This window comes from Candidatus Nomurabacteria bacterium (assembly GCA_016699085.1).
In the GTDB taxonomy this organism is placed as follows: Bacteria; Patescibacteriota; Minisyncoccia; order Phycocordibacterales; family UBA9973; genus CAZLWF01.
The window spans coordinates 57,672-115,342 of sequence record CP064958.1; the positions used below are offsets into that span (position 1 = coordinate 57,672).

Consider the following 57,671-nt stretch of genomic DNA (forward strand, 5'->3'; position numbering starts at 1 on the left):
GCCGTTGCATCTGTTATAACGAACATAAACTTAGTCAAAATCAAAAGTATCGGAATAAGAATGAGACATACCAATGCGCACGTGATAGCAAATCTCGAGTCAATATGCCAGTAGAATAATGCCGTTGCAAATGCCAAAAATACTCCCCCTTCGAAACTCAAAACTACAGTACCCAAAACAACAACGAGCGCAACTAGGCCTGCACCTATATAGTCACGCTTGTGTAATGTTGTGAGCCACCCATAGACATCACCAGGAGTTAGTAGATAGTCAGTAAGTCTTGCCATAATGTATACAGCCTAGCACGAAAACTATCGAGTCATAAGCACTTTACAAAAATGGTGATGAGAGTACAGTACAGAGGAACCTAAACCTCTTTATATGGGAATCTACGGAGAAATTAAGGCAAGACCAGAAAAATACACCGTAAACACTATGGACGTTGGAGATATAGCATATTTAGATCCAAGTGAAATCATCATTACAAGAAAAGCTATTATTGTTGATTTATTATCGTATGTGCTATTTCCTGAAGATGTAACAAAAAAAGAAATTACAACTCTGATACAAATTAAACGTATTGGAAGTGGAATAACTGAAAAGGACTTCATGCTCTACTTTCCAAAAAAATTAAATTTTGTTTTTATTATAAGAGGAATGGGTGTATATTTTGAATCTCTGGACGAAAAAATGTTTAACGTTATATTCTATACATTCCACCTTGACTTAAGTTACTGGCCCCGAGATGAAGAGGAGAAAATCGCCCCATCCATAAAAGAAGTAGATCTTAAACAAGCATTGAATCATGCAGTGGAAACTGAAAACTATGAGGAAGCTATTCGACTTAGAGAGGAAATAAGAAAGAAAAAGACACAAAATAAAAACCCTAAAAGCTGATCGCAAGATCAGTTTTTTCTTTTGACAAATACATAGTTTAGGGTAGGATGATACTGTTTTTCGTTCATTTAAAACTATACCCATGATACACATACCTGCTTATGTCATAGCCATAATGCCCAATAAAACCAGAAGGTTATTCATTAATGAAAAAGTCGCAGCACAATGTGGTGCTCGTGTTATTACCGAAAGTCCAAGCAGTACAATCTTTGAAACCAAGGCAGAATTGCGCGAAGCATTGAAACTCGAAGCCCGTAGAAATACTATCGAAGCTTTTATGAAAACCGTGGGTCACTCAAAAGATAGAGGAAGAATTGTGACGGTTCTGTCCTATACACCGGAAGAATTCTCAACATACCTCACAGCAAAAGGTATCAAAGTAGGTACTGCCGGTACATTGAAAAATCTGATGGTAACCAAGGGTTACTTTACGTTCTTTGACTTCCTAGAGCGAATAAGTTCACAGAAGCTCGCCAGCATGATCGGTTACGGAGATACATATATTCATACTATTCGACAAGTTATTGAAGAAGAAAAAATTCCATGGGAATTAATATTCAAAAAAAGGAAACCGAGGAAAATGAGTAACGAAAAAATTAAAGCTCTACTTAAAAAGCCGATAGCTGATCTTATCGAACTGGGGCTTGATCATAGAATATGCCTACGCATGCAACGTACTACTGGCGCGAAAAATCTGAGGGAGTTTATTACTAGCAAACAAGACTACGAAAACAAGGGCGAAGAAATCCATAGTTTTGGCAAAAAAGCTTTGTTAGAATTGGAAAATTTTTTGGAAGACAGAGGTATACCACGAGATATTGACCTCAATAAATACTTTTCTGAATAAGTTTATTTTTACTTTACACCAGCGAACCTGGTGTATTTTTATTTTTATTTTTTAGTACCATATCGTTTCTCATACAATTTGCTCCTATAATCTATATATACGGCCGTATATATAGATTATAGGAGCAAAAAGTGAAGAATTAGAGGATTAGGGGTTAAAGTGGTCGATGGTATCATTGACTTTTCTATTAATTTATGCTATGCTGTTTGCATTCATTGTTCATTGATAAAAAAGTATACACATGCAAAAGATAACCTTAAAGTCATTTAGAGATTCCAATCTCGGGTTAATCATCTGGGTTTTGGGATTAGTGTTTGGAGAAATATTAAAATTTATATTCTCCCCTTTTGTGTTTATGTTTTCACCCTCTAGGAAACTTGCATACAAGCTTGCCTGCTCAAAAAAATTCGTATACTGGCGTAAAATCACCAGAGATGGCAGTGTTATCACTGTAAGTGCCCATCATGGGCATGCTGAAAAACCTGAATTCGTGCAAATATATGAATTTGATACATCAAATAATACATACGAGGAATACAGAAATACCGACAACGGTAAACAGAACCACATAAAAGGAACGCTGAAAGTAGGAATAAAAAAGTTCACCTAAAAACAAACCCAGATGCAAAACATTACCGAGTTCGAAAATTTCCTTTTCGCTAATCTATTGGGTTACGTAACGAGAACTGCTACCTCAAAAAAGGAGGCAGATAATTTTTTTCAAACGTTTAAGAAAGACCTCAACAAGCAGGTCTGGGATCTGCTCGAAGAGCATGATGTAGCTGTGTTTGTACAAATCAACGCAGCAATTGAGGAACTCAGGGATTACTCACTGGGTTTTGGTGATAAAGAAAAGTGGTGTCTGCGTTTTGTAAATAATCTCAAGACGCATACGCAAAGTGAAACATTTGAGTATAGTAACTAATATCATATTGCCAATATGGCCATAAGCAAAAGCGATCGCACGATCGCTTTTTATTTTTCGATCCCAATTTTTGGAAAAATAAAAAGCATCTACCTAGTAGATGCTTTTGTTTGTATCATTTCTTCTCTAATCACTTGCCATGATAGCAAACATGAGGAACAGGAAACCGAGGAAGTAACAACCTGTGAAGAATAAGACAAAAGCTACAACAAAAAAGAAAAGTGCCATAGTCTGAAAATTTAGGTTAAGAAATTTTTTATTTTGTTTGATATATTTATAGCATAAATATATAGTAAAGTCAATACAAGCCTTCTATCTTAGTATTTAAAATATAGATTATTTGACTTTTTGATAATTCACTATATAATCCAGAAAACGACAAAATGAAAAATAGAGTACTCCCCGCAAGGCCATACAGACCAGACACACTCGGATCTATGGGCAAGGCCAGCAGCATGATCGTAAGGCAATACCAATTCCCCCATGAATACCAAGAGCATGAAAAGCTCGTATTTACAGATCATGATCGGTGCATACAAGCCAACTACGATCAAGCAATGGCATGTATCAGAAAGCATACACAAAGAGGAGATTTAGGATTAGAATCTTGGTTCTTAAAATCCAACGATGAGAAGATACTGACTTTCCTAATAGAATTTCTCGATGTCAAAGATGGAACAATGTGGACAGGATACCGCATCAGAGGATCAGTTAATCAAAGCGATGGTGGTGCAATCTGGAGTTTGGAACTTTTTGCAAAAGCACCAGGCAGTAGCACAGCGGTATATACAGGCACAAAAGACGTACCAAATGTATATGACTATTAATTAAAAATGTGCACAACAAAAACAGCTCTCCCAGAGCTGTTTATTTTTTACTTTACTCGTATGTGCCAATGTGTTACTCTTGGCAAAATTACGTACATGGAACAAGCAACCACGAAAAATACTAGTCAGAAAAAATTTACTTTTTTCGAGAGTTTACTATTACCTTTTTGGAAACGAGATGCTTACAAAAAAGCCAAGGAACTAATCACTACTCCCAACACGAAGCAAATTGACATAATCCGAGCAATTAGAAAACTTTCTGATTACCACATATATGACAAAAAAGGCAATGTGGTAGGAAATCCCTACTACATAGAGAAAGTTATGGATGTAGTTGAGGAACACAGATATGATGTATTGGATCGAATAGCGAGAAACAATCTTGCTGAATTCGAAACAGATTTTGCTTAATGCACTGCATACAATGCAAGTACAATCTTATTCGAAATCTACAGAACGCTGACCATATGGGCAGCGTTTTTTATCTTGCCATTTATTTGAGTATATTGACTTTTTGATAATTCTATATATAATATAGAAAAATAAAAAATGTTCGACTGTTCTAAGAATATATACAAAAAGTTAACAATTACACTTTTCAACGGTGTGGAAATATCTGGCTATATCGGAAAATCTTCCAAAGATAGCGCATTTTTACCGCGAGTATTTCAGACATACCTAAAGGAAAAATTTGGCGTACTAGAACATGAGTGCACAGCAATGATCATTGCTGGTGACCCAATAAAGATGAGAGTGTTCCCCGAGCGGACACCATGGGCATGGCGTAGAATGGCGGAAAAGGCTGCCAAGAAAGTCAAGTGGGAACAACTCCCCAAGGTATTTGATTCCAACTAAGATTTTATTTAACGAAACCGACCTACTGACAAAACAGTACGGTCACGTGGGAGCCAAAGGAGGCTCCCACAATATGGATAATCCTTACCGAAATTTGGTAAGGATTTTTTATTTTCCTACTTCCCTACTTTTGACTTTCAACTTTATTTGAAGATATTGACTTTTAATAAAATAAATGTTAATATATACAAAAAAGAAAACTGTTATGAAAATACACTTCCCGATTACTTCTGCTGAATTTGTTGTTTTACATGCACAAATGAAACAAAAAAGAGGGAGAAATCCTTCGCTTAGTTTTGCAGGAATCAAAAATCCAAAGAGAGCGCTACAGTTTGCAAAATCGGTTGCATCTTTCAATACAAAACCTGCAGCCCCTCCTCCTGGAGATAAGGTGATCATACTGCCGAACCAAGAAGAGATGCTCGAACGCCTCATGGCAGTTGATGACAACCCGCATACCGTGCGGGAGTTCTATCCAAAACTACTCAAGTACGCAGGACAGAGAAAAGTTGCCGCGGGCATAGTCATGATGGCTGAACTTGCTTTGTTTGACTACACGAAAGGCATGCCTGACTTCATGTTTTCAGTAATGAATATGAGGATGCCTGAATACATAGACGCTCTTACCGATGACAAAGTAGTCGCAACTGAAGCTAAGAAAATTCTTAAAGAGGCATTAGTAGCCACAACTGCATGATCCGTTTGAAAGTCTGTTAATTCACAAAACGCTGTACCTTATGGTCAGCGTTTTTTATTTTTCTACTTCCTTCTTTTTGAACCATCTCTTCACTTGTAACTTTTTACTTGTCACTAGTAGATACCCTACACAACCAAGCAGTGTTACCCCCGAGATTAGCACTCCAATCAAAAAATATTTTTGTGGTTTATATTCTAAAACAATATTTACTAATCCCGTATCTTCGATCCAAAATCCATTAATTGTAGAATAGATTTGCTCAGATTTATATATATTTTTATCTATAGTAGCGACCCAGGAAGGATCAAAGCTCTCAGTAAATGAAAGGAGGAACGGTTTATTTGTTTCAATTATAAGTTTGTATTTTGTTGGGCCTATTTTTTTTACTTCTATAATATTTGTTTCAGAGTCATTTAATGTTTCTAATAATTTAGAGGTTGCCTTATTGGATTCATTTAAATTAATAACTTTAAATTTATCTAGTATTTGATTATAAAATTCATTCTCACTATTAAATTCTGCTTCGGTTGCAAATAACACCTCCCCGATTGCATTGAAACCCATATTATTTTTAATTCCAAACAAATGCTCACCTTTATCTAATTCGAAAGGGATTTTCTGTGACCAGGAAAAATTATTCGAGTAATCTTTAGTTTGTATTGTTGTTAAATAATTATCATCAATATAGACATCGAAATTACCTCCATTTTCGTTTTTTAGATATTTAATAAAAAATAAGTAACTTTCATCCTTATCTAAAACAAAAGGTAATTGCATCATATTTGGTTCACGATATTCATTTAGATTGTATAAGGAAAAATCCTTCATCTCAATTTTAACTGAAGAAGTGATATCAATATCATCTTCATACCAAATTTGAATTTGTATAAAAGATGTATCTACATTTGTTGGAGTAATATAAATTGATTGTTTTTCCCAGTTAGATGTTCCATTTTCTATAAATTTTGCAATTTCTCCAAATTCACTACCTATATGTGTTTCATTAGCGTCATATTCAAATAATTTTACATGCACAGAAGAGGCATTCGAAGTTTTTATACTGAAATTAAATTTTGAGTATTCATTATATTGCATCGGAATCAAGGGAGATTTAATTGTTTTCCATCCTTGTGATGGAGCCTCAAGTTTGACTATAAATCCTCCATTAATTTCATTCATGTACAACTTTTGCTCCTTAGTTAAATTAGTTTCCCATCCTATAGATATATCTTCTGAATCTTTAACAGACAGAAATTTAGTGTCGTTTGATAAATTAAATTTTGGTAATATCGACGGAGCACTTGTGTAAAAAAAACCTTTTCTATTTGTAAAATCAGTATAATCAATCCAAAGATCTTTTTGCTGGTTTTTTAAAATAGTTAACCACGATCCAATCTTTTGTGTAAACTTCCAACCAATTACTTTATCAATACTGTCTGGTGGCAACACAACATCTATTGTTGATAAAGGTGAAAAGATTTTTTTATTCATCAATAAATCTTCTTTATCGAAAGTATCTATAAACTGAAATTGATTATCACCGTGTAGATTTTTAACATATGGGCAGTTAATATTGTCAGGTATTAAAATTTGATTAGAAAAAATTGTGCAGTTATTGACAGTAAATAGATCAGCAGTTATGCCGTTTAGTTTAAAAAGATACCAACCATCCTTTTCATAAATTAAAGACATATTTTTCTTCATACTATCGAGAGCTTCATTATCGATAGAATAATATCTATCGTTATGGAAAACTACATAACCCACGCCAAGAACTGACAGGTAGTTATAATAATCATTTCTATTAAAAAGATTCGCTGCATACGGGATATCATATAAATTTTCAACAATATAATTGTAATTCCAATTTGTATTGTATGTAGGATTAATTGATGATTTCATGTCAAATGGTCCGATCATGTGACCTTCACTCCACGAAGTTTTAATTTCTCCATACCTTGGATACCAAAGGACCTTGTATGAGTCTGGCTTTTCCTTAAGTAAGTCTGTGATTTCATAATAAGGACTAGGAATTTTTATTGGATTCATAGAATTAATATTCGAATCAATGATCCCGAATATACTAGATCCAATTATAATTAGACTAAAAATAACACCTAAAAAAGTATTTGCTCTAATATTTACTAACTTTACAAATTTATACTTATAAAGGAGGGAGTTAGCACTTAGGGCAAATAATATACTTAGGAAAAAAACTTGATACAACTGAAATTTCAACGGAGATCTAAAAATCCATCCTATTGGGGTCGAATCAATGAACCACCAATAAAAACCCCCTGCTAAAGATTTTTGGCCAAAGGCTAGTAAAGTACAAACTAAAAAACCAATTGAGGCGAACCAGATTATTTTATTTTGTTTTTTAAAATAAAGTATGAAGAAACTCAAAAATAACACACCATATAAAGAAAAATTATGAATTACTTTATATAATGCATTGTCAGGAGTAGTTTTTATATACGTAAATCTATCCCTTTCAGTAACCAATATTCTAGCTAAGTTATTATCAGACACTATTTCGAATGTATTTTTTTCAACATTAGATGAATGACCTAAATCGACACTATTTTTCAATCCGGATGATATATACGGTAAAATAAACCAAAGAAAGAGTGCCCCGAATAAAATTGCGATTAAACTAAAATTCCTAAATTCACGAATTATATTGGATTTCAAGACTAACACAGAGAATACAAAAGAAACGATCAAATTCATTATTAAAATAAAAGGATGACCAACTGAAAGTAATAGAGTCAAAGCAAATAAAATAATAAATTTTTTGTAATTTTTTTCTGAGTATCTAAGAATCAAAAATAGCAAAAGTGGAAGTACCCCAAGTGAAAGAATAAGCGATATTTCCCAGAAAAATTGAAGAGGTGTGGGGCTATATGCAAAAAAAAGTGAACCCAGTATTAGAGGAACAAAAGAAAAATTTGAATATTTAATTTTTAACCTATTAAACAATTCTTTAAGGAAAATAAACATGAAAAAACTAACACAGGCATAGGTGATTAAAGGCATTAATTTAAGAATAACTTCTACATTTAAGCCCAAATAAGCCATAAGTATATACGGCAATCTTGGAACAAGTCTAATTAACTGCTCAAGATTTGATTGAGATGTTAAATCATTCCAAAGTGGGAAATGATATCTTATGAAACTCTCTTTAAAAATTGGGAAATTAAAATCCCTTTGAATAATTACACCGTTTTGTAGAAAAAGATAACCAAAAACTAAGATTGCGATCAGAGTAAATAAAAAAAAGTAATTTCTATTTTTAAACATACATTATAACATTATCAATTTATTGTTAGTTATTAGAAATGTTTCTATATCAACTAACTTAAGAGTTTTTATATACACAGGCTCTATATTCAAACTATGGAGCAATTCTGTATTTTTATTATCGTATGATAATGGAAGGAAAGGAATTCCACTTAGATAAGCGATAATTTCTGCATGGAATTGTGGTGCAATAAGAGTAATATTCGTTGAATATTTTTTAAAAAATAGATACACAGAGACAGGATTATACTGGAAATCAGTTATTGTCTGAACGTTTGAAAGTTTTGTTTTTAGATTTGAAATATAACTATATCCTTCTGGATCAATGTCTTTTGGTTCAAATATGCTTAAAATGAATCGCTGATTTTGGTATTTTTCGATTACTTCAGTTATAAGTTTCGTATAATCATTTGCGTGCTTTCCAGTAAATCTTCTAAAGCAAACCACCATCACAGGTTGTTCTATTCTTATATCTTGCTCGATTCTAGCTACATCTTCAGTATATTTGTTTAAATTGATCTCAGATAAATAAAAAGCCATATCTCTCTCGATAGAAACTTTCTTATTAAACCGTCTGAAATTTTTATAACTTTCTTCATCCCGTGCGTATATATGACTCGCACCAACGGACGCTAGGAAGGCACCTATGTGACCTAAAAATGTTGTTGATTTATAGTAGCCAACTCCAAAAAAGTAAACTTTCTTGAATAGAAAAAATCTGCAGAAAAATATTATAAAACTAAAAATAAAAACTTTTAATCCGAAATCTAGCCCCCAAAGTCCTCCCCCACCTACAACAATATTTTTTGAATTGAAAAAACTCTTTAGAACTTTATATTTTTCTTTTAGATGTATAGCTATAAAGCCAAAATCTTTATGGTAAATTGTAAATCGTTTTAAATTGAAATAAAGAATCTTAATTTTCTTATACCCTGCTTCAAAAAAGAGATTTTGCATAATCTCAAGTAATAATTCATCACCTAAATTACCCCCACCGTAATATCCGATTAGAAAGGAGTTTTCTAGATTATTTTTTTTAATAAATTCTTTAATTTTCATAAGTTAGGATAGCAAAATCTTTTCAAAAGCCTGGGCGGCATTTGGGAAGGTAAACTGCTGACTGTGAGCCTTGGCTTGGTCTGCAAGTTTGGCGCAAAGTGCCTTATCTTCCAAAAGCTTAAGCACAGCTAGCGCGAGCGATTCTGGGGTGTTCTTTTGACTGAGAAGCCCTGTCGTACCGTCTATAATAGCGTCCCTGAAGCCCGCTACGTTATACGTTACACTAGGGGTTGCCATTGTGCCAGCCTCGATGATAACGAGCCCGTAGCCCTCTTTGACTGAGCAACTCGCGAGCACGTGCGCTTGAGCTAGGAGAATGTATTTTTCTTTATCATTTGCCCTACCAAAAAAGGTCGCTCCAAGGTCTAACTTTTGACTTTTAGACTTTAGACTTTCGACATAGACTTCTTCACCAGGCCCTACGATCCATGTCTGGAGATTTGGGAGAACTTTTTTCACGAGCGCAGCCATATCGAGAAAGTCTTCGACACGTTTCATTTGGGTTAGTCGACCGATAAAAATAATAGTTGGTACCGCACTTTTCTCCATGAGTATAGGTTCAGGCATGACGATCGCTTCTGGCGTAATCGTTATATTTTTATTTGGTATACCTATCGATATGAGGTCACCCTTGGTCGAATCAGACACCGTGATAAATCTAGTTGTTCGATAAAGCTGCAGAAGCAGATACTCAGTCGCATAGCCAATGTATGAAAACGGAAATGGAAACATCGTAAACCAAATATCTTTGGCAACTTCGTGTATAAACGCAAAACGCTTGTGTCTCGGTACGTAGAGCGGTGTCAAAAATGGCAAACTATGAATCTGATCGATCACGATGTCGAAGTTTTCTTTTTTGAATCTCGTAAACCAGAAAAATGGGGCGAGTAATTGCACACTCCAATAATAACCTCGACGGATTACGGTATACCCATCAACTATTTCTTCCCTAAGAGCGCCTTCAAAATGATTACAGAAGAGTGTCACCTGGTGGCCTTGATGTACTAACTCACGGAGAATGCCTTCGGTTAATACTTCAGCCCCACCGGCCTTAGGATTTTTCAAATCCATCCAATTGAACATTAAGATACGCATAGTAGTAAAGAGTGAATAGTTAATAGTGAATAGAAGGTCATAAAAGTAAATAGTGAATAGTGAATAGTGAATAGAGCTACTTCTTAGTTGTTTTAATAAGACTAAGCAACATTTTCTGAATTTCAAATACTAATGATTCAGCTTTCATATATGAAATTTCTGGATACTGTCTTTTTGCAATAATTACTTGGGTTTCAAGTTCTGCAGCCGAAGCAATCGCTATTGATAAAAATCTTCCAAATTCTGTCTGATAATTACGTGACCAACCTTCAGCAATATTTGATGGAATAGAAATCGCTGCACGAAGCATCTGTGAAGTTAGAGAAAATTGCTCACTTTTAGGAAATTTTTTTGTCATGACATATATTTCATTTACAAGATCAATACCCTTCTGCCAAACTATGAGATCTTTATAGGATTTTATTTCCATATCTATTTACTGTTCACTATTTACTAATTTACTGTCTCTTTGACTTCCTGACTACATACAACGGTCGATTGATAACTTCAGTGTGAATGTTGGCGATATAGAGAGCGATGAGTCCCAAACATGACAGCACAATGCCGATCAAGAATAGCAGGATAACGGCGAGTATGGCGGTACCAGAGAAATTATAAAAATTTGTAAATATGTAGCGAGACAAAAACATGAAAATACCAAACGGCAAAGAGAAGACGATGATGAGGACTCCGGCATAGCCTGCAAGTTTGAGTGGAAATAAACTATGCGAAACGAAGCTCTTAATCGCAAGTCCTAAAAGCTTGGAGAAATTGTAGCTCGCAGCACCTGATCGTCGCTCTGGTGCGATAAATGGAACTGTATCTCGGCGAAAACCCAGCCAGTCAATGAGGCCTCGAGTAATACGCTCACGCTCAGAGAATTTATTAAACTCATCGATCACGACACGGTCGATCAGACGGAAGTCAGTCGCATTCGAAAGAATTTCTGTATCAGATATAAGATTTGAAATCGAATAGTAGAGTCTAGAGCCGAGCCGTTTGATGAGACCTTCTTTCGTATTGGAACGTCTAATGCCGATCACAATTTCTGCACCAGCTTCCCACTTTGCAATAAATTCTGGAATGAGTTCTGGCGGATGCTGCAAATCTGCATCGAGCATGATAACCGCATCCCCTGTCGCTGCATGAATGCCTGCCGTCGTTGCCAATTCTTTGCCGAAATTCCTCGAGAATTCGATCAGTTTGATACGACTATTCGTTACCATGAGCTCTTCGATCGCTTGTACACTACGATCACTACTGCCATCATCAACAAAAATAATCTCACACGTATAGGCTGAGAGTTGAGTTAGCACCGGTAGTAACGCCGCCATAAGAGGACGAATATTCGCCGCCTCGTTGTACACAGGAATGATAATAGATAGTGATTTATTCATAACGGATATTTTTTTCTAAAAAGTAGAGGACAATACATGACATGAGTAAAATCGCGCTTGTACCAAGTGACACAAGCACAATCGCGATAATACTAGTATGGAAAATACTGATGCCAATAATTTCGGCAAGAGCTAGTATAGATAACGGATAGATGAAGGTTTTGTGATGTGTAGCCAAGAAATACTGAATAAAAACGGTTGCCATAGATGAGAGTCCCATAGCTCCCGCAAAATAAACCAAGTATGGCGCACCGCCTAGGTATTCGGACCCAAACAGGAGCGATACAATATAGGTCGGAAATGTACCGAAAAGCACGACAAGAAAGATGCTCGCAAGCCCCACAATAGCAAGTGATAGTGCTAAAAGCTTGCCTGTTTTGCCATCACGAGCAGTGTGCGATGCAGAGGTCATCGGGAAAAGCACGACGAGTACTGCCGCTGAACCATAGGTAATAATTTTGCCGAGCACCGAAAGCGCGGCATACTCACCTGCCATAAATGGTTCCAGATAGTGCTTGGCCAAGAGTGTGTCGACATTCACAAAAATCGCGAGTAGTAATGTCGCTAAAAAGGTAAAGCCGATGTAGTGTCGCTTATCACGAAACACATCATACCAATTCGCCTCTGTACTACGCACAACCGCACGTGGCATGCGACGACGCAAAATTAACCAGCCATAGATAAATGCGAGCAAGCTCGCAATGATGAGTGCACACACAATGCCACCGATCGAAAGGCCTATGAGTACAAAGAGAATTGAAAATGCGAATTTCAAAAGTGCATTGATGACATTACTTATCGAAAGTGCCTTGAACGCTTGCAGGCCTTGCAAGAAACCATTATTGCTCGCAGTAAAAAATGACAACGGTAGCAATAAACTAAAGATAAGCATCGGCACGAGAGGCACATGCAAGTACGACGACAACGGCAATGCGAGAATAAGCGTGAGGATAAAGCTCCCAACACCGAGATAATACATCGGCACTCTCGTCGCACGACGAAGCGCACTAACCGCATCAGTTTCGCCTTTGGCAATATGATCAGCAGTGTATTTGGATAAGATCATCGAAATCGTACCTCCCGGAACACTGACGATCACTAACAGTGTAAACAGGGCGACGAGTTCACCATAGATTTCTGGCGGCAAGAGCCTACCCATGACGAGGTTGAATGCGTAGTTTAAGAAGTTCGCCGCAACCGAGCCAATAAAGACAATGGTGCTCGCCTGCAAGAATCGGTTATTGAATAGCGTGCGAAACATGTATATATAGTATAGCAAACATTACTTAATGAATAAAAATAGCCGTATGTATAGACGGCTATTGAATATATTACATTTCTAAACTTATACAGAACAATCGATACGCCTGGAAATCGTATGAACTTACCGAGCCTTGATGATTTTCATTAAGGAAATATCTTAATACCCTCTCTCTGTCATCCAAACGTCTAGCTACGTTACTATCTAATTGGACTTCAAACATGATATCAATATAATTTTCCTTTTCACCGTCATATTTTTTTTGCTTAATATAAATATTTGTATCAAGCTCTTTCTTTCGCAAAAAAATTGGCAGGTCACTCCACTTATTAACTATGTCATCATGCCTTAGTGCATCATACTCTTTATGCACTCTGGAGATAACCAGCATTGATAGTGGGATCAGATCTTTTTTACCAGTCTGCATATCTTCCAAAATATCCAAAACATTTGCCCAAAATATTGGGCCGGATTCAAGATCATCAATATCACGGGGTAATGGATAACGAATGGTACACTCTTCACTTGAAAAACTTAAGGTATTTTCAGCAAAAGCAATTCCTTTTTGCTCTGCTAAAATCATAAATTGCGTTTGTAGTTCGGTATAGGGTTTTACCTTTAATTCGTGACTTACCTGTTGGTCTACCATGGGAGAACGTTTTTAATAAAATAAAATATTTAATGAAAAAAGTCAAGGAAAATAAAAATCCGCCCCTACCGTAAATAGGGACGGATACTAACTGTTATCTCGTTTTTCGGCCCTCAATGCGTCGGCCAGATAACAGTAAAAAACTAAAAGATTAGTAATAGTTTAGTACGAAACAAATTTTTTGTCAAACAATCCTATCGCCTGCTATACTTGCCCTATGTCGAAACCATTTACTCATCTCCATACCCATTCTCACTACTCACTCCTAGATGGGCTATCGAAGATAGATGATTTGGTCAACCGCGCAAAAGAACATGGTATGGAAGCACTCGCACTTACCGATCATGGCAACATGTACGGTGCTATCGAATTCTACAAAGCCTGCAAAAAAGAAAATATCAAACCTATCATCGGCGTCGAAGCCTATGTCGCCGAGCGAACGAGGTTTGATAAAGATCCTAACATTGATGCCAAACGGTATCATCTAACTTTGCTTGCCCGAAACGAAACTGGTTACAAAAATCTCATGCGACTCGTCTCGAAAGCTAACATCGAAGGCTACTACTACAAGCCACGCATGGATCATGATCTACTCAAAGAACATGCTTCCGGACTTATATGCCTCACAGGATGCCCTGCCAGTCGTTTCATTCACCATGTTAAAAATAATCAGATTGATGAAGCCAGGAAGCTCCTTCATTTCTACATCGATATATTTGGGAAAGAGCATGTGTTCGTCGAAGTCATGCATCATGATGATGTTGATTGGTATACACCACTGTTGCCTACTATCAAACAAATCGCACAAGACCTCGATCTACCGATCGTCGGTACGTGGGATTCGCACTACCTCCACAAAGATGATGCGGAAGCACAAGATACACTCCTAGCAATTAACACTGGCTCAGATGTGGGAAGTAATAAGATATCAATGAAGTCTGGCGACTATTCATTTATTAGTTCAGACGAAGCCTATAAAATATTCCACGACATGCCCGAAGCCTGTGCGAATACACAAAAAGTTGTGGATCTCGTTTCTATAGAGCTCTCACTCGGAAACTGGTATTTCCCAAACTACGAAATCCCTGAGGGAACCACGTATGACAGCGAACTGTCTAAATTCACCTACCTCGGGATGGAGACTCGCAATATCGAGAAGACACCAGAGCGACTCGAACGCATCGCGTATGAACTCGACGTTATCAAGAATAAAGGCTACGCGCCCTACTTCCTCGTCGTTGCCGATCTGTTGAAATTCGCCCGTGAGCACAATATCGTCACCACAACGAGAGGCTCGGCCGCAGGATCAATGGTCTCGTACCTTAACTACATCACGACGGTTGATCCGATCGAATACAATTTGCCATTTGAAAGATTCTTGAACCCATACCGTCCATCGGCACCTGATATCGATATGGATATAGCTGACAACAGACGCGATGAAATGATCGATTATGCCAAATTAAAATATGGCGCAGATAAAGTTGCTCAGATCGGAACATTCGGTACCATGATGGCACGTGGTTCAGTGCGTGACGTAGCACGTGCACTCGGCTATCCATATAGCATCGGCGATCGTCTCTCAAAACTCATACCGATGGGTAGCCAAGGTTTCCCTATGACGATCGATCATGCCATGGAACTCGTACCAGAACTTCAAACAGCGTATGACAACGAGCGTGAGACAAAAGAAATTATTGATCTCGCAAAAAAAATGGAAGGCTGTGCACGACATATCTCTGTGCACGCAGCAGGCGTCGTTATCGCACCTTCGGCTATCGAAGATTTTACCCCGATACAGTTTGACCCCAAAGGCGGCAAAATCATCACACAGTACGACATGTACACGATCGAAGAAGCGGGACTCCTCAAGCTCGACTTTCTCGGTATCAGAAACTTAGCCATCTTAGGAGATGCCATCGAACGCATCATGAAAATCAGAGGTATAAAGATCGATCTCGACGATCTGCCAAAGCAAGACAAAAAAACATTTGAAATGCTTGCCCGTGGTGAAACTGTTGGCGTCTTCCAGCTCGGCAATGACGGCATGACAAAAGCCGTCAAGAAACTAGAACCAACGACAATCGATGACTTGAATGTCATGGTCGCACTCTATCGTCCAGGACCAATGGCGACGATCGATGAATACATTGCGAGAAAGCATGGCAAGAATAAGACGATTTACTATCATCCGAAAATGGAAAAGTTTTTGCACAAAAGTTTTGGACTCTTGGTCTATCAAGATGATCTCCTCTACACGGCGATCGAACTCGCTGGCTATGACTGGGAATCAGTTGATAAATTCCGCAAAGCAGTCGGTAAAAAAATCCCAGAAGAAATGGCAAAGCAACATACCAAATTCGTCGATGGCTGCCAAAAATATTCTGCCATGTCAAAAAAAGATGCCGAGAAAATCTGGGAGCTCTTTGAACCATTCCAAGGCTACGGATTCAACAAAGCTCATGCCGCAAGTTACGGCAAAGTCGCCTACCAAACAGCGTATTTGAAAGCTAACTTCCCTGCAGAATACATGAGTGCAGTATTGACTGCCGAGTCTGATGACCTCGAGCGAATCGCAGAAGTGATCGCTGAGTGTAAACGCATGGGCTTTGTTGTACTGCCACCTGATATTAATGAGAGCTTCTCTGACTTTACTGTCGTACTCGATGAACAAGGATCGGTAACAAACACAATTCGCTTCGGTCTTCGCAGTATTAAAAATTTCGGTGAAGAGATCGGTAAGGCAATTATTGGCGAGCGCAAAGCGCATGGAGCATTTGCATCACTCGTGAATTTCCTCGATCGAGTCCATCACAAGAACCTGAACAAGAAATCACTTGAGGCACTCGTCATGTGCGGTGCGATGGATACGCTCGGTGAGCGCGGTACACTCATGCGGAACATGGAAGTGTTGCTCGAATACAACAAGGAAAATGAAAAAATGCGTGGACAAGATTCATTGTTCGGAGGACTAACGAGCTATGATGGCGGTAGTCTTGAACTAGTTCCCGGTGACACTGCGACACAAGCAGAAAAATTGCTTTGGGAGAAAGAACTGCTCGGTCTCTATGTCTCAGGTCATCCACTCGAACGCTGTCGCGCACAAATCGAGCAAAGCGGTATGCATATAGGCAAAATTAGAACTGATATTAAAAATGGCATGCCGGTTATTTTGGGCGCGATGATTACTGCTATCAAAACAGTTACGACCAAAAATAATGACACGATGCTTTTTGTAACCCTCACTGACTTTGAAGGATCAATGGAGGCCGTCGTGTTTTCAAAAACGTATGCACAGCACCGAGACTTATTTGTGATCGATACCTGCGTCGCCATCAAGGGCCGCGTGTCTATCAGAAATGATGAGAAGAGTATCATCATCGAAGGTATAAAAAAAATATAACCCGAACCGATTAGGGTTTGGGTTATATGTTCAGTTATTGGAAACTTCCGGAGACCTGAATACTCTCCTGAATTGAGAGGTACATTTGTACTCTACTTTTTGTATCTGACTGTGAAGTATACTGCTCAACGAACTCTAATCTTTTCCTGAAACGAGCCATCGAACGACTCGAAATAATGAGGTCGAGTAACTCTTCGCATAAATCATCAATCTCTTTTTGATTGAGATCTGGTCGACATTCATTTTCATTCTGAATCTTTACCAGATCTCTGATTTCCTGTTTTTTCTGTCTGATTTTCATTGTAAGTGATGGAAATAAGAAAAAATAAAGCTTCACAGGAAAGTAGATAATCAATGGAAGTTTTTTCATAACGTATGGGTTTGGTTAAGGAAAATTAAATAAATTATACGCTATTTTACAGAAAATGCAAGCTACAACTGAATTTGTCATATGGTATTATTGGGCTTATGCCTGAAGAAAAATTAAACCAAATCCGTCACACCCTTGCCCATCTCTTGGCTGCATCAATACGAACACTCTATCCCAATGCACAAAATTCCATTGGCCCTGCAATAGAAAATGGCTTCTATCAAGATTTCGATTTGCCTGAGACAATATCTGAAAAAGACTTCCCTGTGATCGAAGCAAAGATGAACGAACTCTTGATGACATGGAAAGAATTCACCAAGCGAGATGTAACACCTGACGAAGCCAAAAAAGAATTTGCATGGAATAAGTACAAAGTCGAACTCATAGAAGAATTCTCACAAAAAGGCGACCAGCTAACATTCTATACAGCTGGCGAATTTGTTGATCTCTGTCGCGGCGGCCATGTTGAACATCCACATACTGATATCGTGCCAGGTTCATGGAAGCTCGATCGAGTTGCGGGAGCGTATTGGCGTGGCGATGAGAAAAATAAAATGCTTACTCGCATTTATGGACTTGCATTTGAATCAAAAGAAAAACTCGATGGTTATATCGCCATGCAAGAAGAAGCAAAGAAACGCGACCATCGTAAACTAGGTAAAGAACTCGGATTATTTTTATTCTCTGATCTTGTTGGACCAGGATTGCCATTATGGACACCCAAAGGCACACTGTTGCGCGAGCTTCTCAATGACTATGTCTGGAGTCTTCGAAAAAAGTATGGGTACGAAAAAGTAACAATCCCGCACATTACGAAAAAAGAATTGTATGAGACCTCTGGGCATTGGGCAAAATATGCTGATGATCTTTTTAAAATTCATACACGGGAAAATAAACTCTTTGCTATGAAGCCCATGAACTGCCCTCATCACACGCAAATATTTGATTCTGAACCAAGAAGCTATCGTGATATGCCGCAGCGATATTGCGAAACAACAATGGTATATCGAGATGAACAATCAGGCGAACTATCAGGTCTGTCGAGAGTGATATCGATTACCCAAGATGATGCTCACGTTTTTTGCCGTGAAAGCCAGATCGAGGAAGAATCATTAAAGATTTGGGATATTATTGAAAAATTCTATGGTGCATTCGGCTTTGAGCTCACACCACGACTATCTCGACATGATCCTGATAATTTTGAAAAATATCTAGGCACAAAAGAAACGTGGGAAAAAGCTGAAGGAGCGCTCAAAGATCTCATCGAGAAGAAAAATGCTGTCGCGATAGATGGCAAAGGAGAAGCAGCATTTTATGGACCAAAAATAGATTTCCTCGGCAAAGATTCACTTGGGCGAGAACACCAAGTGGGTACAATCCAGATAGATTTCGTCCAACCAAAAAACTTCGGTCTCACGTTTACAAATGAAAAAGGTGAGAAAGAAAATGTCGTCATGATTCACTGTGCAATCATGGGCTCTATCGAGCGATTTATGATGATCATGATCGAACATCTCGGCGGATCATTCCCAACCTGGCTCTCACCAGTACAAGTCGCAATTATTCCCGTTCGCGAAAATCATATAGAGTATGCAAAGAAAGTTGAAACAGATCTTGAAGAATCCGGCATTCGGGCAAAAATGTATGATGCTAATGACAGCCTCGGCAAACGCATCCATGCTGCAAAAGGACAGAAAATCCCGTACGTCATTGTGATCGGTGATAAAGAAATGTCTTCAGGAAACCTCACCATCGAAAAGCGTGACGGAACAAAAGATGAGCAAACACTTGCAATCTTTATTGAAATGCTTAATGGAGAGGTCAAAAACCGTTCATTAAATTAGGAATGTGCTCGTCACACTTTTCTATTTACTAATTACTAGTCACTATTTACTACCCCATGTTTGAAAATAATGTATACAATTTGATGATGCAAGTAACCGTCGAGCACGTATCGCTCTGGCGTATAAAAGATGACTACATGAAAGATGCCAAGAAATCTCCTGAGGTTAAGAAGTTCTGGATGAAAATGATTCATGACAAAGAATCTCAAATCAAAGAACTCAAGGCACTCATCAAGAAAGAAATGAAATAATAAAAACCCCTGCTATGCAGGGGTTTTTGATTCAGTAGAAACTATCTGATTCTAGCTCGTTCTTTGTTGCCATATTTTTTCTCCTCAGTGACTTCCTTGATCACTTTGATAAATGGCGGGAACTGTAATATATGATTACGGTCGGTACCCTCCCATTCAAGTTGATACTCATCTGTCTCATCCAAAAATCTATCTACCTCAAAGTATTGATTGTTCCAGAGGAAACAGTAACGATTTTTACGGATAGGTCGATAATTATGATCTGCTCGTTCTTCAATATATGTATAATAATCTCTTTCTGGAATCCGGTGTTGTATTTCAAAGCGATCACTTGAGCCTGGAATTGATGTTTTTCTGGTGAAATAATATGTTGACCCACCATCAAGCGTACGTCTACGAACACGTTCTTCTGAACCATCAGTCGTCGTGAGGTATGTTTGTAATATGTGCACTTCTTTGTATGCAACAGAAACATCTTCTAGTGAAAAAGGTTTAATCAGAAATTTCCTCTCAGATTCTATCGGTACCGGTATACCTAGCAAGTCACAAATTTTTTGATACCCTTCGGTCATTTTCTGATCAAAGGTTTTACCTTCATTGGTAATACAACTCATGTGCTCATGTCCTATCCAAGCATCTTGTGTCAAATCATCTAAGCGACGTGCATCCTCAAGTGCCTCTGTTCTGGCTTTGTTATTTATTGTTGTATAAAACGCTTCCGCACCATACGCTGCAGTCTGCAGATAGATGACTGCATCCGACATACCCATAAGTTCCCCAGCAATTAATTTTTCTTCTAACAAAATTTTATTAAAAAGCTCAGGTTTAATGTATGCCAATGCATCAAAGACTCCTCGATCATACATAATAAGTTTTTTCGAAGCAGTAGTTTTCGACATGATGGTGCGAATACGTGCATCTGATTCAAGTGTGTGTAAAAGAAGTTGCCTCTGAAATTCAGAATTATGTAATTCCCTATCCCATGGAGTAATGCCACCTAAAATAAAACGGGTAGCAATCTCATCACGGACAAAAACTTTGACCCCTTTATCTGACAACTTCTGTAGAATAAGGGATAGTAAGGTAGTTTTTCCAGAGCACGGACCTCCGGTAACTATTGCTTCATATATGTTTTGATTATTCATTTTGCAAGGATTTTCCTAAACGTAATCTTTATTACCTCTAAAGTCAATCAAGCTTGCAAGTTTTAGAAAAAATGCTATAAAGAAGAAAATTTTAATTCATGAAAATACTGGAAATAGGAGCCTATCTTCTGTCTGTTTTAGGTATGGCAACTCTTACATTTTATTTATCAAAATTATTTAAGGAAGAATTCGGCTTAACACAAAGAACCAGCATGCATTCTAGCGTTTTCATTTATCTTGCTGCGTTTATATTTACGTATACAATTGTTTACGACAATAAAGATTTTCTATTTATGATAAGCACGGTAACAGGCATAATTCTTGGAGCAGTCATATGGATGCGAAGAAAGATATCTTAAACAAACCCCCTGCATTTATACAGGGGGTTTTATATATCGAGTTCTGCCATTTTGGCATGGGTTTGAATAAATGATTTGCGAGGAGCGACATCAGAGCCCATCAACATATCGAACACTTTATCTGCCTCTTCTCCGTCATCGATGGTGACTTGCTTCAAGATTCTTCGTGTCGAATCCATCGTCGTTTCCCACAACTCTTCTGCGTTCATTTCGCCGAGACCTTTATAGCGCTGCACGTGAATTTTCTGAGTTCTACCTTTGATTGGCTTATCGCCTTCCTCTTCTTCTACTACTTCATCACCCATACTTTCTTCCCCATTTTCTTCACTATCGAGCTCCGCTCCAACGTTCCCCGCAAAAGCTACTTTCTCGGCTTCATTATACGCATAGAAAATTTCTTTGCCTTTTTTTATTTTATAGAGCGGTGGCTGTGCGATATATATATGCCCAGCATCGAGGAGTGGTCGGAAGTATCGATACAATAGTGTGAGTATGAGAGTGCGAATGTGTGCGCCGTCAACGTCGGCATCGGTTGCAATAATTACCTTGTGGTAGCGAAGCTTGGTTATGTCGAACGTATCACCAATCGCAGTGCCCATAGCGACAACGAGATTTTTGATCTGTTCAGATGCGAGCATGCGATCAAGACGAGCGCGCTCAATGTTGAGAATTTTTCCTCGTAACGGCAATATTGCCTGCGTACGTCGGTCACGTCCCATTTTGGCGGTACCGCCTGCAGAATCTCCCTCTACGATAAAGAGTTCTGCATCTTCAGCTTTGGTACCAGAGGCACAATCAGAAAGTTTACCGGGGAGTGTCATGCCTTCGAGTGCACCTTTTCGAAGTACTGAATCTTTGGCAGCTTTGGCAGCTTTACGAGCACGGACGGCTATGATGACTTTGTTAATGATCATCTTAGCTTCATCGGGATTCTCTTCGAGGTAAGAAGTAAAGGCATCGCCGAAAACAGTCGCTACTGCACCCTGCGCCTCAACTGAACCGAGTTTACCTTTGGTCTGGCCTTCGAACTGAATTTCACGGAGCTTGACCGAGACAACTGCTGTCAAACCTTCAAGGACATCTTCCCCAGTGAAGCCACCGTCTGCTTCTTTGATAATATTATTTTTCTTACCGTACGTATTTAAAATTCTCGTTAGTGCAGTCTTAAATCCTGTGATATGAGTTCCACCCTCTTGAGTATAAATGTTGTTAGCAAATGGTACGATCTTGGTCGTGATGTCATCGATGTACTGGAGTGCAATCTCAACACCCACGTCATCAACTTCTTTGTCAACATAGAAAATCGTATTATGCACGGCTTTCTGGTGCTTGTTGTAGAAGCGAATAAGTGATACCAGTCCACCTTCGAAATAAAAAGAGATCGACGGGAATTCTAGCGCAAGCTCACTAAAATAAAATACAGAATCTGTATCAAGCTTTGGCATATCGAGCGTCCTCGCATCGATCACAGTAATCTTGAGACCTTTGACCAAATAGGCCTGCTGGCGCAAATGGTTGACGATAGTATTGTAATCAAACTGGAGAGTTTTGAATATTTCCTGATCAGGTTCAAAGGTTATAATCGTCCCGTGTAATTTTGATGAAGCGATTTTTTTGACAGCTGCTTTTTTCTTGCCCTGTGAGTATTCTTGTCCATGGACTCCACCATCGCGGTGCACGATCGCTTTTGTATAGATCGACAGCGCATTAACAACTGACGCACCCACGCCGTGTAATCCACCGGAAACTTTGTAGCCAGATTCATCACCGCCGAATTTGCCTCCCGCATGGAGTGTTGTCATGACTGTCTCAAGTGCAGAAACTTTTGTTTTTGAATGTATATCGACTGGAATACCTCGGCCGTTATCTGCAACGCGGATACGGTTGTTCGGCAAGAGTACGACTTCGATTCGATTTGCATGGCCGGCCATAGCCTCGTCACGAGAGTTATCAAAAATTTCCCAGACTAAGTGGTGTAGACCTTCTGGTCCTGTACCACCAATATACATACCTGGACGCTTCCTCACCGGCTCTAGTCCTTCGAGAACTGAGATCGAATCTGCTCCATATGACCCTTTCTTTTTTGCGTCGCTATCTGCCATAGATTAATTAAAAATGTCCTTTGGTTATAAGGATATTTTGTCTATTCTTATAAGTAAAGTATACCAAATTTTTCAGGCTTCTCCAAGTGTATAAAGAGTGTTTATTATCTCCTAGTTTGGAATATGAATACGCACAATGCTATACGGTGCAATCATCACTGAAGCAATAGAATCGTAGCTACTCGGACCAGAAAGTACTATCTGAGAAGTAGTTGTATTCTGATCACCTTTTGCGCCATAGGTCGCTCCTAGTGAATTTGCTAACATTGCCTCAGCAGTAAAACTAGTCTCACCGAAATCAAAACCATTGGTAAATTTGATTGACGAAAGTGGCAGTGCAACGCCTGAGCGATTGATAATAATTAAATCTTGTTGAGTGCCATTGGTAAATCCATACACTCGTACATCAGCCGGTATACTGCCTTGTACTGTATAGGTAAGCGCGAGTAAGTGATGCTTGGCATCAAAAAGTCCTTCTAAAAGATGGAGTGCTTGCCATGATGCACGTTTTACAATACCACCAGTTTCTTTGACATTGCCGACATCTTCACTTGCTTTATCGAATTTGGATATTAAATTCCTATCACTTCCACTCATATTCATAAAGGTAGCAGCGGTGACTGGATTATTATGATAGGCATTATACGTAGCAACGCCGCCTAAAATAAAATCAGCAGTGTGGATGGCTTGAAACATAGTATTTTGGTAAAGCGTATTGTTGTCAGACGATGTATCATAATCTCCCGCCAACTTAATATTGTACTGACTGATAGCAATCTTTTTACCTGGGAATGCAGCGAGTGTTCCAGCAATTTGCGCCGGATACGTAGTATCAATAAATGTCTTTGAAACTTTATTCATACAGGAAAACTGCTGATCGACAGTACCTCCACAACTAGGGTCAACCTGAAGCCAAGAATAAATTATTGTGCCATCAAAGAAATCATTCTGCAATGCAAGAGCAGCATTCCATTCACTGAGTCTTTTACCTGACTTATCATATGGTGCTGGATGAATATATATATCAATATTGGGATATGCTGTCTTGATCGCCAGTGCAATCGGCTTAACTCTTTGTATATAGTTTTCTACTGTTGGGAAAATATCCTCATAACCACTGAGATAGCTTTCAACACCAAGCTGTACAGCCATGATGGCAACACCTTTTGATTTCATATCTGCGATCATGGCGAGGTTGTCTTTTGTTGCTAGATCAATACTTGCTTGATCAAATCTGCCGAACCCAGGCGCAACCTGCGAAGATACATTAAGTGACGGAAAAGCTTTCGCCCCAGAAGCTTTGAGTAGTGAAACATATTTATCGTAAAATCGATAACTGAACTCTGTTGTCCACGCGGCTTCTTTTAGTTTTGTCGTGCCATTAGTATCACGATTGATTTCAGATTCAAGTATCCCCATGCCAGGTAAATACCAATTACTATAGTTTGCGTTGGTCCCAGGCGCATAATGAAGTACCTTGATACCACCATCGGTAATAACTGTCGTAAATGCACTAGTATCAGTATCAAATCCGCCAAAAGTACTATCTATACCAGAAGCAATAATAGCATCTGGTAGAACACTACCGATTGGGACTAACACAGGATTGATTACTACTGGTACCTCTGTCGGCATCTCGGTATCACTGGTATCACTACTGGTATCGGGAATATTTGTATTAGTCGTATTAGTCGTATTTATCTTATTCTCGTCTGCCAAACGTCTCTCGTTATATTGACCCAGCCACAACATACCACTAGCTAATACGATAGCGAGTAGCCATATATATATTGATTTGTGTTTACGACGCATAGTAGAAGTTTAGCGCACTTCATGTCCATGTTCTACAAACGAAATATGGAGGTGCATTAATTATTTTTCTCTTATCGTATTGTCGCGTTGAATGTCTTTTGTGTTTCTTCTTCGAGGGTTTTGTGCATTTTATTTATCTCTTCATCAGTCAATGTCCGATCGAGTGATCGATACGTGATACGGTAGGCATAGCTTTTCTTACCAGAGCCGAATTTCTCAGCATTTTCATATTCATCAACAAGTGCCATTTCTTCTGCTAAATCCCCTACAACATCACGGACGAGATCAAAATAATTGTTCGGCGCAAAAGCTTCCGCATCGACAATAAAAGAAATATCTCGAATAATTGCTGGGTATTTACTAACCTCTTTGAATTTCTGACCAAGCTTCAACTGTTTCTTGACCCGATCATCCTCTGACCAGAGCAAACGAATATCTGGAAGTTCCATACCAATAATAGCGAGTCGTTCAAGTCCAAATCCGAAGGCCCAGCCATGGTAACCTTGGATACCAAAGTTTGCGAGCACTTCTTTCCTGGGCATGCCACCTCCTAATATTTCTATCCAATCACCATTGATTTGTACTTCAACTTCAAGTGATGGATCCGTATAAGGAAATGTATCTGGGTTAAAACGATAGACAACATCAGGACCAAACATTGTTTGCACTATGTCGGAAAGTGCATTTTTTAAATCATCAATCGTAAGTGACTCCTTTTCGTCAGCAACAAGATATAGCCCTCCCATTTGATGGAAAATATTCATGTGCTTGCGATCGATTTCATCTTTTCGATACACCTTACCGTAACAAATAACTCCTATTGGTTCCTTAGTTTTTATTTTCTCCTGCACTTCAGGCAGTGTGAGGTAGTAATGCCACATGACTGTATCATGCGTGCGCAAAATATTTTTTGAATCTACGTAGTACGTATCTGAAGTACTGCGAGCAGGATGGTCAGGCGCAAAATTAAATAAATCAAAGCTGATATCTGCAGGGACGATTTCAGGAATAATAACGTTGTCAAAATCTTTAAGGAGCGGCATAGCCTTTACCTTTTCTACGATTTCAAATAGCGGACTCGTCGCTGTACGCGAAAGATCCAACATTGATAGGTATCGTTTAATTCGAAGTGCTTCTGCATCATTGCGTGTCTCAAGAGCTTTGAGTAATGACTCCTCTTCTGTTGTATTTATTCGTATATCTTTTCCCATATAATTTATTTTCGACTAAGTAGTATGTACACATAATTGCCTTTATACATCAGTGTAAACTGATGATTATCGTCATCTTCAAATTGGGCAGATTTCTTGTCATGTGCTTGGTTAAAGTAGACTTTAGCTTCAAGTGGCTCGATTTTACTTAGCAAATATGTAAGCCCGCTCTTGATATGAGCGTCTTCGGTATCATATTCAACCTTATGTTCATGGATATATTTATACGTTACCATAACGGAAAGTATAGCAAAAACAGGCCATTTTTGCGAAGATGTGATAAAATAACTCTATGTCAAAAACGACGATCTATATCATTATTGCTTGTCTTATATTACTCATTGGGGGCTACTACATAGGCTGGCTCGACAATGGACCGCGAGAGCAAGAAGAAATAATAGACATCAATAATCTCCCAAGCCGCCTTGATCCATAGAAATATATCCACAGAATGTAATAAATTAAAAATTTCGAAACGAACACTGTTTGAGCATTTCTATGGTAAAAACTGGCATGCGAGTTTGTGAGATGAGAAATTTTTAATTTATGAAATTTAAAAATTAAATATATTTCTACTTAAACATAAAAAAGATTTTCTCAAAATTTTCAATTTTACCAGTCTTTGAGTCAACTTTGATTCCCTCTTGTTCATACAGTGCTAAACGTTTTACTCGATACTCTTCATTCGTCCACACTTTACCGTCAGTATAGACAATCCGATGAAATGGAACTTGCCCGCCTTTTTGGCGGGTTCGCTTTCTCTCTTCTTCATATTTACCTAGTATTGCCGTAATGCTTCGAGCTGCTTGTCCGCCTCCACCACAAGCCTTCGCTATTGCTCCATATGTCGTCACTTTGCCTTTGGGAATAAGGAGTGCAGCTTCGACAACGCGTTGTGAGAAAGTTTTCATATTATTTTACAAGTTCCTTTAGTTTACAGTACATACATTCTTTCTGGCCGAATTTTTGGTTGTAACATGGACGATTTACCCACTCACCGGATTCCAATGCTTCGACAAAATCATAAATATCCTTCTTCAGAAGCTCGATTTCTGCATTCGTAATCTTTGTTTCATAGAACCTGTTTTTATCATCGGCAGCGGATTCTATAAATACAAGGCGTGAATTTGAAATCACTTTTTGGTCTTTCTGATGGCTGATGAGGTAGGCATACATTGCAAGTTGTCGAAGCTTATCGCCAAGCCGCCCCTCTTCATCCCGCTTCTCAATATCACGCTTAGCATATGCTCGCCCAGTCTTGAAGTCAGTAACTTGGATCGTCTCATCATCAAGTAATTCTACAAGATCGATCTTGCCTGTTATTGCTATATTTGTGAGCTCAGAATCTTGGTACACCAAAGGCACCTCCGTCCTTGTATTCTCGCTAAACTTTTTATACTCAACGAGGAGTAACTGTGGCAACCATGTAACTGCATCTTTTTTGAAACGCGCCACGATTCTCTCGTCAAAGAGCTTCATCCTCTCAATTTCCTGATCTACTAATGCAGGAATATCATCTGCAACTGATGGTTTTTTGAAATAATGATTGAGGCATGCGTGGATAAGATTACCAAAATCAAGACTCTCACTCTTGGCTTCCGGTAGTCGCAAAAAATTTCTGAAATACCACATCCATGGACAGCTGAAAAAATTATTCAAATGCGTAACAGCTAGTTTCATCGGGAAAGCTTCAGAACGCACCAGCTGTCGCACTTCTTCTATTGCATTTTTTTCTTCTCGTATGGGTTCGCTCGCCACGTATGCCTTTGGGTCATGGTCTAGAATTTGTTTTTCTGTTTCTTGTGCTGTTGTTTTTTGGAGCAATTCTTGCGGTAGCATGGCAATGATTTTTGCAAGCTCCTGATCACCTCCCGTGTATCCAGATACCGCATATGAGAATGTTGCAAATCGCTTGCCTCGAGTAAGTGCCACATAGAGCTCACGTCGCGCTGTCAGCTCATCCTTTTTCGAAACTTTTTCTGAAAGTTTTTCTGGTAATGTAAAACCCATTTGTTTGCCTTTCATGAGCGAAGCTTCATCGAGATGCGCAATCCATACAAAGTCGAACTCCAAACCTTTTGAAGCATGCAATGTCATCACTCGCACACCACTCGTAGCAGAAAAAACAGCCAATGGGATATCTTGACCATACGACGCAAGCCGATCTATAAAAGTGACGAATTCCTTAAGACTAATCTCTGGATCCTTCTCCATTTGCGCAAGCGCAAGATGTAAAAAGGTCCTCACTATTTCGATTTTTTGGAGCAATGATTCAGTGGTGCTTGCGTGGCTAAAGAAAAATTTCTCGCCAAGGACTTGGATAAATGAATAGAGGTCTCTCTTTTCACCAATAAGCTCAAGCAGTACATCACCAAATATTTTTATTTCATCTTCACCTTGTACGAATTTCTCGACTGAAATTTTGTTGCCATGCTCTTTCAAAAACTTGTGCGCCATCATAACAGGCACACCAGAAATCGGATCAAGTAGTACAGATGCAACTGCATCTGTACTAAACGGAGCAATAATAACCCGAAGAAGCTTTACGAGTGACTGAGTTTCAGAAGCTAAAAAGAAATGTTTGTTGTTCCCGGCGGCAACAGGTAGTCCTAGATCTAAAAGTATTGGAATTGCGCTTCGTACCTGTGCATTTTTGGGCACTAGTACTACGCATTGCTCAGGCGAAACACCATCTTCAATCTTTTTCTTTATCGCAAGTCCGGCCGCAAGTATCTCATCACGAGGGAAAGCAGCTTCGACAAGCTCTATAGAATGATGCTCCTTACTCTGGCTTTGCAATTTGCTTGTGACAATACTACTCTTAAGTATATGATCTGCAACAGTTAAAATTTCAGTAGTCGATCTATAATTTTCTACAAGCGGAATAACTTTTGCTCCATTAAAAACAGTTCCAAAGTTTTCAAAATGTGATAGTGATGCTCCCCCAAAACCATAAATGAGTTGACGATCATCACCCACGACAAATACGTTTGGTTTCTCGACAGAGCCCCATACTTCAGCGAGAAATTCATTCTGTACACCAGAAGAATCCTGATGCTCATCGACTAGAACATATAAATATCGCTCGCGAATGCTATCTTTGGCATCTGATGAAATCTGTACGAGCCTGACCAAATATTCAAGTATGTCATCATAATCAGCAAGGCTCCGTTCTGCTTTTGTTTTTTCATACAAACTATAAAAACTCGCCGCCTCTTTTGTCCGTTGTAGACGTATAATTTTTTCTGCAGTTTCTTTTTTCAGCTCGCCTTTTGTTGCCCCGCGTGAAGAAATATGTTCTGGATTAGTTTTGAAAGATTGGATTTCTTGATCGATAGACTCTAATAAATCTTTTGGAGCCATACGCTCTCGCTTAGCGAGCGATATAAGTGATTTTAGATCTTTAAAATTATTAGCTCCACCGGAGCGAGGGCGCAAATATTCCCAATCATTTCCTTCGAGTAACTCATCAATTAAAATAACCGCATCGCGATCATCAATAAGCTTGGGCGCCTGAGATAGACCTAGTGCCTCATAGAATTCATCCAACACACCGCTTGCAAAGCTATGGAATGTAGATATTTTTACGCGTGACCCATCAGGGCCAATCAAGCGGAGCAAACGCTCTCGCATAGCTCGGACACCAGAATTGGTAAAGGTAAGGCAGAGTATACCATCAGCTGGCGTATCAGTTTTTTGTAAAATATTTGCAATACGTAGCGTCAGTACCTGGGTTTTGCCAGTACCAGGGCCGGCGATCACCATCACTGGTCCCTCGATCGAATCCACAGCCTCCTTTTGAGCTTTATTTAATTTCTTATATGCTTCGTCAAACTCAAGTTTCATAAGCATAGTATATCGTATTTCTATACCTCTCGTACTTGACCAAAACGAAATAATCGATATACTAACACAAAACAAAATTCTTAAAAAATATGGCAAAGACAGCACAAAAACATCCGGCAGTAACGGCTTTTAAAGAATGCCGCATTCTGGCTAATGCCCAGAAAATTCTTGACCTTGTGCAACTACAAGGCGGTGATTATAAAAATATAACCGGTCTTTCACATACACTATTTAACGAAGCGGTGTATCTTGTTGTAAACAAAGCACCAAAAGTTCGCGCCGCTTTCCAAGACTATCAAAATGAGCCAGGATGCGGAAATGCAAAGAAAATTTTAAAACTAATCAACAAAGGAGACAGTATGAGTTCTGATTTTGGTATTCCAGATAAAGTCATGGCACAAATCATGAATGCAACTATAAGTAAAACTTCCCAAAGGAAATTAGCTTTAAGAAAATAAAAATTCCCCCAACAAATTTTGTCGGGGGAAATTTAATTTATAAGATATTTTAATTATTTACTTTAGCACCAATTCTTACTTGTTCTTCATAACTATTAACAGAAGGGAGAAGACTTGCGACTTCAAATTTTTCTTTACCAGACTTGTCCCAAATAATTAGAGAATCATCGTCTGTATTGAAGCCAATCACGATACTATTGATCGGACTTAACTTCCCTGATCCGAATACATCATCAACATCTTTCGCAAATGCAATGGCATTTTGTTTTGCTTGTTCTGTATTATAATCGTGTCCAGCGCAACCGAGATGAGGTTTCTCAGCTGAGAAATGATATGTCGCCAAAACAAGTGCTTCTCGGTCACGACCGAGAGAATACTGAAGCCATGCTTTTACTTTATCGTAAAGTGCTTTCCATCCAAGACTAAATTTCGCTCCCACATTTCTTATGGGTTGAATAATGCCAACTGGAGTTTCTGTTGCAAGTGAAAGATTTATTCTTCCATCCATGCATTTGAAAGCCATTATCTCAGTTGAAAAATTTCTTCTGTATTTTTCCCTTTCGAAATGTTTGTTAACAAACATACTGCTCTGCTCCTCATTTCTTTTTAAGAGATATACTGTCATAGGATTATCCTCACTCTGTGCGTACCCTTTCTCACGAAAATACCGAAGTTGTGTCATATCAAGCCGTTGAAAATGACGGTCATTTTCGTTCATAGTTCCAGCAATAAACTGCAATCCCATATCAAGTAATTTAGGATAGTTATCTTTTATAACTTGATATCCCAAGCAAATTAAATCATCTGCTTTAAGTATTGCATGCTTATAGTCTGAACCACTTTCACGATATGGAGAAGAAACCATAAAAGTTAAGCCTCCTTCAGGTGTGATACCTCTTTTCTCTAGATTATCAGTAAGTACTTTTCCGGCTGTTTTGAGTGGTCCAATAGAATCAATGTCAAAGGGATTCAATATCAGAGCTAGATTTGGTTCATGTAGCCAGTCAAAACCGTTACCAAAACCAATAACCCTTTCTTGGTGATCAAAATCAATTGGACGATCAGAGGACCGTATAACGGAAATATGTTCCTTGTTTCCACTAAGTAATCTTGCAAAGTCCCTGAGAACTTTCTCTGGCAAATCGGGGTAAAGGCAAGATATCTGCTGTGCAATTTTTTGATATTCGTGTTCCATGTATGGTAGGTGATTTTATTTTAAAAATGAAAATTCAAAAGCTAGCATACCATATATGCCAGCTTTTTCAAATTTGTAGTTATAAACTTTTAGGAGTTTGATTTTCGCTAGATTGGATTGGTACTATTGGTTTTGTGACTTCAACCACTGGTTCCAAACGCTTAGCAAGTTCAACGTACATGTATGACAATGCAATAATCGACACAGGAATAGAGATAAGCAATCCTACACCGAGCGCTATTGCACCCAAAATATTGATACCTGCAATCATAATCATAAAGAGCCATAGTTCCCCTTTTACGCCTTTCGTCATTCGTGCACTCTCGCGGAAAGCATCTCGAATCGAGAGGTCGTCTTTATCGATAACGAGGTATTTTGCAAATGAGAATTTGATCGCCCATATGATACCTGGAATAATAAATAAAATAAGACCGAGGATTACGATCGCACCGTAGAGTATCGATACAGCCAAATAGCGAAGAATCATTCTCACTGAACGCAAAATATCACTCGAATGAGGCTCGCTGCCACGGACAACTTTTATCGTGACGTAGATAATTCCTACACTGAGTACTATTTGGTACAACACACTAGAGATGGAAAAGACAGCAGCCAAAAGTGGCATTGAATGTTCAGTAGCCTTTTGTGCGTTTTGAAATACGATCGTGATCCCAAATAAAAGTACACAGAAAATTATGTAGAACAAATATTCCTTTTTAAATGCCTGCCAGCCAAATCGCAATGCCTCCCGCTTTGGTAATTGTGCCATATAGACTAGAGTTCTTCGGTTGCTGAAGTCACAGGTGTTTCCACAGCATTATCTAATAATTGTGCTGCGACTGATTCGAGGAGCATAGCCTCATGTGCGACAAATGCACTTATTGAATCAAATGATCCTACGTTTATAGTGCCTTCTTTCAGCTCTGCAACAGAATCTCGGAGACTATCGCTTGTTTTGTATGTTGGACTTTTCTTCATTAAAAACTTATACCATGGTGCTCGCACTTCGACACCATTGTTGGTATTGTCGACAATAATCCGCTGGATCACATACGTCTTTGCAAAACCGAGGAACTTAGCGTTGGCTGCATAGGATATTTCGGTCATATCTTTATTCATGACAATCTTTTTGATTCGATCATTGTCTCTCATTAATGTTTCAGCATAAAGTTTGAGATCTTCAAGTGTTGCTACACTTGTGGCACGATCAATTCGGACAGTTTCCAAAGTTGTAGGCCCGAGTTCACTTCGGTTAATAGTGAGAGAAAGATCAGCTGCTTCTGGCGCTTGGTCACCTTGGGCTACGTAACTTTTATTTTCATCCCAGTTAGTCTTAAAACTAGCGAATGATGCTTGGATGTTTTGGAAGTGACTATCAGCACTAACTCCAGGTAGTCCACGCAAACACGAGAGTACTCGTGCGTTGAACGCAATTAAATTCTCAACTCTATTCATATCTGGACCTGCAGATTTACCGAGTTCATGGATAACTTCAACTAATACTGAACGGAAAATGGTTTTTAGACGGCTTTGGGCAACATCACTATTGCCTATAAGATCAAGTTCACTAGACATAGCCATTTGCAAGGCACGTTCCTTGGTGTACAAATCTTTCTGCACTTGTGACACTTCGTCGGCTGGAGTTGCTAGAACACTATAGCTATCGACATTCCAAGCAAAACTAGATCGGTCGGCCTCACTAGCTCCCAAAAATGTACTATCGATCGCACTACAAAATGATTCAGTGTCAGTATCAGGAATACTTTTAGTACCGATATCACTAACGAGATTATCAACGATATAGGTAAGGTATCCAGAAGTCTTTGGGAGTGCAGTTGTTGTCGGAGCCTTCAATCCATCTGATGAAATTTCTGTTTCTGGTAATGCCGCAAAGATACTCGATGCGTAAAATAAGCTGATAATACTAAGCGTACTGACGAGCATAGAAGCTCTAGTGTGTGTTTTCATCCCGGTAGTATACCACCTGTAACCTAACTGTAAAATTGACAATAATAAATTAAGTGTCGGAGTTTATATCTTTATGAAGACAGGATTCTCAAAAAAACGTTACCTAGATTTATACCGGAAACAATTCGTTGTATGATCGTGCACCATGCCGATGCCTTGCATGAATGCATAGCAAATGGTCGAGCCGACAAATTTGAATCCTCGCTTTTTCAAGTCTATACTCATTGCATCAGATATAGCCGATGTCGGGGGAAGCTTTTTGTTAGGACTAAAAGAATGATGGATCGTTTTGCCTCCAGTAAAGCTCCAAATATATTTAGAAAAACTACCGAATTCTTTTTGAATAATTAGAAAACTTTTAGCATTGGTAATCGTTGATTCTATTTTCAGACGATTGCGGATAATGCCGGCATTTTGCATAAGCTTAGTAACATCACGCTTCCCCATCTGAGCAACTTTAGTCGCATCAAAATCATGGAAAGCTTTAGCAAAATTATCTCTTTTGTGGAGTATACATTTCCATGACAAACCCGCCTGATGCGTATCGAGCACGATGGCTTCGAAAATATCTTGATCTTTTCTCTTCGGTACTCCCCAAACCGTATCGTGATATTCCTGCATTCTCAGGTCGTCCTCCACCCATGCACAACGGATTTTTTCTTTGCTTTTCATTCCTCTACTATAGCAAAAACGGTCTTAAAAGACCGTTTATTATTTTCAATAAATTTGATATCTAAAAAAGAATTTCACTTGCTCCTACTGCAAAACCGAACAAAAATATTACTGCTGCATAAATTAAATTGATATACCTTTCGAGATTTGCACCGAATTTTTGTTTCAAGTTCCCATCCCATTTTTCAATTCTACTCGTGAAATTAAACACGAATGAATCCTCTGGAAAAGCCGGAATAGGTGGCATTGCATTTTTGGTGGCATTTGATTTATCAACTGTTACACCAATAGATAGATTGTTCATGAGTACAGATTTTTCAAACTATACTACGTACTACTAGAAACCACAATCATAAATCAAAAAGCAAAGATCGCTCTCTGCTTTTCGTCTGTTACTATTTATTAGTTACAATTTTTACATCCATGCACCCAATATCGCACCGAAAATCAAAAGTGACACGAGCATATAGCCAGCATTGATAAAGAATAATCTCCATGCCATTTTGCGAGGGCGATTGCTCCACATGGCACCACTAGCAGATAGTGGCATTGCAAATCCTAGCCACACCCAAAACGCTGTTGAAACACCTGACATAGCTCCAGTTGTGCCAAAGTATGCCATACCCATCACAATAATATGAGAGAGGACATATAACTCGATCAACAAGAGCACAAACTGCGTGAGATATAATTTCCACATACCTTTCTGAATCTCTTTCATTTTCTCTGGTGGCATGTTCATATCCATACCAGAAGCTTCCATGAATGCTACTCCAAAAAGGATTTTTGAATGCCACAGGAAACCTATAAACATTCCTACAAGTCCACACACTAATATCGCTACATAATTTACTGGGATCATATATATAGTAAACAGTGAGTAGTAAATAGTATACGACTATTTAAAACTAACTACTTATAAATTAAACTAATAATTTCGACTACTGATTTTTAATAACGAAATCTCCAAATACTTTCAAATCTTCACTCGATATCGAGTTTCGAGCGCTCGTATGTGCAACCCATGTCCGGTAACCATTGAGACATGTAAACGCAGAGACCCCCGGGACGAATGGTCCGTATTGATCTAGGGTACATGCTGACCAAGCTGGCGGATTGCCCCAATGGTCACCCCAGATAATTACCATATCATGATCAGGTGGCATGGTTCCTCGAAAAGTAGGAATTGCATCTGCAGTAAGCGCCTGCGGATCCATAGGAACAGCACTTGTATCTGAATAATATTCAATAATATTCATCTCTTGGGGATAATAGAAACCAAATGTAGGCGACTTGAGCCATCCGTCAGGAATCGATTCAATACTAGGATCAGCTGTATTGCTTGTTTCAATTTGTCCAGGCAATATTAAATTTTTATCTACATATCCTTCTTCTTTTTTCTCAGTAATAAGCCAGATGATAATACCTAGAAGCACCAGCACGGCCACAATGAGCCCTTTATTTATTTTTGAAGTATTTTGCATGTTATTTATTTTTATTTTTTATATCTATGTAAACGTTGCCCATCGCTTGATACGTTCCTTTCTGGACTCTTGCTTCTCAGAAACTGTAGCAATATTTTGCCACTCTTTAAAGTTTTCCATTACTTACTTATTATTGAGTGTTTAATTGATCAACATTGATGAAATGCGTACCATCAGGAGTCACGCATTGCTCTGGATATGATTCGAGGATAGGATGGCCAGCAAGAGCACAGTCCGCAAACGTGGTTATCTCTGTTTTTGGAGGAATAACATCAGGTAGTGTATTAGTTTTTCGCATTTCAAAATATCGTCCTAAAAATGCAGCCCCAATAATAAAAACTACGATACCGATCGCGAGCCCTCTAGGTAGTTTTTCTTTCATGCCTACATTGTACCCTATATAGAAATATATTCTAGAGATGCATGTGCAAAAAATAAAACCCACATATGTGGGTTTTTACTATACCTGTTTGATAACAAATGATGGAGTTGACGCACAGATTAGCGGCACAACCCAATCATCTAATTTCATCGAGATATGAATACTTTTCTTGGTTTGGAGAGCAAATTGATCAAAGGTTACATTTCTTTCTTGCGATAGTAAATTTCGCTTTATAAAAGTTTTCACTAATTCAGTAAACTCTTCAGTACATTCCTTTGAAAGATACAATTTTTTCACATTATCTCGAATCATTTTTTGTGTATTGATGATCATGTGAAAATTAGCCCCAGTAATTTTGATGTCATTTTTGAGTGTGATATCTATATTATTCACCAAAATCGACATTTCCGAAGGTATAACGGTATACACATCAGGTGCCCAGGGCCAAATACTATAGACGTCTCCCGGATACAGTAATTTATGATCTGTATGACGTAATACAATCTTTCTTTCTGGAACAACAAATTTGGACCAGTCACTCATGAAGAAGACGAGCTCGAAAAATATGCAGCCAATTGAAACTTGAATTAATCGCATCTCTCCTGCACTAAATGAAGTACCCATATTCGAACAAACTATAATCGGCAAAAAGAACATCACTACGAATGATAAACCCTTGGCAATGCTAGAAAAAAAGGATACCAATCTGTTCCAAATAGAGCTTTCTTTATAATTTCTATTTAAAAATTGGTGATTTTTTTCAATACCATAATAAGATACGCTGGTGAAAAATAATAGCATTGCAATACTTACCAAAAGTATTGCTCCAACCTCGCTTAGAGATTGCGGCCAAATATTTTGATGACCTGAGTACGGTCCATCTACTAAATTCAAGAGCAACAGTATCCAAGGAAATACCAGAGCAAATGTTACTACGTAAGTAAAATTCTTTGCATTTTTTGTTTTCATAACAATGAAATTTGAGATTACTATACAGTATTTCTATAGAAAATCAAGTTCATCTACTAAACAAAAAAGACCTTACATAGGTCATTTTTGTTTGTATTTTATTCGTCAATTGTGAACGTCTTCATTTCCCCACCAGGGATTGTATACTCAAGTGTCTTATCATCAATCCATTTTGGCTTATGCCAAAATGTCGTATCACCCGTTCGATCAAGAAGAATTTTTTCTTTCGTTATTACATTGTAGACATAAAAAGATACCTGCATATTTTTAGATGTCCATTCTGCTTGATATTCGGCATCGAATTCTTTTGTGCCTGTCCAGGGCGGGCCGTCATCATAGGTTACCCACGCATTTTCAATATTAAATGGATCACCTTCCATGGTTCCTGTTGGAGCATCAAATAATTGCCAGTTACCTGAAGAAACATCAACTTTCACAAATGCTAGCGTATCAGCACCGTCAAATAATCGAAACCAATAGTATTGACTATCTTTTGTCCAACCTATGAGACTAATGTCGCCACTAGCGCCCGGATATTTTGCAAATATATCTTGCATTGGAATAGCAACAACATCTTCACCGGAATCAATTGATTTGATAATGAATGAATAATCTTCGCTGCCAACATATCCTTTTATTAAATTAATGTATTTTTCGTGTGGATCGATATCAAAAGAAGTTTGATATATTAAAGTTGGTTTATTACTTTTTATATCAGTAAATGTAAAGTTTGATTCTGGATTTTTATCTATATATGAGTATTTCCAAACTTCAAATCTGTAATCTGGTAAGATTTGAAAGTTGCTGTAATCAAACCCCCAATATCTCAAAACATACATTGCGCAATCCCTTATTTTATAGACCTCTTGATTTGGAGGAACATTGTCAATTACAAATGAATTAATTTGTGTATTTTGACTATCAGTTATTTTTACTTCCATGGGGATAAGTGGTCGATCAAGACCATTCACCGCTTTTTCTCCATCTCGGGGGAAATTAATTTGTAATCCATCTGACTGACATTTTTCTATATTATTTGTTGCCATACTATCCCATACATCAGTAGGTGCCGGGATTACATCTTTTAGAAATTTAAAGTAGTAGAGAATAAATATAGTCAAAAAACCCACAATGATTATGAGTACAGCATGGAATATCTTTCGATGTGAATTAGAAGTCATACGAGAGTATTCCATTTGATGTTAAGAGAGCTAGTATAGACATACCGCTCTTATCATACACCTCTTCTGGCAAATTTGGCTTTGTTACAACTATATGAGTTAGATTCGTTGTTGCATTATACGTCGCAACAACTTTAAAAGCATCTTTAACCTTTATCGTTTGAGTCAGCTTTTTATATGATCCATCATTGGCCAGATTCCATTTATACTCAATCGTTGTATGTGGAAATTTAATTTTTGGATTAGCATTATAGCTAATATCTTTAACTCTTAGATTAATCGGAGAAATACCAGGGACAAAAGGTGCAGCATCGCTAACTAGATTGAGCTTTGTTGTATTACCTGATACATCAGCAATCGTATAGGTAAGATTTTCCTTCGTTGTTGAAGTTGGACTTTCTTCATCTACTCCAATAATACTTAGATCTTTATTGTCTTGATCAAATGCGATAAATACTTCGGGAGCTGTAATATCAGGAACATTTACTTGCTCTAATATAGTTTCACCCGTACCATTTATCGTGTCATATGTCGCAATAAACGAATCAACTTGCCCATCTGTAATACTACCTGTAGATTGACTTTGCGAATCATTACCAGATCCATCAAAAGAAGTAGCCGCAATAGTGTACGTACCTGCACCTGTGCCCGTAACCTTGAGAGTATAGTCCCCTACACTAGGTGTTGGAATGTACGCTATTTTCCAAGTATGTTCAGCTCCATTACCATCAGGATCATCATACATTTCATTAACATAACTGGCATTGGGAATATCAGCAAAAGTCTCATCAGTAGATGGATCATAGCCAAGTTTGTTACCTGCTGGATCTGTTATAACAATATCGGCAGGAGATGCAACATTAAATGCAAGGTACACAGTTGCAACTCCAGTCGGATTTGGTTTGAAAAGTCTTAGTCCTGCAAATTGCTTACTGTATGCGCGGACATGCTCAGTAGTATTTGTTTCTGATTCATTGAGGGTTTTAGTGTTGTAAAATGCCGGATCTTTTACTTCATAATTATTGGATGAGAGCTTATTTGCAAGAACTATAAAATGTGTGTGGGTTTTAGTATTTTTTATATACTGCACTTTTGCAATAACTGGCCGGTTGAGATCTAAATAACTATTGGCAAGACTGTAATTAGTTTCCGAGAAATCTCCAGAGTTTGCATCATAGGCTAATTGATTATCGGTGTATTGTGCTACTTTATACCAACTCATAGCACCACCAGGATAATAGCCCATATTGTTTTTTAACCAAGAATTTAATGTTAGTGGCGTTACATCATTTGCTTGTATATTTGTGATTCCATAATACCTAGCTACCATTACAGCAGAGACCATAGCGCAACCACAACTTGCAATTGTTATCCCACAACCAGTATTCCCAATACCATACGCATAATCTTGATTAAACCATGAAGAAGTTTCAGCAATACCGGGATAAGGTGATTGATTTTGTGTATACAGTGGTACATTTTGAATAACAAAATCAATATTATTTGTTATCCCAAATTCACTCCATGGGGATTTGTTATTTTGTGCATCCACTGCCCTGGCACGCCAGTGATACGAATCATCAGTATTCCCCTCACTCTTTATGCTAACTACTTCACCATCATTTACAGAGCCTGATATTAGTAAATTAGAACCGTCAAAAACTACATCATTAGGTTTAATTTCAACCTCCATAGAAGCCGTTCCTCCATCTGGCACATGCAACGTTCCTTTGAGGATAATTGTATCACCCGTATTAAGCCCCCCTTCTGCAAGTGAGTAGCTACCATCAGATTTGAATTGAGTAAGTAAATCAATACTGGGGCCACTAGTGCCAGCAAATGGATCAGTAGATAACCATGGAGAAAATGAAGAAAGATATTGAATGTCCGCAGTATCTCCTTGTCCTGTAGGATTCACCAATTCATCATAAGGGCCACTTGGATCACCCCACCAATTATTAGTTAAGTCAGGTATAGTACCACCTATGATAAAAGCAACAGTATTCCCAGAAAAAGAACTTTGGTGGACACTAAATACCCCATGCTCTGTTCCCCGCATACCAATTGCATTATTAAGTATTTGGGAATTCGTCATTGTTAATACTTCATCATCGGGGCCCAATAGTTTGAAACCACCCTCTGAAGATACATTGTCAACTGCAATTTCAGAAAAATTTTTTATCACAACTGAATCAAGTGTAATATTTGTTCCTAATCCATAATATCGAATACCAGCTTTCCCAGTATCAAAAATACAATTTGTGCAACTAAGAGACGAATCGTAGGCAACAATAGCCGCATAGGTAGTGGTGTTTATTTCAGTAAAATCAGTTAAATAAACTTGAGAAGTGAAGCCACTAAAAATACCCAGCACACTATCAGCTATATCAATGTTCGTTGCTGTTATTGTTGCATGATCTGCATATATATCTCTATGATTGTGATTAAAGGAAATATGATCAATAGAGGCCGTAACACTATGGTAATAAAGCGCATTTACTGCATATGAAAAATCAACAAAAGCAAGTGCTGATGTTGCATTAAAAATTTTGATTCCTCCCCAGTCATCATATCCAGGAGATGTCAAACTACCATCATTATTAGAATCCCCGCTAACACTATCATCCAGATACGAAGTAAATATAATTGGATTTGAAGCCTCCCCGACCGCATGCAATGTGCCTTTGACAGAAAGTAGAGGTGGATCTTCATCATCGGGATCATCGGGGCCATAACTTTTAATTACAACTCCGGGTTGGATAGTCAATATGACACCTAATGCAACATCTATCGGAGAAGTTATAATATAAGGGCTACCTCCGACATCCCATGTTGTATTGCTTGTAATATTATTCGTAATAATAGTACTTGCATGAAGTTTGTTGTTTGGAGCAAGTACAATGATGGTAATAAGTACCATCACAATAAAAATATATTGCTTGTACATATAGTATAAGTATATGCTTTGACTTTTTACTCGCAATATTGTAAAAATTTTTCTGTGGAAAACTTTTATATAAAAAACTTTTATGATATAAGGTTTTTTCAAACTAAAATAATATATATACACGGCCGTGTATATATATTATTTTAGTTTGAAAAATTGTTTTAGATTTTTATCGTCGCTTATAAAATCAACAATCATATACCTGACATTTTTACCAAAGACATAGTGAGTTTTCAAAAGCTCTATATAATCCTCGCACGCAAAAGGATACACCCATACACTCTGCTGCAGTTGTATAAAACCAATTTCTTTTAATTCATGTCTTAGTAGATCTCTCTTGGTCCGATTGCGCTCAAATATATCAAAGCAAACAACGCGCCATTTACCATCCCAATTTTTATTTTGTATATATCTATATTTCTTTAATTTCCAAAGAAATATCTTACCCATTTCTGATAGTTGATATGTGTTACTTTTATTAATTCTTTCTAGATACCCCTTATTGAGTAGGATTTCTATTTTTTTATTTACATACTGTCGTTTACTGTTGCGAAATAATTTACTCCTATCTATCATTTCATTTTTTTCAAAAAGCATATCCAAAGTAATCGAACCAAGTTCTGAAACAGCAAACAAAAGGTTCCCAGTTACTTTACCTAATCGTAATAATTTATTATTTATCATATATACCTTGTTATAATTTATATACACGACCGTGTATATAAATTATCTAGACAATATAATGTTAATAATACATAACGGTACAGAATTTTATACGAATCGTTTATTGTTTATCCTTAAACTTCCACCAGGCGACTTTGGTAATATTTCGCTCGCCGGTTTTTGCCATATAGACGAGCGAGCGGAGTACATAGAGCATACAGCGGTCGACGTGAGTACCAGCAAGTTTTTCAAGCTCTGCATATAGTTTGTCAGGATTTTTATTCTTGAGATCACTTACCTTCTGAATCCCAATCGAATAGAGATCCTCTGCAACCGCCGGTCCGACATTCGGCAATATTTGGAGTTCTTGTAAGATTGCTTGTTTATCCATATACCAAAGAAAACCCTTGCGGGTTTTCTAGAATCTTATTGGTGTATTTCATGCTTCGTGCAGCCATTTTTGCACATCTCACAGTTATCACAAGTCGACATATTGCTGCCGCAGGCTTTACAGTCGCATCCACAAGAAGCTGCGCTCGTCATCATGCACGTACAGTCACCACCCTTGCACATATTGCACGCACAATTCTTGCCGCCACAATTCGTTGATCCACAGAACATATGGCACGCACAGCCAGTTGATTTACATTTACCACCTCGACAGCACGGACAAATCTTTGGACCGAGCGCAAATATGCCAGGTCCAGCAAATGAAATACAAAGTGACGCAGCAAGCAGCAAGAGTTCGAACTCATAGCCTTTTGCACCAGTAAGCCCACCGACAAGTTTGAGCTTGAAGATCGCTACTGCCATGATAATAGCAAACAAGTAGCCAGTAAGTTTCGTACCCACACCAAGCACAAATGCAATACCACCGATAAATTCAACCCATGCGGTAACGTACGCTAAAAATGCTGGCAAGCCGAGAGATGCAAAGAACCCAACCGTACCTGCCATATTATCAATCTTCTGCCAACCGTGAGCGATAAAGATTACACCAATAACGACACGGAGTATGAGGAGTCCCCACGCACGACAGTTATAATGTTTCATCATATGAATAACGTATTTATAGTAATACGAGTAGTATATCACGCACTATTACCTAGTATCCAGACGTAAGTACGAATACTGTTATTTCAGGCCGCATACCCACACGTCCAGGGAAACCAAGCGCTCCTAGACCTCGATTGACATAGAGATACTGACTGCCGATATGGTATAAACCTGCCCAATGTGGATAGACATATTTGATAGGACTCCATTTTATTTGCTTTGTTTCAATACCAAACTGCATACCATGCGTATGACCTGATAGCGTCAGAGTAATCCATGGGTACATCGTATTCACCTCTTTATCAAAATGTGAAGGATCATGTGAGAGCAGTATAGTAAACAGATTTTGGTCAATATCGCTCGTGGCTTTGGCAAGATCGCCGTACTTTGTAAAATGCATTTTTGAACTCCAATTTTCTACACCAATCAAATTAATTTGTGCATCATTCTTTTGAATACTTACATGTTCATTGAGAAGTAAATTCCAACCTAGCTCCTTTTGATATTTTTTCAGTTGCAATAGATTGGCAATTTTTTCTTCAGGAGTTTTCCAAGACACATAGTCACCATAGTCGTGGTTGCCAAGTATAGAAAAAATACCAGATGGTGCCTTGAGCTTTTTGAGTTCTAGTATATATGGTAATACTTCTTCAACGCGATTATTTACCAAATCTCCGGTAAAGAAAACACAATCCGGCTGTTGTGTATTAATTAGAGCCACTGCTTTTTTAATCGGAAGAATGGATGTATAGGTACCACTATGAATATCTGAAATCTGCACAAATCGAAAGCCATTAAAGGCTTTGGGAATTTTCGCATCTACAATTTGTATCGTTTTGATACTTATGTGAGCAAGGCCGCGAAGCATGCCATACATAAACACAGAGAAAAGTACCAGTCCGAACATAAGCCCACTACCGATAGCCCACATGATAAGTTGAGATCCTACTACAAAAGGAGTGAGGCTCAACAAAAATACAAAGCTCAGCAATATACCACTAACAAAAACTGCCGCCAGGCTTGCGAAAAGTATAGTGACAAAGAGTGCTCGGCCATATACCTCACAAAAATGCCAACGGTTGCCAAATTTACTTACTTCAAATATATAGACCAAGGCAAATTCGATAGATGCAATACTTATCGAACCAAGTACGGAAAGCTCTTTATGAAAGATAAAAGCAACTTCTAGCCAAAATATGGCGAGTATAAATATACACCCAATGATAGTGATACCAATCGAAAGAAATTTTTTCATATACTATTCTTTTTTCTCAAAATCAATCGAACACGAATTAACACAGAAATGTTTCCCTGATGGCGCGTGCTCATCATCAAAGAGATACCCCAAGTGTGATTTGCATTTTGAACAAACTACTTCGGTCCGGTGCATACCCATCGTATTATCTTCGACATATTCGACACTGCCCGCTATTGCATCATCGAAAGCCGGCCAACCACGAAGTCCGAGTGGACCCTCAGCAGAGTTTAACTTGGTGTCAGATGCAAAAAGCTTTTGTCCGCAGATTTTGCAGGCATACATGCCTGCATCGTTCGTCTTCCAGTATTCGCCTGAATACGGCGCCTCAGTCCCCTTTTCTTGGGTTACATGGAATTCTGTCTCATTTAGTTTTTTCTTGAGTTCATCTTTGTCCATACTTTTTAGTTTTTCTGTAGCATTACAGCAAAACGGGTGGCGTCATTATCATTTGCTTTTATTTCGAGTCCGCTATTTTTGAATATTTTTACTAAATCATCAAAGTAATCACCAGACACATTAATCGGTATACTATTTTTTGCTTGTGGAAATGCACGAGCAATAATCTGCTGCCCTTTCCAAACTTGTATTAAATTATCTTCAGACTCAATCTTAAATTGCTTGTTTTTCTGATTAGCGACAAAAGCATTAAAAACATTCTCAATTTCTATTGGAATTGGAATGTCTTGGTCAATTATTGCTTTATTTTGTGCACGTTCAATTCCTAACATATAAAAAGTATACCACAATAAAGCTCCAAAAAAGTTTGTTTGACATAGATATATATATACTTTAGTATGAGGCAAACGTTATTCACATGTCAAAAGAAAACCAAACTAGCAAAAGCAAAAAAATCTCTGATTATTTTGCTGAAAATGTATTTACTGAGGAAGCAATGAAAAGCTACCTCAGCGAAGATGCCTTTCAAGGCGTAATGTCAGCTACAAAAACTGGACAAAAAATTGACCGGAAAACAGCAGACCAAGTCGCTGCGACCATGAAGTCCTGGGCAATTTCCAAAGGTGCCACTCATTACACGCATTGGTTCCAACCACTTACAGGTGCAACAGCAGAGAAACATGACGCCTTTTTCCAACTCACTGATGAAAACAAAGGAGCAGAAAAATTCGACGGGAGTGCATTAGTGCAACAAGAACCTGATGCCAGTAGCTTCCCAAGCGGTGGACTTAGAAACACGTTCGAGGCTCGCGGATATTCGGTTTGGGATCCGTCTTCACCTGCTTTTATTATGGAAATCGGAAGTGGAAAAACACTTTGTATTCCTACCATTTTTGTTTCCTACAATGGCGAAGCACTTGACTATAAGGCACCCTTGCTGAAATCTCTCCATGCACTCGAAACTGCTGCAGTAGAAGTGTGTCATTACTTTGATAAGAATGTTACCAAAGTGGTGCCTACACTCGGATGGGAACAGGAATATTTTGCGATTGATGAAGCACTGTTCGAAGCACGACCTGATCTGGTATTTTGTGGCAGAACATTATTCGGCCATAGTCCAGCAAAGGGGCAACAGTTAGAAGACCACTATTTTGGTTCGATCCCGGAACGGGTCTATGCATTTATGCTGGATTTTGAAACCGAATCCTTCAAACTTGGTATACCATTAAAGACGCGCCACAATGAAGTGGCTCCTGGGCAATATGAAGTGGCGCCAATTTTTGAAGAAGTAAATGTGGCCGTTGACCACAATCAATTATTGATGGATGTGATGCAACGGGTAGCGAGGCGCCATAAATTACGGGTACTACTTCATGAAAAACCCTTTGCCGGCATCAACGGAAGCGGCAAGCACAACAACTGGAGTATGGCCACTGATACCGGAAAGAATCTACTCTCACCGGGACGCACGCCAAAAAATAATTTACAGTTTCTTACCTTTTTTATCAACGTGATTAAAGCGGTAAGTGAAGGAGCCGATTTACTTCGCGCTTCCATTGCCTCTGCTGCCAACGACTTTCGTTTGGGAGCAAATGAAGCTCCTCCGGCAATTATTTCCGTTTTCATTGGCTCGTACATGACTAAAATTCTGGACGAAATCGAAACGAAAGTGGAAAGTGGAAAGTTTACTGAAGAAAGTGAGCAAAGTCTGCGTTTAGAAATTCATAATAAGATTCCGACTTTGTTTCAAGATAATACCGACAGGAACCGTACTTCTCCCTTTGCATTCACGGGAAATAAATTTGAGGTACGCGCTGTAGGTTCATCACAAAACTGCTCTTCCACAATGACAGTATTGAACACCATTGTTGCAGATCAGTTGATTAACTTCAAAAAAGAAGCTGATGGTTTAATTGCTAAAGGTAAGAATCGCGAAGTTGCCATCATGGAAATACTAAAGCGTTACATTACCGAAAGCAAAAAGATTTGTTTTGAAGGTAACAACTACTCCAAAGAATGGGAAGAGGAAGCAGCACGCCGCGGATTGAGTAATGTAAAAAACACACCCCGCGCCCTCGATTTCATGATGGCCAAAAAAGGAATCGATCTATTTGTCCGAAATCAGGTTTTCACCAAAGAAGAAATTCATGCACGCCATGAAATTGAATTAGAAAAATACATCAAGATTGTTCAGATCGAAGGCCGTATTATTGGCGAACTGGCAGTGAACCAAATCATTCCTGCAGCCATTCAGTATCAGAATGAACTGATCAATAACATAAAAGGGTTCCGGGAAATCGGGCTGGATGAACGTCATACCGAAGCACAAAAGAACCTGGTTACGGAAATCAGTGAACATGTGAATGCCATTCTGAAGATGGTTCATGAAATGACGGAAGCCCGAAAATCCGCTAATAACACAGAGGATATCCGTGACCGGGCCATTGCCTATTGTGATACCGTTAAACCATTCTTTGATGAAATCCGCTACCGGACCGATAAGCTGGAACTGCTGGTGGATGATAAGGTTTGGCCCTTACCAAAATATCGAGATTTACTATTTTTGAAGTAAAACAAAACCCTGAGTGACACAGGGTTTTTATTTTTTCCTATGCTTAATAATTTGAAAAATTGGCGGAATAAATGATACTACAAACACACCTATAATAATGGGTAGTATGTAGCGATCAATACCTGGTATTGTCTCTCCTAAGAAAAACCCGAGCAGTGACAGTGAGAACACCCAAAATATACCACCGATAATGTTGTACGTTAAAAATACTCCATAATTCATTTGTGTGGCACCAGCAAGTATTGGCGCAAACATCCGAATACCAGCCAGAAATCGTCCAATAATAATCGTCTTCTTACCATGTTTGTCGTAGAATTTTTTGGCTTGCTCAAGATAACGTTTCTTAAACAAGAAAGAATCATCACGAACAAAAAGCCGTGGACCGAGTTTCCTGCCGAACCAATACCCAACCGAATCACCAAGGATTGCAGCTATTGAACCAAAAGCAAGTAACAACCAAAGATTGATATATCCTTTGGAGGCAAGCAACCCAGCAGTAATCAAAAGCGTATCTCCTGGAAGTATAAAGCCCAAGAATGTGCCTGATTCTGCAAAGAGAATAGCAATAACACCTATTAGACCAAAGGTTGAAATAATAGTCTTAGGATCTAGGAGAGAAAACAAGTGTGAGATCATAACACTCGAAGTGTAACATACATAAAGCTTTATTTATGAAGTCTATTTATTTACAATATTGAGTATATATTTGCTATACTATAAGTACGCCTTTTTCTTATTAATAATAATCTATAATTTATGGAATTTTTCAGAGATCAATCATATAACTCAGCCAAGGTATTTTTCCTCTTGGCGCTCATCATAGGTTCGGGTATGTTTATTATGTATGGCGGCGGCAATGGTGACAATAGTTTACTAGGTCGTGTATTTAATAAAAAAAACACTACATATAATCCACTTAATAATAATATTCAGACTGGAATCAATATTGTCGTTCCAGGAAGTAATGTAGCAAGTACTAGTAACTGCACAGCGGCAAATGCTGGTTTCCCCGGATCGGTTCGTTATTGTAATGAAATTTTTAGCCAGTTAGATATTCCAGAACCTTCAGTATCAGCGGGCACTTCGGGAATAGTCTTTTCGTCTACATATGGTCTTAAGTTTGATGTCTATACTCCACCACTTTCTGACACAGCAACAAATCGAGCTGCGGTCATACATTTTCACGGAGGTGGTGGTGATGAGACTAGCGCTGGACCATGTAAACAATATGCAAGCTTTGGGTATGTATGTTTTTCTGGAGATTATCGAAATGATGATGCTGTAAAAGGATTTAGCTCAGCAGAACAGAAACATGCCACATCTGATGCGCAAGCAGCTCTACGCTATATCCGAATTCATGCGAGTGAGTATGGCATTGATCCAAATCGGATAATGTTAAGTGGTATATCTGCAGGAGGTACTGTTGCACTAGAAGCTGCTGTTTCTGGAAATAACCTTGACAATGTCAACTGGTTCTCATCTAGTGATCTTGAAGTTAACAGAGACAATCAATTTGGTATTGTGTCTTCAAAAAGCTGCGTAGCAACAAGTAATTCTGGCGCTCCAATGGTTTCTACCAATAGTTTAATTGATGCTGGAGATCCACCCACATCATTATTTCTAGGAGAAAATGATCTCAGTCATGGATGGACATGTAATACAGGGCAAGTATTCACTGATGCCATGACACTTATCGGTATTCCAAGTTATTTCCAGTGTTTTCCAGATACTGGCCACTCACTCAACCAAGGCCCAGCAATAGATGCTGTTGTCATCCCAATGGTATATAAAGAAATGATTGTTGAAAGCTGCACATTATAATATCATGTAGACACTAAAAATCCCGGAATTCCGGGATTTTTAATTGCGAGATATTTTTTTTTCGGTATTCATTGTGCAAAATTCGAACCTTTTTTGAAAGCAATCCTGATGAAGAAATCTGAAAAATGCGGACTCGGTTTTGCGAAACAATTTTGCGGAAGGAATGCAGGGCGGGGATTTCGGAATTTTGGCGGGTAAGATTAGAAGATTACAACTCTGTTTTTTTGATTACAAAGTTTTTTGCCAAACTATGTTTCCAAATAGTTGCCTTCCGTTTATTTTTAGTAATTATCATTTTAGGTCTTTTGGAAAAAGACAACATCTTTTTAAACTCATTCTTCTCATTTTCTCCGAACGAAGAACTATTTTTGAAAAGAGTATCTATTTCTGTCATCGTGTTTTTGTCGTATCTTGTCGTTATTATATAATCACCAATAACACAAAGATTATCTGTCATCGGTACACCGATCTTCTCATTTATACTTATCTGGATATTTGCTTTCGCAAATCGAGTTTTAAAATCTTTAGCAAAAAGCGTGTTGGCACCTAATGTTATCAGAACTTTGTTTTTCTTTTTTAAAGATTTTTTATATAAATACATTTCCGAATGAGGACTGTCATGTATAAACCAGCTATGATGGTTAAAGAAAAAGAACGGTTTATCGTTGAATCGTTCGGAAAGGGCAAGGAATAAATGTCCCCAATATATATTCAACGCATCCATGTCTTTGAAAACAATAACTTTGCGTCCCGTAAAAGATTCTTCAAGAAAAGGCAGGGCGACACCAAGATTTTGTTCACTTTCTTCTACGAAATCTTTGAGACGCGAAAGCCAGACTTTATTCAAAGTAAAGAGTTTTTTCTCTTTTATGATTACCTCATCTCGCATAAGCTCGCGTAGCGCTTTATATAAGCCCTGTTTCGAAACAGATAGTTTTATATTTACTTGTTCTAAGAGGTTTACTCCATCTATAGGACCTTTCGTAAGAATGTCCAAAATTCCCTGTCGGACAAGGGAAATAACTGGTATTCCTGTAAACTTGTGGTTTACTAGCATATAAATATCATATACTTTTTTTACTATATGTCAAGGGTGAGATAGAGTATCGGTAGATAAATTGTAAATTAAAAACTAAAAATCATGAAAAAAATATTAAAAGAATTTCGCGTTAGTGACGTATTTCGTCATGACGACTCAAAATGTATTCCCCAGAAATGGGCACGAGGAGCAAAAGTCATAGCCTTTGATCATAACGAGAAGTGCATTATTTCTCCTGACATCTTAAAAGGTAAGTTCTTAACATTTCCTTTTTCAGAGGGGAATTTCGCTCCCTTAAACACAAGTTTGTCGTCTATCGGTAACAGCTTACTCTCTGAAGATATTTTCTTTATCCTTTTGTACTTGTTTATTATAGAACCAAAAATGGGAAAGGAGTTATTGGGATTTGAATTTGAGAAAGAAGTGTGTTATTTATTTCCAGTCTTGTTTAGGAAATCCTATAAAAGGCTTTTTGCTACGTCATTAGACAGAACTATTTTCAGTGTTATTTGGAGTAAACAAGAATCTCCAATATCAACTTGGAATATAGAAACAGCGGAAGATAGATGGGAAGAAAGTGCTGGTTGGGGTCAACAAAGGGTATGGAGGAAATATCCAAAAGAAAGTATTATTATTTCTTTTAAACCAGACCCGGAGCCAGACCCTTGGATTGTAATATATCCTGAAAAAAATCTCATTGCGAAATGAGTTGAGTGATCTCAATAGTCCCCGTGATTTATTTCATGGGGATTTTTTATATAAGTTCCGCCCGCCAAAAAACGAAATCGGATTTTAGAGCCGAAATGGGGTCACACCTTCGTGCCGACCATATTTTTGGTTCGGAAACCCTTTTCGAAAAATTGCGGAGGGTAAGAGATTTGAACTCTTGATGCTCTTTCGAGCATACCGCCTTTCCAAGGCGGCGCACTAGACCACTATGCGAACCCTCCATTGCCTCCGCACGTAGGCGGAGGCAGGCAATCCCGCCCCGCATGCGCGGGGCTTGGGATACCTTCGGTGGAAAATATAAATATTCCCACCTTAATCGAAAGAACATCCACTCTTATACTATCCATAATTAAAAATGTTGCAACAAAAAAAGTCTGCGATAATCTGCAGACTTTTAACTATTATCCCCAAATGATATTTCCACCACCATCTCTTTCTGGACGAGGGAGTGGCGGCTGGGTATTGAAATTCATTCCTTGTTCTTCTACCCACCCAATGTTGAACCATTTTTCGATAATAGGACTAAGAAGTATAAACGGCGTACTTGCAAGCAAATTGATACCAGTAAATACAATCTGACCCATGATAATTTCTTGCCAGGTTACCGCATGAGGAGCAAAAAGCATTAAAGTACATGTAACAATATCAAAAATGACTAAGCCACCTATCCCGAATGTTAGGTAAAATCGCAACTTACTCACATACGATTTGCGCCTACGAATCTTTTTCCTTGCATACATATACGCTATACCCATACCAATGAGACCATACAATACTGAGTACATACAGTTCGTCCCTAAGTCGAGTGCGAGTGTATGATGAATATACGGCGCAATTATATTGAATAAAAATACACTACATGCACCAAAGAAAAAAACATGCCATTTGCTGAGTTTCCCTGCTGGCATTTGGAATGCCATGATGGGATTACCAGGAATATACGGCAAACTCGTAAGGAGTCTGTACGCAAGTGTTACAACAGCAAGCGTAAGTAATTTGAGATTATTTTTCATTTCAAAGAAGTTTAGATTTCTATCATATCGAAATTAGATAAAAATGCAAGTTGACTAGATGCGTGAAATACGTGTTACTTAATCATCTTAAAACCAAACCCCTTTGGTTTAAAAAGTTCTTCAGGAATAGAATAAGAAGTTGTTTTTATATCCTCAATCATGGATTATTTATAGCATGTATTTTTTAGATTCGATATCATAGCGTTACAGTAACTTTTTCAGTCTTTTTTCAATATACATATCTATCTCGTCTATATTTTTCTGTAGTGTAGTAAAGATAACTTTTTCTTTCTTGTTTAACACACGGTCAATTTTTATTGCTTCAAGTGATAGTAATTGCTTTGCTAAGTCTTCTTTTACTGACACCAGTTCATTATGGATTTTAGTGATGGTTTCTTTCAACTCGCGTTCAATCTTTCTTTTTGTGCCAAAATATTTATGCCATCCAATATAGCAAACAATGAGTAAGCCGACTGAACAAAGAATTATACATAAGAGCCAGAGCATGGTAATGGTTACTTGTGCAACACTTGTCTGATTTACTTTTACAAATATTTTTTCTGAGGGCTGGCTTTTAACCTCATCGGAAAGAATATTTGTACCGTAGATACTCAGTATTCCTACCTTTTTTATCTTATCTGTAGTAAAACTGAAAGTTCCATCCGTAGACGTTACCTCAGTATATTCCTTAATAATTTTGCCATCTAGTTGGACAGTTATGACAACAGGTGTGTCGGGATAATCGCTTTGCCCGGAAATAATGACTGATTCTCCTTTCACTATTTCTGTAGCATCAATAGATAGTACTGGTGCAGTTATATAAGAACTTTCATATAACAATTCTGACGTTGTGTAATTACCCGCCCTGTCGTATGCCGTCACTACTAAACTATGATTTCCTTGATTCAACACTGGAAGTGAGTATTGTTCATCTATCAATGTATCACTCTTCACCAGTAACGGTTCTGCCGAATCAATTTTTATTGTGTAGTAGTCTATTCCTGAGGTCACATCTTCCGCATTTAATGTGAGTAGGTTCTTATAATCTACAGTATGTACGACAGGAACAAATTCTTTTGGCGGTGTTGCATCTATCTTGATTTTATAATGCGCAGTTGGACTACTACCACCTGCACTGCTATATGAAAGATGGAAATAATGTATACCGTCCACGATATTAGTAAGAGTCTTTTCTGAGACAGAACTATCATAGACTAGAGTGGGTGTTGCATTTGAGATCTTATTCAAAAGAGTTTTAAGAGAACTAACCCCATCTGGCACTTTCCAATTAAAGGAGGCAGTATTATTTGCATACCAGATTTCCTGATTTGGATGAGTACTGGAGTAAATCTGAGGTTTTACTAATGATGAACTTGAAGTATCTTCAGTGGTAGTTGCATCCTCTAGAATTCCTATAGCAACAACACTTCCTGATTTTGAAATTAAAATATTTGTACCTAACCCATCATTTTCTCTAACCGCCGCATCAGAGTACACAATTGATGCTGTGCCTACCTTTTTAGCTTTAAATGTAATAGTTGCAATCGTACCACTACCACCTTTATAACCAGGATTTACAATACCTCCATTATAGGAGATTACGCCTGTGGTGTTCGAAAAAGTTGGTTCTTCTACCCATAAAGTAAAAATAGAATTACTCTTGCTTATTGATACTACCTGAAGTAAATCTACGGGAAATAAAATTTCCCCGTCAGAATTGTTTATATATTTTCCTGACGTGTTCGCAATAACGCTAATAGAAAACGTATTTCCAACACTCGTGGTGATAGTACTAGGTAAAAGCGAGAGTGTTGCGGAAAAAACAATAGTGGGTAGTAGGAAAAAAATTACTACACTGCACGCGACAAAACTATATGTCTCAAGTATCGATTTATAGAGTAGTTTGTGCATTGTATTTCCATCGTAGTATCAGTTTAATGAACGCATATAAACAAATAATAATGAGTACTGACACAACTATTGCTACCCAGTTAATTGGCTCTTTTGATACTACTGTTGCAGTTTGAAAGTTTCCTGCTTTGTCATACGCCAACACTGTCACATCCACATCCTGGGTTTGGTTTATAAGAACGTAATGACTGCCGCTTCTAACGCCAGGATTTGTTCCTTCTCTTACCTCGTAATAACTAATTCCTGATTGTCCATCAGTGGTCTCAAAAGAGAGAAATTTCTTACCATCATATAGATAACTATCTTGCAATACTTCTACAGTGAAAGCCTCTGGGGGTATATTGTCATTAGAAATAATTTCCTGCCATTTATCTATATTACTTTCATTTGCAACTCTAACTGAAATTATTGATATATCTTTCACTACCGTGCTTGGTGTACCTAATCCATCATTGAGATACGCAGTGACACTACTTGGCTTTATAGTAAAATCGCCGGGTTGGTTTATTTTCACAATTACTTTAAAAAGTAATAACTTATCCCCAGATACCCCACCTGGAAGTCCACCGACAAAATTAATATTTCCCTCTTCGAGCGATGGTTTACGTGGCCACAGGGTGAAAACCGAATTAACAACACTTAAATCCTTTATTTCAAAATTGCCATTGTGGGTATCACTTAGGGTAAGTGAACCATCCACTGAATTAATCTGCTCCCCTTCTGTATCCAGATAAATATCAATAATGCTAGTATCCCCAGCCACCAAGGCGCTATTTGATGAGGCACGAATAGCTACTGCATAACTTGTGACAGGTAGAGCAAAGGAGGTAATGAACAAAGTTACCGTAATAAAATATAAAAGTGCTCCTTTATTTCTTTTTAAAAATTGTTTTTTCATTTAGGTTTTGTTCCCCACTGATACAGCATAATAGAAAAATCAATTGAATCAACTTTTTGATCAAGATTGACATCTACGCAAGGATTAGAAAAGGTGGGTGATTGCTTCCAAAAGAACAGTAATATGGAAAAGTCTACTGAATCTACAAGACCACTAGAGTTGAAATCGGCCCCATTACACTCACTTGTATCTGCGTCGTCACTTGAGCCGGAAGCTCCCCCTCCTCCTCCACTACCTCCACCTCCTCCTCCAGCCTGCTCCTCACTCACCTCAGTCACAGTGAACACTCTAGATGCACCAGAACTATCTGTCCCGAAGTAAACAACCAATTTAAAATAATAGGTTCCAATTGAAGCCACACTTGCTGTGAGATTTGTGTTCCAATCTTCGCTAGGATTTATAAATTTTGCTGCCGATGCATAGTATGCGTCATCATTCCCACCGCATTCATTATCTAAATCAGTAACCACACACCATTCATAGTCATATTCATATCCACTAAGACCTTCGTTAGTGATAGTTACATTTCCCAACACCGAACTTATACTAGACGCTGTCACAGAATTTATCAATACCTGTGCGGGTGAACCTGAAACTTCCCAATAATCATTTGTCTGGATCGTCTTTCCACTTTCAACTTCTGTTGAGGCAACTGTTTCCCATAAGCCCTGAGAGGCGCCTGAAGCGACAGTATATGTATATTCATACACACCTGTACTCACCAGTGTCATGGGTACAGCGGAGACAACCGCATTACGGTTTGCATCATATACAGTTACTGTGGGCACTGAAGCAGGCGCTGTTGGTGTAGCGCTACTATTTAAAATATATACTTTAGTTCTATATACATATCCAGCTTGAATTCTCTCTAGATTACTCATCCTTACTGACCACCCTGTAATTGATGAAATAGTGCCATCCAAATTGGTCGCAATTTGGGCCCCGATTGATCCGACAGCAACAAGTGAATCGGAAAGTACGTTCCACACATCCGCAGCAGTAATATCATTACCATAGTTTGTAAGTGTCCTCGTTGCATTTGCCCAGACAGCAGTAGCTATGGAGGAAGTGGAGTAATCTGTGAGCGTGCGGGTAGCAGATGCCCACACATCAGCAGCGGTAAGATTACTAGTACCCCGACTAGATACTTCCACATCGAGATTATCCACAATCTTTTTCCCGATAGTACCCGATGTTGTTAATCCTGATGTAGCGACATCCCAAATTCCTTGTTTTGAAGCAGTGGAGAGTTCTACCGTACCACTATTAATCGATCGAGTACCGTATCCCCAAACATCCGCAGCAGTAATATTATTTAGCGCATTGATTAAGGTTCGATTTGTTTCAATTTCTGTAACTATTGTATTTTTTGCAGTATCAATATAACTCTCCGTTGCAAGCGATCCTCCCCCGGTCAATGTTTTATCTGTTAAACGCCTCACTGAAGCGTATGTATCATTCCACACATCAGCAGCTAGTGAACCGAATGCAGTCAGTGTACGATCACCATTGGCCCACACACTTGTCGCAATAGAACTATCGGTAAGAGTAGCTGTTTTAACAATAAATGTCTTGTCAACCTTAACAAGATCACCAGCAAGTGCCGTACCACAAGACATAAATGAAGCATATTTCCCGTTTGTAACGGGGGCAACATAATCGTAATGATGCCATCCGTTTGCATCGGCGGTCATTACTACCTCATTCACCAGAGTTGTTCCATTCGGGCTATATATAGAGATGGTACAGTCACTCGTATTTGCCGTGAAATCATCGTTGTATACAAATTCTCCTACAGTGATCGTATCACCAGGTGCGTATACAGTCTCTGATGCAAGCGTTACAGGTGCATTGCTAAAAAAAGTTACTAGCAGTACAACAAATAAATATTTTCCAAAGTAAGAACGAAAAATCATTGTCTATAAATTAGCTAGCACTTCATTAATAAATAAGTCTAATTCCATAAAGCATTACGGGTGTACAAACCTTTTACAGCATCAAAAAATTACCTTTTGTTACCCAATGATTTTAGAGAATTACCACTTGATTGCTTAAAAGCACCAATGACACTTCGTATTGCATCAAGAAAACTCTTTGTCATTTTTGGAATTCTTTGTGCACTAAAAAGAAAAAATATTACCAACACTATTATTACTACCTCCTTTCCACCGAGCCCAAACACATCGAAATATTATTTCTTCTTTATATCATCGTCAGACTTAAATGCTCCTGTTATGTGCTTAATCGCATCAACAAGACTTTTTGCTAATTCGGGTATTTTTTTAGCCCCAAAAAGAACTACAAGAATAACTGCAATGATAATTATTTCTTTTGTACCTAGTCCAAACATATATGTAAATGTTATTTTATAATTAAACTATGACGACTTTTAAAACTTGAATTAACCAGTATGGTCAACTCATAAATCAAGACCATGGGCAATGCCATTAAGACTAATGATAGACCATCAGTGGGTGGAAGTAAAGAAACGAGAATAAATATAAAAACAATCGCATGGCGTCGCTTGGAGCGCAGGTAGCGCACGGTAGTAAAACCAGTTCTAATGAGAAAGGTAATGACTATGGGGAATTCAAACACAAGTCCGAGGAGTGATGCAGTAAGTACAATCTCTGAGACAAATCGTGTAATATCCCAGTAATTTACAATACCAAGTGTTGTGTTGAGGTGGGCAATCGTTTCAATCGCAAAATAAAGTATTGCGAATCCATAGCCAAATCCTAAAAAAAAGAGCGGGATAGATACAGGTATTAATGCAATAAATAATTTTTTTTCAAGTTTTAATAAACCTGGACTCAGAAATGCATATAAATGATAGACGAAAAATGGTGTTACGACGACACTGGCAAGAAAGAACCCTGCACTCATAGCAAGATTTATAAGTTG

General features: G+C 38.3%; 58 protein-coding genes and 1 tRNA gene (2 of these 59 cut by a window edge). 16 read left to right on the forward strand and 43 right to left on the reverse strand.

Features of this window, described 5'->3' with window-relative positions:
- A protein-coding gene (locus tag IPF86_00290; GenBank protein ID QQR50349.1) for a hypothetical protein crosses the window boundary here: on the reverse strand, positions 1 to 287 show its 5' portion. The gene continues 94 nt to the left of window position 1, outside the view; only the first 287 of its 381 coding nucleotides appear in the window; the start codon lies at positions 285 to 287; the stop codon falls past the left edge of the window.
- A 94-nt stretch (positions 288 to 381) separates the two neighbouring features.
- On the opposite strand from IPF86_00290, the gene IPF86_00295 reads away from it, so the two are divergent.
- The 8 genes from IPF86_00295 to IPF86_00330 all read left to right on the forward strand — a co-directional run bounded on the left by IPF86_00295 (position 382) and on the right by IPF86_00330 (position 5,048).
- Positions 382 to 897, forward strand: a complete 516-nt coding sequence (locus IPF86_00295) for a UvrB/UvrC motif-containing protein (protein QQR50350.1) — start codon at positions 382 to 384, stop codon at positions 895 to 897.
- 82 nt (positions 898 to 979) lie between these two features.
- Positions 980 to 1,744: a hypothetical protein gene (locus tag IPF86_00300; GenBank protein ID QQR50351.1), complete on the forward strand. Its 765-nt coding sequence runs from the start codon at positions 980 to 982 to the stop codon at positions 1,742 to 1,744.
- A 241-nt stretch (positions 1,745 to 1,985) separates the two neighbouring features.
- Entirely contained in the window at positions 1,986 to 2,354 is a 369-nt protein-coding gene (locus tag IPF86_00305) for a hypothetical protein (GenBank protein ID QQR50352.1), read from the forward strand.
- Positions 2,355 to 2,366: 12 nt separating this feature from the next.
- On the forward strand, positions 2,367 to 2,669 hold the full coding sequence (locus tag IPF86_00310; GenBank protein ID QQR50353.1) for a hypothetical protein: 303 nt from the start codon (positions 2,367 to 2,369) through the stop codon (positions 2,667 to 2,669).
- 383 nt (positions 2,670 to 3,052) lie between these two features.
- Entirely contained in the window at positions 3,053 to 3,496 is a 444-nt protein-coding gene (locus tag IPF86_00315; GenBank protein QQR50354.1) for a hypothetical protein, read from the forward strand.
- 6 nt (positions 3,497 to 3,502) lie between these two features.
- Complete coding sequence (locus IPF86_00320) at positions 3,503 to 3,907, forward strand: hypothetical protein (GenBank protein QQR50355.1); 405 nt, start codon at positions 3,503 to 3,505, stop codon at positions 3,905 to 3,907.
- Between the two features lie 138 nt (positions 3,908 to 4,045).
- Positions 4,046 to 4,351 carry a hypothetical protein gene (locus tag IPF86_00325; GenBank protein QQR50356.1) on the forward strand — a complete coding sequence of 102 codons (306 nt, stop codon included), beginning with the start codon at positions 4,046 to 4,048 and terminating at the stop codon, positions 4,349 to 4,351.
- Positions 4,352 to 4,556: 205 nt separating this feature from the next.
- Positions 4,557 to 5,048, forward strand: coding sequence for a hypothetical protein (locus IPF86_00330; GenBank protein ID QQR50357.1), 492 nt, complete (start codon positions 4,557 to 4,559; stop codon positions 5,046 to 5,048).
- Between the two features lie 54 nt (positions 5,049 to 5,102).
- On the opposite strand, the gene IPF86_00335 is transcribed toward IPF86_00330, so the two are convergent.
- From IPF86_00335 to IPF86_00365, 7 genes are all read right to left on the reverse strand, one after another.
- Positions 5,103 to 8,351, reverse strand: a complete 3,249-nt coding sequence (locus tag IPF86_00335) for a hypothetical protein (GenBank protein QQR50358.1) — start codon at positions 8,349 to 8,351, stop codon at positions 5,103 to 5,105.
- Between the two features lie 3 nt (positions 8,352 to 8,354).
- Positions 8,355 to 9,410: a polysaccharide pyruvyl transferase family protein gene (locus IPF86_00340; protein ID QQR50359.1), complete on the reverse strand. Its 1,056-nt coding sequence runs from the start codon at positions 9,408 to 9,410 to the stop codon at positions 8,355 to 8,357.
- A gap of 3 nt (positions 9,411 to 9,413) precedes the next feature.
- On the reverse strand, positions 9,414 to 10,481 hold the full coding sequence (locus IPF86_00345) for a glycosyltransferase family 4 protein (GenBank protein ID QQR50360.1): 1,068 nt from the start codon (positions 10,479 to 10,481) through the stop codon (positions 9,414 to 9,416).
- A gap of 100 nt (positions 10,482 to 10,581) precedes the next feature.
- Positions 10,582 to 10,929: a four helix bundle protein gene (locus tag IPF86_00350; protein QQR50691.1), complete on the reverse strand. Its 348-nt coding sequence runs from the start codon at positions 10,927 to 10,929 to the stop codon at positions 10,582 to 10,584.
- A 34-nt stretch (positions 10,930 to 10,963) separates the two neighbouring features.
- Positions 10,964 to 11,902, reverse strand: a complete 939-nt coding sequence (locus IPF86_00355) for a glycosyltransferase family 2 protein (protein ID QQR50361.1) — start codon at positions 11,900 to 11,902, stop codon at positions 10,964 to 10,966.
- Positions 11,895 to 13,163 (reverse strand): oligosaccharide flippase family protein, encoded by a 1,269-nt coding sequence (locus IPF86_00360; protein QQR50362.1) that lies wholly within the window; start codon positions 13,161 to 13,163, stop codon positions 11,895 to 11,897. The genes IPF86_00355 and IPF86_00360 overlap by 8 nt, the downstream gene beginning before the upstream one ends.
- Before the next feature lie 70 nt (positions 13,164 to 13,233).
- Positions 13,234 to 13,812: a hypothetical protein gene (locus IPF86_00365; GenBank protein ID QQR50363.1), complete on the reverse strand. Its 579-nt coding sequence runs from the start codon at positions 13,810 to 13,812 to the stop codon at positions 13,234 to 13,236.
- Positions 13,813 to 14,029: 217 nt separating this feature from the next.
- Between IPF86_00365 and dnaE the strand changes: the two genes are divergently transcribed.
- On the forward strand, positions 14,030 to 17,215 hold the full coding sequence (gene dnaE, locus IPF86_00370; GenBank protein QQR50364.1) for a DNA polymerase III subunit alpha: 3,186 nt from the start codon (positions 14,030 to 14,032) through the stop codon (positions 17,213 to 17,215).
- Positions 17,216 to 17,249: 34 nt separating this feature from the next.
- Here dnaE and IPF86_00375 read toward each other — a convergent pair whose 3' ends face one another.
- Positions 17,250 to 17,585: a hypothetical protein gene (locus IPF86_00375; protein QQR50365.1), complete on the reverse strand. Its 336-nt coding sequence runs from the start codon at positions 17,583 to 17,585 to the stop codon at positions 17,250 to 17,252.
- 98 nt (positions 17,586 to 17,683) lie between these two features.
- On the opposite strand from IPF86_00375, the gene IPF86_00380 reads away from it, so the two are divergent.
- Complete coding sequence (locus IPF86_00380; protein QQR50366.1) at positions 17,684 to 19,429, forward strand: threonine--tRNA ligase; 1,746 nt, start codon at positions 17,684 to 17,686, stop codon at positions 19,427 to 19,429.
- A 56-nt stretch (positions 19,430 to 19,485) separates the two neighbouring features.
- The gene (locus IPF86_00385) at positions 19,486 to 19,680 is read left to right on the forward strand and encodes a hypothetical protein (protein QQR50367.1); all 195 of its coding nucleotides are present in this window, start codon (positions 19,486 to 19,488) and stop codon (positions 19,678 to 19,680) included.
- 41 nt (positions 19,681 to 19,721) lie between these two features.
- Here the strand turns inward: IPF86_00385 and IPF86_00390 are convergent, their stop codons facing one another.
- From IPF86_00390 to IPF86_00410, 5 genes are all read right to left on the reverse strand, one after another.
- Entirely contained in the window at positions 19,722 to 20,825 is a 1,104-nt protein-coding gene (locus IPF86_00390) for an AAA family ATPase (GenBank protein QQR50368.1), read from the reverse strand.
- A gap of 388 nt (positions 20,826 to 21,213) precedes the next feature.
- Positions 21,214 to 23,286, reverse strand: coding sequence for a type IIA DNA topoisomerase subunit B (locus IPF86_00395; protein ID QQR50369.1), 2,073 nt, complete (start codon positions 23,284 to 23,286; stop codon positions 21,214 to 21,216).
- Positions 23,287 to 23,397: 111 nt separating this feature from the next.
- Positions 23,398 to 25,098 carry a hypothetical protein gene (locus IPF86_00400; protein ID QQR50370.1) on the reverse strand — a complete coding sequence of 567 codons (1,701 nt, stop codon included), beginning with the start codon at positions 25,096 to 25,098 and terminating at the stop codon, positions 23,398 to 23,400.
- Positions 25,099 to 25,169: 71 nt separating this feature from the next.
- Positions 25,170 to 26,309 carry a hypothetical protein gene (locus IPF86_00405; protein ID QQR50371.1) on the reverse strand — a complete coding sequence of 380 codons (1,140 nt, stop codon included), beginning with the start codon at positions 26,307 to 26,309 and terminating at the stop codon, positions 25,170 to 25,172.
- Positions 26,310 to 26,314: 5 nt separating this feature from the next.
- Positions 26,315 to 26,545 carry a hypothetical protein gene (locus tag IPF86_00410; GenBank protein QQR50372.1) on the reverse strand — a complete coding sequence of 77 codons (231 nt, stop codon included), beginning with the start codon at positions 26,543 to 26,545 and terminating at the stop codon, positions 26,315 to 26,317.
- A 56-nt stretch (positions 26,546 to 26,601) separates the two neighbouring features.
- Between IPF86_00410 and IPF86_00415 the strand changes: the two genes are divergently transcribed.
- Entirely contained in the window at positions 26,602 to 26,745 is a 144-nt protein-coding gene (locus IPF86_00415) for a hypothetical protein (GenBank protein QQR50373.1), read from the forward strand.
- Between the two features lie 136 nt (positions 26,746 to 26,881).
- On the opposite strand, the gene IPF86_00420 is transcribed toward IPF86_00415, so the two are convergent.
- Complete coding sequence (locus tag IPF86_00420) at positions 26,882 to 27,220, reverse strand: MGMT family protein (protein ID QQR50374.1); 339 nt, start codon at positions 27,218 to 27,220, stop codon at positions 26,882 to 26,884.
- A 1-nt stretch (position 27,221) separates the two neighbouring features.
- A complete protein-coding gene (locus tag IPF86_00425) occupies positions 27,222 to 30,155 on the reverse strand; it encodes an ATP-dependent helicase (protein QQR50375.1) in 2,934 nt (977 codons plus the stop codon).
- An 89-nt stretch (positions 30,156 to 30,244) separates the two neighbouring features.
- Here IPF86_00425 and IPF86_00430 point away from each other — a divergent pair, with 89 nt between their 5' ends.
- The gene (locus tag IPF86_00430; GenBank protein ID QQR50376.1) at positions 30,245 to 30,613 is read left to right on the forward strand and encodes a hypothetical protein; all 369 of its coding nucleotides are present in this window, start codon (positions 30,245 to 30,247) and stop codon (positions 30,611 to 30,613) included.
- Between the two features lie 49 nt (positions 30,614 to 30,662).
- Here IPF86_00430 and IPF86_00435 read toward each other — a convergent pair whose 3' ends face one another.
- From IPF86_00435 to IPF86_00515, 17 genes are all read right to left on the reverse strand, one after another.
- Positions 30,663 to 31,808, reverse strand: coding sequence for a hypothetical protein (locus tag IPF86_00435; protein ID QQR50377.1), 1,146 nt, complete (start codon positions 31,806 to 31,808; stop codon positions 30,663 to 30,665).
- A 79-nt stretch (positions 31,809 to 31,887) separates the two neighbouring features.
- A complete protein-coding gene (locus IPF86_00440) occupies positions 31,888 to 32,577 on the reverse strand; it encodes a hypothetical protein (GenBank protein ID QQR50378.1) in 690 nt (229 codons plus the stop codon).
- A gap of 5 nt (positions 32,578 to 32,582) precedes the next feature.
- A complete protein-coding gene (locus tag IPF86_00445) occupies positions 32,583 to 33,776 on the reverse strand; it encodes a hypothetical protein (protein QQR50379.1) in 1,194 nt (397 codons plus the stop codon).
- Between the two features lie 99 nt (positions 33,777 to 33,875).
- Positions 33,876 to 34,448 (reverse strand): DNA-3-methyladenine glycosylase I, encoded by a 573-nt coding sequence (locus IPF86_00450; GenBank protein ID QQR50380.1) that lies wholly within the window; start codon positions 34,446 to 34,448, stop codon positions 33,876 to 33,878.
- 61 nt (positions 34,449 to 34,509) lie between these two features.
- Positions 34,510 to 34,752 (reverse strand): hypothetical protein, encoded by a 243-nt coding sequence (locus tag IPF86_00455; protein QQR50381.1) that lies wholly within the window; start codon positions 34,750 to 34,752, stop codon positions 34,510 to 34,512.
- A gap of 111 nt (positions 34,753 to 34,863) precedes the next feature.
- Entirely contained in the window at positions 34,864 to 35,310 is a 447-nt protein-coding gene (locus IPF86_00460; protein ID QQR50382.1) for a DUF1761 domain-containing protein, read from the reverse strand.
- Between the two features lie 79 nt (positions 35,311 to 35,389).
- On the reverse strand, positions 35,390 to 35,932 hold the full coding sequence (locus IPF86_00465) for a hypothetical protein (protein QQR50383.1): 543 nt from the start codon (positions 35,930 to 35,932) through the stop codon (positions 35,390 to 35,392).
- Between the two features lie 130 nt (positions 35,933 to 36,062).
- Positions 36,063 to 36,314, reverse strand: a complete 252-nt coding sequence (locus IPF86_00470) for a hypothetical protein (GenBank protein QQR50384.1) — start codon at positions 36,312 to 36,314, stop codon at positions 36,063 to 36,065.
- A gap of 78 nt (positions 36,315 to 36,392) precedes the next feature.
- The gene (locus tag IPF86_00475) at positions 36,393 to 37,283 is read right to left on the reverse strand and encodes a hypothetical protein (GenBank protein ID QQR50385.1); all 891 of its coding nucleotides are present in this window, start codon (positions 37,281 to 37,283) and stop codon (positions 36,393 to 36,395) included.
- A 98-nt stretch (positions 37,284 to 37,381) separates the two neighbouring features.
- On the reverse strand, positions 37,382 to 38,464 hold the full coding sequence (locus IPF86_00480) for a hypothetical protein (protein ID QQR50386.1): 1,083 nt from the start codon (positions 38,462 to 38,464) through the stop codon (positions 37,382 to 37,384).
- Positions 38,454 to 41,411: a C39 family peptidase gene (locus tag IPF86_00485; protein ID QQR50387.1), complete on the reverse strand. Its 2,958-nt coding sequence runs from the start codon at positions 41,409 to 41,411 to the stop codon at positions 38,454 to 38,456. The genes IPF86_00480 and IPF86_00485 overlap by 11 nt, the downstream gene beginning before the upstream one ends.
- A 138-nt stretch (positions 41,412 to 41,549) precedes the next feature.
- The gene (locus IPF86_00490; GenBank protein QQR50388.1) at positions 41,550 to 42,095 is read right to left on the reverse strand and encodes a hypothetical protein; all 546 of its coding nucleotides are present in this window, start codon (positions 42,093 to 42,095) and stop codon (positions 41,550 to 41,552) included.
- Positions 42,096 to 42,195: 100 nt separating this feature from the next.
- Entirely contained in the window at positions 42,196 to 42,465 is a 270-nt protein-coding gene (locus IPF86_00495) for a TfoX/Sxy family DNA transformation protein (GenBank protein ID QQR50389.1), read from the reverse strand.
- A 35-nt stretch (positions 42,466 to 42,500) separates the two neighbouring features.
- Positions 42,501 to 43,127: a DoxX family protein gene (locus IPF86_00500; GenBank protein ID QQR50692.1), complete on the reverse strand. Its 627-nt coding sequence runs from the start codon at positions 43,125 to 43,127 to the stop codon at positions 42,501 to 42,503.
- A 52-nt stretch (positions 43,128 to 43,179) separates the two neighbouring features.
- Positions 43,180 to 44,385 (reverse strand): metallophosphoesterase, encoded by a 1,206-nt coding sequence (locus IPF86_00505; GenBank protein QQR50390.1) that lies wholly within the window; start codon positions 44,383 to 44,385, stop codon positions 43,180 to 43,182.
- A gap of 3 nt (positions 44,386 to 44,388) precedes the next feature.
- Entirely contained in the window at positions 44,389 to 44,784 is a 396-nt protein-coding gene (msrB, locus tag IPF86_00510) for a peptide-methionine (R)-S-oxide reductase MsrB (protein QQR50391.1), read from the reverse strand.
- Between the two features lie 5 nt (positions 44,785 to 44,789).
- The gene (locus tag IPF86_00515; protein QQR50392.1) at positions 44,790 to 45,116 is read right to left on the reverse strand and encodes a hypothetical protein; all 327 of its coding nucleotides are present in this window, start codon (positions 45,114 to 45,116) and stop codon (positions 44,790 to 44,792) included.
- Between the two features lie 86 nt (positions 45,117 to 45,202).
- On the opposite strand from IPF86_00515, the gene IPF86_00520 reads away from it, so the two are divergent.
- Positions 45,203 to 47,356: a glutamine synthetase III gene (locus IPF86_00520; GenBank protein QQR50393.1), complete on the forward strand. Its 2,154-nt coding sequence runs from the start codon at positions 45,203 to 45,205 to the stop codon at positions 47,354 to 47,356.
- A gap of 27 nt (positions 47,357 to 47,383) precedes the next feature.
- On the opposite strand, the gene IPF86_00525 is transcribed toward IPF86_00520, so the two are convergent.
- The gene (locus IPF86_00525; protein QQR50394.1) at positions 47,384 to 47,992 is read right to left on the reverse strand and encodes a DedA family protein; all 609 of its coding nucleotides are present in this window, start codon (positions 47,990 to 47,992) and stop codon (positions 47,384 to 47,386) included.
- Positions 47,993 to 48,112: 120 nt separating this feature from the next.
- On the opposite strand from IPF86_00525, the gene IPF86_00530 reads away from it, so the two are divergent.
- Entirely contained in the window at positions 48,113 to 49,177 is a 1,065-nt protein-coding gene (locus IPF86_00530) for an alpha/beta hydrolase (GenBank protein ID QQR50395.1), read from the forward strand.
- Positions 49,178 to 49,385: 208 nt separating this feature from the next.
- Here the strand turns inward: IPF86_00530 and IPF86_00535 are convergent, their stop codons facing one another.
- A complete protein-coding gene (locus IPF86_00535) occupies positions 49,386 to 50,234 on the reverse strand; it encodes a hypothetical protein (protein ID QQR50396.1) in 849 nt (282 codons plus the stop codon).
- Positions 50,235 to 50,318: 84 nt separating this feature from the next.
- Between IPF86_00535 and IPF86_00540 the strand changes: the two genes are divergently transcribed.
- Positions 50,319 to 50,924, forward strand: a complete 606-nt coding sequence (locus IPF86_00540; GenBank protein ID QQR50397.1) for a hypothetical protein — start codon at positions 50,319 to 50,321, stop codon at positions 50,922 to 50,924.
- 155 nt (positions 50,925 to 51,079) lie between these two features.
- On the opposite strand, the gene IPF86_00545 is transcribed toward IPF86_00540, so the two are convergent.
- From IPF86_00545 to IPF86_00580, 8 genes are all read right to left on the reverse strand, one after another.
- A tRNA-Ser gene (locus IPF86_00545) sits at positions 51,080 to 51,166 on the reverse strand.
- Positions 51,167 to 51,346: 180 nt separating this feature from the next.
- A complete protein-coding gene (locus IPF86_00550) occupies positions 51,347 to 51,958 on the reverse strand; it encodes a hypothetical protein (protein QQR50398.1) in 612 nt (203 codons plus the stop codon).
- Between the two features lie 204 nt (positions 51,959 to 52,162).
- Positions 52,163 to 53,869 carry a hypothetical protein gene (locus tag IPF86_00555; GenBank protein ID QQR50399.1) on the reverse strand — a complete coding sequence of 569 codons (1,707 nt, stop codon included), beginning with the start codon at positions 53,867 to 53,869 and terminating at the stop codon, positions 52,163 to 52,165.
- Positions 53,850 to 54,767 carry a hypothetical protein gene (locus tag IPF86_00560; GenBank protein ID QQR50400.1) on the reverse strand — a complete coding sequence of 306 codons (918 nt, stop codon included), beginning with the start codon at positions 54,765 to 54,767 and terminating at the stop codon, positions 53,850 to 53,852. The genes IPF86_00555 and IPF86_00560 overlap by 20 nt, the downstream gene beginning before the upstream one ends.
- Complete coding sequence (locus tag IPF86_00565) at positions 54,764 to 56,683, reverse strand: hypothetical protein (protein ID QQR50401.1); 1,920 nt, start codon at positions 56,681 to 56,683, stop codon at positions 54,764 to 54,766. Before IPF86_00565 ends, IPF86_00560 begins: the two co-directional genes overlap by 4 nt.
- 89 nt (positions 56,684 to 56,772) lie before the next feature.
- The gene (locus IPF86_00570) at positions 56,773 to 56,913 is read right to left on the reverse strand and encodes a hypothetical protein (GenBank protein ID QQR50402.1); all 141 of its coding nucleotides are present in this window, start codon (positions 56,911 to 56,913) and stop codon (positions 56,773 to 56,775) included.
- A gap of 45 nt (positions 56,914 to 56,958) precedes the next feature.
- Entirely contained in the window at positions 56,959 to 57,117 is a 159-nt protein-coding gene (locus tag IPF86_00575) for a twin-arginine translocase TatA/TatE family subunit (protein ID QQR50403.1), read from the reverse strand.
- Between the two features lie 11 nt (positions 57,118 to 57,128).
- Positions 57,129 to 57,671, reverse strand: the 3' portion of a protein-coding gene (locus IPF86_00580) for a twin-arginine translocase subunit TatC (protein ID QQR50404.1). Its footprint extends 192 nt past the window's final position; the window shows 543 of its 735 coding nt (coding positions 193-735); the start codon falls outside the window, past its right edge; it ends in the stop codon at positions 57,129 to 57,131.

Excerpts from the sequence above, each read along its gene's own strand:
- IPF86_00415 (QQR50373.1), top strand. The coding sequence starts at position 26,602 with ATGTCAAAAACGACGATCTATATCATTATTGCTTGTCTTATATTACTC.
- IPF86_00420 (QQR50374.1), bottom strand. The coding sequence starts at position 27,220 with ATGAAAACTTTCTCACAACGCGTTGTCGAAGCTGCACTCCTTATTCCC.
- IPF86_00465 (QQR50383.1), bottom strand. The coding sequence starts at position 35,932 with ATGCAAAATACTTCAAAAATAAATAAAGGGCTCATTGTGGCCGTGCTG.
- IPF86_00340 (QQR50359.1), bottom strand. The coding sequence starts at position 9,410 with ATGAAAATTAAAGAATTTATTAAAAAAAATAATCTAGAAAACTCCTTT.
- IPF86_00565 (QQR50401.1), bottom strand. The coding sequence starts at position 56,683 with ATGATTTTTCGTTCTTACTTTGGAAAATATTTATTTGTTGTACTGCTA.
- IPF86_00360 (QQR50362.1), bottom strand. The coding sequence starts at position 13,163 with ATGTTTCGCACGCTATTCAATAACCGATTCTTGCAGGCGAGCACCATT.
- IPF86_00325 (QQR50356.1), top strand. The coding sequence starts at position 4,046 with ATGTTCGACTGTTCTAAGAATATATACAAAAAGTTAACAATTACACTT.
- IPF86_00540 (QQR50397.1), top strand. The coding sequence starts at position 50,319 with ATGAAAAAAATATTAAAAGAATTTCGCGTTAGTGACGTATTTCGTCAT.
- IPF86_00490 (QQR50388.1), bottom strand. The coding sequence starts at position 42,095 with ATGATAAATAATAAATTATTACGATTAGGTAAAGTAACTGGGAACCTT.
- IPF86_00455 (QQR50381.1), bottom strand. The coding sequence starts at position 34,752 with ATGAACAATCTATCTATTGGTGTAACAGTTGATAAATCAAATGCCACC.
- IPF86_00305 (QQR50352.1), top strand. The coding sequence starts at position 1,986 with ATGCAAAAGATAACCTTAAAGTCATTTAGAGATTCCAATCTCGGGTTA.
- IPF86_00530 (QQR50395.1), top strand. The coding sequence starts at position 48,113 with ATGGAATTTTTCAGAGATCAATCATATAACTCAGCCAAGGTATTTTTC.
- IPF86_00430 (QQR50376.1), top strand. The coding sequence starts at position 30,245 with ATGGCAAAGACAGCACAAAAACATCCGGCAGTAACGGCTTTTAAAGAA.
- IPF86_00480 (QQR50386.1), bottom strand. The coding sequence starts at position 38,464 with ATGACTTCTAATTCACATCGAAAGATATTCCATGCTGTACTCATAATC.
- IPF86_00365 (QQR50363.1), bottom strand. The coding sequence starts at position 13,812 with ATGGTAGACCAACAGGTAAGTCACGAATTAAAGGTAAAACCCTATACC.
- IPF86_00555 (QQR50399.1), bottom strand. The coding sequence starts at position 53,869 with ATGCACAAACTACTCTATAAATCGATACTTGAGACATATAGTTTTGTC.
- IPF86_00385 (QQR50367.1), top strand. The coding sequence starts at position 19,486 with ATGTTTGAAAATAATGTATACAATTTGATGATGCAAGTAACCGTCGAG.
- IPF86_00435 (QQR50377.1), bottom strand. The coding sequence starts at position 31,808 with ATGGAACACGAATATCAAAAAATTGCACAGCAGATATCTTGCCTTTAC.
- IPF86_00450 (QQR50380.1), bottom strand. The coding sequence starts at position 34,448 with ATGAAAAGCAAAGAAAAAATCCGTTGTGCATGGGTGGAGGACGACCTG.
- IPF86_00495 (QQR50389.1), bottom strand. The coding sequence starts at position 42,465 with ATGGATAAACAAGCAATCTTACAAGAACTCCAAATATTGCCGAATGTC.
- IPF86_00400 (QQR50370.1), bottom strand. The coding sequence starts at position 25,098 with ATGCGTCGTAAACACAAATCAATATATATATGGCTACTCGCTATCGTA.
- IPF86_00470 (QQR50384.1), bottom strand. The coding sequence starts at position 36,314 with ATGAAAGAAAAACTACCTAGAGGGCTCGCGATCGGTATCGTAGTTTTT.
- IPF86_00345 (QQR50360.1), bottom strand. The coding sequence starts at position 10,481 with ATGGATTTGAAAAATCCTAAGGCCGGTGGGGCTGAAGTATTAACCGAA.
- IPF86_00535 (QQR50396.1), bottom strand. The coding sequence starts at position 50,234 with ATGCTAGTAAACCACAAGTTTACAGGAATACCAGTTATTTCCCTTGTC.
- IPF86_00560 (QQR50400.1), bottom strand. The coding sequence starts at position 54,767 with ATGAAAAAACAATTTTTAAAAAGAAATAAAGGAGCACTTTTATATTTT.
- IPF86_00405 (QQR50371.1), bottom strand. The coding sequence starts at position 26,309 with ATGGGAAAAGATATACGAATAAATACAACAGAAGAGGAGTCATTACTC.
- IPF86_00410 (QQR50372.1), bottom strand. The coding sequence starts at position 26,545 with ATGGTAACGTATAAATATATCCATGAACATAAGGTTGAATATGATACC.
- IPF86_00330 (QQR50357.1), top strand. The coding sequence starts at position 4,557 with ATGAAAATACACTTCCCGATTACTTCTGCTGAATTTGTTGTTTTACAT.
- IPF86_00550 (QQR50398.1), bottom strand. The coding sequence starts at position 51,958 with ATGAAAAATAATCTCAAATTACTTACGCTTGCTGTTGTAACACTTGCG.
- IPF86_00300 (QQR50351.1), top strand. The coding sequence starts at position 980 with ATGATACACATACCTGCTTATGTCATAGCCATAATGCCCAATAAAACC.
- IPF86_00390 (QQR50368.1), bottom strand. The coding sequence starts at position 20,825 with ATGAATAATCAAAACATATATGAAGCAATAGTTACCGGAGGTCCGTGC.
- IPF86_00395 (QQR50369.1), bottom strand. The coding sequence starts at position 23,286 with ATGGCAGATAGCGACGCAAAAAAGAAAGGGTCATATGGAGCAGATTCG.
- IPF86_00575 (QQR50403.1), bottom strand. The coding sequence starts at position 57,117 with ATGTTTGGACTAGGTACAAAAGAAATAATTATCATTGCAGTTATTCTT.
- IPF86_00475 (QQR50385.1), bottom strand. The coding sequence starts at position 37,283 with ATGAAAACAAAAAATGCAAAGAATTTTACTTACGTAGTAACATTTGCT.
- IPF86_00485 (QQR50387.1), bottom strand. The coding sequence starts at position 41,411 with ATGTACAAGCAATATATTTTTATTGTGATGGTACTTATTACCATCATT.
- IPF86_00445 (QQR50379.1), bottom strand. The coding sequence starts at position 33,776 with ATGAAAACACACACTAGAGCTTCTATGCTCGTCAGTACGCTTAGTATT.
- IPF86_00310 (QQR50353.1), top strand. The coding sequence starts at position 2,367 with ATGCAAAACATTACCGAGTTCGAAAATTTCCTTTTCGCTAATCTATTG.
- msrB (QQR50391.1), bottom strand. The coding sequence starts at position 44,784 with ATGGACAAAGATGAACTCAAGAAAAAACTAAATGAGACAGAATTCCAT.
- IPF86_00295 (QQR50350.1), top strand. The coding sequence starts at position 382 with ATGGGAATCTACGGAGAAATTAAGGCAAGACCAGAAAAATACACCGTA.
- IPF86_00460 (QQR50382.1), bottom strand. The coding sequence starts at position 35,310 with ATGATCCCAGTAAATTATGTAGCGATATTAGTGTGTGGACTTGTAGGA.
- IPF86_00440 (QQR50378.1), bottom strand. The coding sequence starts at position 32,577 with ATGGCACAATTACCAAAGCGGGAGGCATTGCGATTTGGCTGGCAGGCA.
- IPF86_00425 (QQR50375.1), bottom strand. The coding sequence starts at position 30,155 with ATGAAACTTGAGTTTGACGAAGCATATAAGAAATTAAATAAAGCTCAA.
- IPF86_00320 (QQR50355.1), top strand. The coding sequence starts at position 3,503 with ATGTGCACAACAAAAACAGCTCTCCCAGAGCTGTTTATTTTTTACTTT.
- IPF86_00375 (QQR50365.1), bottom strand. The coding sequence starts at position 17,585 with ATGAAAAAACTTCCATTGATTATCTACTTTCCTGTGAAGCTTTATTTT.
- IPF86_00355 (QQR50361.1), bottom strand. The coding sequence starts at position 11,902 with ATGAATAAATCACTATCTATTATCATTCCTGTGTACAACGAGGCGGCG.
- IPF86_00380 (QQR50366.1), top strand. The coding sequence starts at position 17,684 with ATGCCTGAAGAAAAATTAAACCAAATCCGTCACACCCTTGCCCATCTC.
- IPF86_00315 (QQR50354.1), top strand. The coding sequence starts at position 3,053 with ATGAAAAATAGAGTACTCCCCGCAAGGCCATACAGACCAGACACACTC.
- IPF86_00335 (QQR50358.1), bottom strand. The coding sequence starts at position 8,351 with ATGTTTAAAAATAGAAATTACTTTTTTTTATTTACTCTGATCGCAATC.
- IPF86_00515 (QQR50392.1), bottom strand. The coding sequence starts at position 45,116 with ATGTTAGGAATTGAACGTGCACAAAATAAAGCAATAATTGACCAAGAC.
- dnaE (QQR50364.1), top strand. The coding sequence starts at position 14,030 with ATGTCGAAACCATTTACTCATCTCCATACCCATTCTCACTACTCACTC.
- IPF86_00525 (QQR50394.1), bottom strand. The coding sequence starts at position 47,992 with ATGATCTCACACTTGTTTTCTCTCCTAGATCCTAAGACTATTATTTCA.
- IPF86_00505 (QQR50390.1), bottom strand. The coding sequence starts at position 44,385 with ATGAAAAAATTTCTTTCGATTGGTATCACTATCATTGGGTGTATATTT.
- IPF86_00520 (QQR50393.1), top strand. The coding sequence starts at position 45,203 with ATGTCAAAAGAAAACCAAACTAGCAAAAGCAAAAAAATCTCTGATTAT.
- IPF86_00500 (QQR50692.1), bottom strand. The coding sequence starts at position 43,127 with ATGAAACATTATAACTGTCGTGCGTGGGGACTCCTCATACTCCGTGTC.